Origin of the sequence: Shewanella sp. SM95, assembly GCF_025653595.1 — a bacterium.
GTDB lineage: Bacteria > Pseudomonadota > Gammaproteobacteria > Enterobacterales > Shewanellaceae > Shewanella > Shewanella oncorhynchi.
In genome coordinates, this window is record NZ_JAKKSE010000010.1 from 1 (window position 1) to 57,671 (window position 57,671).

General features: G+C 45.5%; 54 protein-coding genes, 3 tRNA genes and 1 rRNA gene (1 of these 58 running past the window's edge). 32 read left to right on the plus strand and 26 right to left on the minus strand.

The features are described from left to right. A 16S ribosomal RNA gene (locus L5M29_RS12150) occupies positions 1–360 on the minus strand; the annotation flags it as partial. A 716-nt stretch (positions 361–1,076) separates the two neighbouring features. Further along, entirely contained in the window at positions 1,077–1,928 is an 852-nt protein-coding gene (pssA, locus tag L5M29_RS12155) for a CDP-diacylglycerol--serine O-phosphatidyltransferase (RefSeq protein WP_263168018.1), read from the minus strand. 94 nt (positions 1,929–2,022) lie between these two features. Here pssA and L5M29_RS12160 point away from each other — a divergent pair, with 94 nt between their 5' ends. Beyond that, a complete protein-coding gene (locus tag L5M29_RS12160) occupies positions 2,023–2,490 on the plus strand; it encodes a DUF4124 domain-containing protein (protein ID WP_263168019.1) in 468 nt (155 codons plus the stop codon). 278 nt (positions 2,491–2,768) lie between these two features. On the opposite strand, the gene clpB is transcribed toward L5M29_RS12160, so the two are convergent. The 3 genes from clpB to rluD form a co-directional block, all read right to left on the minus strand. Beyond that, complete coding sequence (gene clpB / locus L5M29_RS12165) at positions 2,769–5,342, minus strand: ATP-dependent chaperone ClpB (RefSeq protein WP_198573010.1); 2,574 nt, start codon at positions 5,340–5,342, stop codon at positions 2,769–2,771. A 199-nt stretch (positions 5,343–5,541) separates the two neighbouring features. Beyond that, a complete protein-coding gene (gene pgeF / locus L5M29_RS12170; RefSeq protein WP_263168021.1) occupies positions 5,542–6,276 on the minus strand; it encodes a peptidoglycan editing factor PgeF in 735 nt (244 codons plus the stop codon). Next, a complete protein-coding gene (gene rluD, locus L5M29_RS12175) occupies positions 6,277–7,251 on the minus strand; it encodes a 23S rRNA pseudouridine(1911/1915/1917) synthase RluD (protein WP_105249966.1) in 975 nt (324 codons plus the stop codon). 122 nt (positions 7,252–7,373) lie between these two features. Here rluD and L5M29_RS12180 point away from each other — a divergent pair, with 122 nt between their 5' ends. The 6 genes from L5M29_RS12180 to hmpA all read left to right on the plus strand — a co-directional run bounded on the left by L5M29_RS12180 (position 7,374) and on the right by hmpA (position 11,970). Beyond that, positions 7,374–8,135 (plus strand): outer membrane protein assembly factor BamD, encoded by a 762-nt coding sequence (locus L5M29_RS12180; RefSeq protein ID WP_105249967.1) that lies wholly within the window; start codon positions 7,374–7,376, stop codon positions 8,133–8,135. Positions 8,136–8,363: 228 nt separating this feature from the next. Continuing rightward, positions 8,364–8,439, plus strand: a tRNA-Phe gene (locus tag L5M29_RS12185). Positions 8,440–8,493: 54 nt separating this feature from the next. Continuing rightward, positions 8,494–8,580, plus strand: a tRNA-Leu gene (locus tag L5M29_RS12190). A 68-nt stretch (positions 8,581–8,648) separates the two neighbouring features. Continuing rightward, positions 8,649–8,735, plus strand: a tRNA-Leu gene (locus L5M29_RS12195). A 165-nt stretch (positions 8,736–8,900) separates the two neighbouring features. Then, positions 8,901–10,526: a methyl-accepting chemotaxis protein gene (locus tag L5M29_RS12200; RefSeq protein WP_263168023.1), complete on the plus strand. Its 1,626-nt coding sequence runs from the start codon at positions 8,901–8,903 to the stop codon at positions 10,524–10,526. A 250-nt stretch (positions 10,527–10,776) separates the two neighbouring features. Beyond that, the gene (hmpA, locus tag L5M29_RS12205) at positions 10,777–11,970 is read left to right on the plus strand and encodes an NO-inducible flavohemoprotein (protein ID WP_263168024.1); all 1,194 of its coding nucleotides are present in this window, start codon (positions 10,777–10,779) and stop codon (positions 11,968–11,970) included. A gap of 96 nt (positions 11,971–12,066) precedes the next feature. Here the strand turns inward: hmpA and L5M29_RS12210 are convergent, their stop codons facing one another. Next, a complete protein-coding gene (locus L5M29_RS12210) occupies positions 12,067–12,789 on the minus strand; it encodes a pseudouridine synthase (protein WP_263168026.1) in 723 nt (240 codons plus the stop codon). A 160-nt stretch (positions 12,790–12,949) separates the two neighbouring features. Here L5M29_RS12210 and L5M29_RS12215 point away from each other — a divergent pair, with 160 nt between their 5' ends. Further along, positions 12,950–13,876, plus strand: coding sequence for a TPR end-of-group domain-containing protein (locus L5M29_RS12215; RefSeq protein ID WP_105249971.1), 927 nt, complete (start codon positions 12,950–12,952; stop codon positions 13,874–13,876). Positions 13,877–13,982: 106 nt separating this feature from the next. On the opposite strand, the gene L5M29_RS12220 is transcribed toward L5M29_RS12215, so the two are convergent. After that, positions 13,983–14,618, minus strand: a complete 636-nt coding sequence (locus L5M29_RS12220) for a helix-turn-helix transcriptional regulator (RefSeq protein WP_263168028.1) — start codon at positions 14,616–14,618, stop codon at positions 13,983–13,985. A gap of 147 nt (positions 14,619–14,765) precedes the next feature. On the opposite strand from L5M29_RS12220, the gene L5M29_RS12225 reads away from it, so the two are divergent. Beyond that, positions 14,766–15,380 carry an NADPH-dependent FMN reductase gene (locus L5M29_RS12225; RefSeq protein WP_028759265.1) on the plus strand — a complete coding sequence of 205 codons (615 nt, stop codon included), beginning with the start codon at positions 14,766–14,768 and terminating at the stop codon, positions 15,378–15,380. 56 nt (positions 15,381–15,436) lie between these two features. Further along, on the plus strand, positions 15,437–15,853 hold the full coding sequence (locus L5M29_RS12230; protein ID WP_113939921.1) for a VOC family protein: 417 nt from the start codon (positions 15,437–15,439) through the stop codon (positions 15,851–15,853). A 67-nt stretch (positions 15,854–15,920) separates the two neighbouring features. On the opposite strand, the gene L5M29_RS12235 is transcribed toward L5M29_RS12230, so the two are convergent. After that, on the minus strand, positions 15,921–16,259 hold the full coding sequence (locus L5M29_RS12235) for a DUF1971 domain-containing protein (protein ID WP_219255246.1): 339 nt from the start codon (positions 16,257–16,259) through the stop codon (positions 15,921–15,923). Positions 16,260–16,499: 240 nt separating this feature from the next. Between L5M29_RS12235 and L5M29_RS12240 the strand changes: the two genes are divergently transcribed. Further along, positions 16,500–16,970 carry a YcxB family protein gene (locus L5M29_RS12240; RefSeq protein WP_219255296.1) on the plus strand — a complete coding sequence of 157 codons (471 nt, stop codon included), beginning with the start codon at positions 16,500–16,502 and terminating at the stop codon, positions 16,968–16,970. 70 nt (positions 16,971–17,040) lie between these two features. Here L5M29_RS12240 and L5M29_RS12245 read toward each other — a convergent pair whose 3' ends face one another. Next, on the minus strand, positions 17,041–17,604 hold the full coding sequence (locus L5M29_RS12245; RefSeq protein ID WP_113939919.1) for an acetate uptake transporter: 564 nt from the start codon (positions 17,602–17,604) through the stop codon (positions 17,041–17,043). Between the two features lie 832 nt (positions 17,605–18,436). On the opposite strand from L5M29_RS12245, the gene L5M29_RS12250 reads away from it, so the two are divergent. From L5M29_RS12250 to L5M29_RS12270, 5 genes are all read left to right on the plus strand, one after another. Next, a complete protein-coding gene (locus L5M29_RS12250; RefSeq protein ID WP_028759260.1) occupies positions 18,437–18,673 on the plus strand; it encodes a hypothetical protein in 237 nt (78 codons plus the stop codon). A 362-nt stretch (positions 18,674–19,035) separates the two neighbouring features. Continuing rightward, the gene (locus tag L5M29_RS12255; protein ID WP_263168029.1) at positions 19,036–19,899 is read left to right on the plus strand and encodes a MipA/OmpV family protein; all 864 of its coding nucleotides are present in this window, start codon (positions 19,036–19,038) and stop codon (positions 19,897–19,899) included. Positions 19,900–19,904: 5 nt separating this feature from the next. After that, positions 19,905–20,315 (plus strand): DUF3019 domain-containing protein, encoded by a 411-nt coding sequence (locus L5M29_RS12260; RefSeq protein WP_006080572.1) that lies wholly within the window; start codon positions 19,905–19,907, stop codon positions 20,313–20,315. Continuing rightward, positions 20,315–21,028, plus strand: a complete 714-nt coding sequence (locus L5M29_RS12265) for a response regulator (RefSeq protein ID WP_006080570.1) — start codon at positions 20,315–20,317, stop codon at positions 21,026–21,028. The genes L5M29_RS12260 and L5M29_RS12265 overlap by 1 nt, the downstream gene beginning before the upstream one ends. Before the next feature lie 11 nt (positions 21,029–21,039). Further along, on the plus strand, positions 21,040–22,308 hold the full coding sequence (locus L5M29_RS12270; protein WP_263168031.1) for an ATP-binding protein: 1,269 nt from the start codon (positions 21,040–21,042) through the stop codon (positions 22,306–22,308). A 129-nt stretch (positions 22,309–22,437) separates the two neighbouring features. On the opposite strand, the gene L5M29_RS12275 is transcribed toward L5M29_RS12270, so the two are convergent. Then, entirely contained in the window at positions 22,438–22,743 is a 306-nt protein-coding gene (locus tag L5M29_RS12275; protein WP_263168033.1) for a DUF1289 domain-containing protein, read from the minus strand. A 177-nt stretch (positions 22,744–22,920) separates the two neighbouring features. Here L5M29_RS12275 and L5M29_RS12280 point away from each other — a divergent pair, with 177 nt between their 5' ends. Continuing rightward, entirely contained in the window at positions 22,921–23,457 is a 537-nt protein-coding gene (locus tag L5M29_RS12280; protein WP_263168034.1) for a DUF4136 domain-containing protein, read from the plus strand. Positions 23,458–23,550: 93 nt separating this feature from the next. On the opposite strand, the gene cysM is transcribed toward L5M29_RS12280, so the two are convergent. Next, positions 23,551–24,429 (minus strand): cysteine synthase CysM, encoded by an 879-nt coding sequence (gene cysM, locus L5M29_RS12285; protein ID WP_105249981.1) that lies wholly within the window; start codon positions 24,427–24,429, stop codon positions 23,551–23,553. A 212-nt stretch (positions 24,430–24,641) separates the two neighbouring features. Between cysM and cysP the strand changes: the two genes are divergently transcribed. The 4 genes from cysP (at position 24,642) to L5M29_RS12305 (ending at position 28,685) form a co-directional block, all read left to right on the plus strand. Next, a complete protein-coding gene (gene cysP, locus L5M29_RS12290; RefSeq protein ID WP_028759253.1) occupies positions 24,642–25,649 on the plus strand; it encodes a thiosulfate ABC transporter substrate-binding protein CysP in 1,008 nt (335 codons plus the stop codon). Positions 25,650–25,836: 187 nt separating this feature from the next. Next, positions 25,837–26,682, plus strand: a complete 846-nt coding sequence (cysT, locus tag L5M29_RS12295) for a sulfate/thiosulfate ABC transporter permease CysT (protein WP_105249982.1) — start codon at positions 25,837–25,839, stop codon at positions 26,680–26,682. Between the two features lie 9 nt (positions 26,683–26,691). Next, positions 26,692–27,558, plus strand: a complete 867-nt coding sequence (gene cysW, locus L5M29_RS12300; RefSeq protein ID WP_028759251.1) for a sulfate ABC transporter permease subunit CysW — start codon at positions 26,692–26,694, stop codon at positions 27,556–27,558. Next, on the plus strand, positions 27,555–28,685 hold the full coding sequence (locus tag L5M29_RS12305; protein WP_131523841.1) for a sulfate/molybdate ABC transporter ATP-binding protein: 1,131 nt from the start codon (positions 27,555–27,557) through the stop codon (positions 28,683–28,685). The genes cysW and L5M29_RS12305 overlap by 4 nt, the downstream gene beginning before the upstream one ends. Before the next feature lie 367 nt (positions 28,686–29,052). Here L5M29_RS12305 and L5M29_RS12310 read toward each other — a convergent pair whose 3' ends face one another. From L5M29_RS12310 to L5M29_RS12325, 4 genes are all read right to left on the minus strand, one after another. Then, positions 29,053–29,688 (minus strand): DUF2625 domain-containing protein, encoded by a 636-nt coding sequence (locus L5M29_RS12310; RefSeq protein ID WP_263141545.1) that lies wholly within the window; start codon positions 29,686–29,688, stop codon positions 29,053–29,055. Between the two features lie 135 nt (positions 29,689–29,823). After that, the gene (locus L5M29_RS12315) at positions 29,824–31,335 is read right to left on the minus strand and encodes an AAA family ATPase (protein ID WP_263168036.1); all 1,512 of its coding nucleotides are present in this window, start codon (positions 31,333–31,335) and stop codon (positions 29,824–29,826) included. Between the two features lie 95 nt (positions 31,336–31,430). Then, positions 31,431–32,576, minus strand: a complete 1,146-nt coding sequence (locus L5M29_RS12320; RefSeq protein WP_263168037.1) for an HlyD family secretion protein — start codon at positions 32,574–32,576, stop codon at positions 31,431–31,433. A gap of 1 nt (position 32,577) precedes the next feature. Next, complete coding sequence (locus L5M29_RS12325; RefSeq protein WP_028759246.1) at positions 32,578–32,970, minus strand: DUF3302 domain-containing protein; 393 nt, start codon at positions 32,968–32,970, stop codon at positions 32,578–32,580. 275 nt (positions 32,971–33,245) lie between these two features. Here L5M29_RS12325 and purT point away from each other — a divergent pair, with 275 nt between their 5' ends. The 4 genes from purT to L5M29_RS12345 all read left to right on the plus strand — a co-directional run bounded on the left by purT (position 33,246) and on the right by L5M29_RS12345 (position 40,283). Continuing rightward, positions 33,246–34,421, plus strand: a complete 1,176-nt coding sequence (purT, locus tag L5M29_RS12330; RefSeq protein ID WP_263168039.1) for a formate-dependent phosphoribosylglycinamide formyltransferase — start codon at positions 33,246–33,248, stop codon at positions 34,419–34,421. A 240-nt stretch (positions 34,422–34,661) separates the two neighbouring features. After that, entirely contained in the window at positions 34,662–36,386 is a 1,725-nt protein-coding gene (locus L5M29_RS12335) for an RluA family pseudouridine synthase (RefSeq protein WP_263168040.1), read from the plus strand. Positions 36,387–36,529: 143 nt separating this feature from the next. Further along, positions 36,530–37,996, plus strand: a complete 1,467-nt coding sequence (locus L5M29_RS12340) for a DUF3142 domain-containing protein (RefSeq protein WP_263168041.1) — start codon at positions 36,530–36,532, stop codon at positions 37,994–37,996. After that, complete coding sequence (locus L5M29_RS12345; protein ID WP_263168043.1) at positions 37,986–40,283, plus strand: hypothetical protein; 2,298 nt, start codon at positions 37,986–37,988, stop codon at positions 40,281–40,283. Before L5M29_RS12340 ends, L5M29_RS12345 begins: the two co-directional genes overlap by 11 nt. A gap of 60 nt (positions 40,284–40,343) precedes the next feature. On the opposite strand, the gene L5M29_RS12350 is transcribed toward L5M29_RS12345, so the two are convergent. The 6 genes from L5M29_RS12350 to L5M29_RS12375 all read right to left on the minus strand — a co-directional run bounded on the left by L5M29_RS12350 (position 40,344) and on the right by L5M29_RS12375 (position 44,973). Next, entirely contained in the window at positions 40,344–40,712 is a 369-nt protein-coding gene (locus L5M29_RS12350) for a cell envelope integrity protein TolA (RefSeq protein WP_263168045.1), read from the minus strand. Between the two features lie 25 nt (positions 40,713–40,737). After that, entirely contained in the window at positions 40,738–41,688 is a 951-nt protein-coding gene (locus L5M29_RS12355; protein WP_263168046.1) for a D-2-hydroxyacid dehydrogenase, read from the minus strand. 35 nt (positions 41,689–41,723) lie between these two features. Beyond that, positions 41,724–42,356, minus strand: a complete 633-nt coding sequence (locus tag L5M29_RS12360; RefSeq protein WP_006085815.1) for a porin family protein — start codon at positions 42,354–42,356, stop codon at positions 41,724–41,726. A gap of 41 nt (positions 42,357–42,397) precedes the next feature. Then, positions 42,398–43,186 (minus strand): co-chaperone DjlA, encoded by a 789-nt coding sequence (gene djlA / locus L5M29_RS12365; protein WP_006080548.1) that lies wholly within the window; start codon positions 43,184–43,186, stop codon positions 42,398–42,400. A gap of 69 nt (positions 43,187–43,255) precedes the next feature. After that, the gene (murU, locus tag L5M29_RS12370) at positions 43,256–43,933 is read right to left on the minus strand and encodes an N-acetylmuramate alpha-1-phosphate uridylyltransferase MurU (RefSeq protein ID WP_115335325.1); all 678 of its coding nucleotides are present in this window, start codon (positions 43,931–43,933) and stop codon (positions 43,256–43,258) included. Then, positions 43,930–44,973 carry an aminoglycoside phosphotransferase family protein gene (locus tag L5M29_RS12375; protein WP_263168050.1) on the minus strand — a complete coding sequence of 348 codons (1,044 nt, stop codon included), beginning with the start codon at positions 44,971–44,973 and terminating at the stop codon, positions 43,930–43,932. Before L5M29_RS12375 ends, murU begins: the two co-directional genes overlap by 4 nt. Before the next feature lie 159 nt (positions 44,974–45,132). Between L5M29_RS12375 and lptD the strand changes: the two genes are divergently transcribed. The 7 genes from lptD (at position 45,133) to L5M29_RS12410 (ending at position 54,186) form a co-directional block, all read left to right on the plus strand. Continuing rightward, positions 45,133–47,430 (plus strand): LPS assembly protein LptD, encoded by a 2,298-nt coding sequence (lptD, locus tag L5M29_RS12380; protein WP_131523851.1) that lies wholly within the window; start codon positions 45,133–45,135, stop codon positions 47,428–47,430. Between the two features lie 242 nt (positions 47,431–47,672). Further along, on the plus strand, positions 47,673–48,977 hold the full coding sequence (surA, locus tag L5M29_RS12385) for a peptidylprolyl isomerase SurA (protein ID WP_263168052.1): 1,305 nt from the start codon (positions 47,673–47,675) through the stop codon (positions 48,975–48,977). A gap of 6 nt (positions 48,978–48,983) precedes the next feature. Continuing rightward, a complete protein-coding gene (gene pdxA, locus L5M29_RS12390; RefSeq protein ID WP_105249994.1) occupies positions 48,984–49,970 on the plus strand; it encodes a 4-hydroxythreonine-4-phosphate dehydrogenase PdxA in 987 nt (328 codons plus the stop codon). 15 nt (positions 49,971–49,985) lie between these two features. Continuing rightward, a complete protein-coding gene (gene rsmA / locus L5M29_RS12395) occupies positions 49,986–50,792 on the plus strand; it encodes a 16S rRNA (adenine(1518)-N(6)/adenine(1519)-N(6))-dimethyltransferase RsmA (protein WP_028761527.1) in 807 nt (268 codons plus the stop codon). A 48-nt stretch (positions 50,793–50,840) separates the two neighbouring features. Next, entirely contained in the window at positions 50,841–51,221 is a 381-nt protein-coding gene (apaG, locus tag L5M29_RS12400; RefSeq protein WP_028761528.1) for a Co2+/Mg2+ efflux protein ApaG, read from the plus strand. Positions 51,222–51,242: 21 nt separating this feature from the next. Further along, complete coding sequence (locus L5M29_RS12405; RefSeq protein WP_263168054.1) at positions 51,243–52,067, plus strand: symmetrical bis(5'-nucleosyl)-tetraphosphatase; 825 nt, start codon at positions 51,243–51,245, stop codon at positions 52,065–52,067. A gap of 97 nt (positions 52,068–52,164) precedes the next feature. Continuing rightward, on the plus strand, positions 52,165–54,186 hold the full coding sequence (locus tag L5M29_RS12410) for a methyl-accepting chemotaxis protein (RefSeq protein ID WP_263168055.1): 2,022 nt from the start codon (positions 52,165–52,167) through the stop codon (positions 54,184–54,186). A gap of 235 nt (positions 54,187–54,421) precedes the next feature. Here L5M29_RS12410 and L5M29_RS12415 read toward each other — a convergent pair whose 3' ends face one another. The 5 genes from L5M29_RS12415 to cgtA all read right to left on the minus strand — a co-directional run. Continuing rightward, complete coding sequence (locus L5M29_RS12415; RefSeq protein ID WP_105249997.1) at positions 54,422–54,835, minus strand: DUF3718 domain-containing protein; 414 nt, start codon at positions 54,833–54,835, stop codon at positions 54,422–54,424. A 219-nt stretch (positions 54,836–55,054) separates the two neighbouring features. Beyond that, positions 55,055–55,537: a type 3 dihydrofolate reductase gene (gene folA, locus L5M29_RS12420; RefSeq protein ID WP_028761532.1), complete on the minus strand. Its 483-nt coding sequence runs from the start codon at positions 55,535–55,537 to the stop codon at positions 55,055–55,057. Between the two features lie 27 nt (positions 55,538–55,564). Beyond that, positions 55,565–56,038 carry a threonine/serine exporter family protein gene (locus tag L5M29_RS12425; RefSeq protein ID WP_263168056.1) on the minus strand — a complete coding sequence of 158 codons (474 nt, stop codon included), beginning with the start codon at positions 56,036–56,038 and terminating at the stop codon, positions 55,565–55,567. Then, positions 56,035–56,796, minus strand: a complete 762-nt coding sequence (locus tag L5M29_RS12430; RefSeq protein WP_263168057.1) for a threonine/serine exporter family protein — start codon at positions 56,794–56,796, stop codon at positions 56,035–56,037. The genes L5M29_RS12425 and L5M29_RS12430 overlap by 4 nt, the downstream gene beginning before the upstream one ends. 27 nt (positions 56,797–56,823) lie before the next feature. Next, positions 56,824–57,671 carry the 3' portion of an Obg family GTPase CgtA gene (cgtA, locus tag L5M29_RS12435; protein ID WP_105250000.1) on the minus strand. 322 nt of this gene lie beyond the right edge of the window, so 848 of the gene's 1,170 nt are visible here — the last part of the coding sequence; the start codon falls outside the window, past its right edge; it ends in the stop codon at positions 56,824–56,826.

The window sequence follows — 57,671 nt, forward strand, 5'->3', positions numbered from 1 at the left end:
GTAGGAGTCTGGGCCGTAGGAGTCTGGGCCGTGTCTCAGTCCCAGTGTGGCTGATCATCCTCTCAGAACAGCTAGGGATCGTCGCCTTGGTGAGCCATTACCTCACCAACTAGCTAATCCCACCTAGGTTCATCCAATCGCGGAAGGCCCGAAGGTCCCCTCCTTTCCCCCGTAGGGCGTATGCGGTATTAGCAGTCGTTTCCAACTGTTATCCCCCTCGACTGGGCAGATCCCTAGGCATTACTCACCCGTCCGCCGCTCGCCRCCTCAGRAGTAAACTCCCTTGYGCTGCCGCTCGACTTGCATGTGTTAGGCCTGCCGCCAGCGTTCAATCTGAGCCATGATCAAACTCTTCAATTAAAGTTTTGTTGCTTCCGTCTTGCGACTTCAGCGGCTCAATGAATTCTGATTTTTTGTTCCCACTTAAAAGCAGAAACAAATTGTACATATTACTATGAACACTCATTGTTACATTGATTTAAATTTTTGACTGCCAACCCGAAGGCTAAGCAGTTTCGATTAACTCAACACCTGTGAGTGTCCACACAGATTTCTTGTTTTATCTTGTTAAAGAGCAACTCAACCTCATAAGAGAAGGTGAGTACCACACTGAGCGTCGAACGCTTCCAGTTGGCTAGGGCTGCGTATTCTACGCATTTCCCGTTTCGCGTCAAGGAGTTTTTGCAAACTTTCTCAACACTCATCAATCAGTAAACTGATCGATGAACTGTCACACTGGCTGCTTAACGCTGTCTGCCGTGTCAGTGGATGCGCATTATAGGCAGCAGAGGATTTTGTGCAAGGGCTTTTTTAACAATCTCCGCCAAGCGAATAAATAACCACCAAACTGCAGAAATATACTGCAATACTGAGCAATATCGCTGTTTGGGTTGATAAGTTTGGCAAAAGAAATCGCCTATTGCAGGGATTTTAATAGATTGAATGGGCATAAACAGAAGTTGATAGCGATTTTTCGCTATATCTATCAGTAAACCTCTAAAAGCGTTATGCCCAGTGTGATGTCTTACTCTTGTTTGCACCTAGCTAATGATAAGCACTGTTCAAAAGCACGAGCCCTAAGATTTATGCTCTTCTTGTTTTTCTTTTTCGATATTTGTAGCGCTTTGTGTTTGTGCTGCAGCTTGGGTTGAGTGATTGATCTCGACATTCGTCACCGTATCATCACCGACAATATGCGCGACTTTGAGTTTCCTTACCGTTCTGATAGTAATGATCGGGCCTGAAATCGCATATAAGTAGAAGCCGACACATAAGATCAATGCAGGTTGAACTGACACCACCACAAATACACCGACGACCAGTAAGATCACGATAAAGTTAACTTTGCCACGCCAGTCAATTTCTTTAAAAGAGTGATAGCGAAAATTACTGACCATCAATAGACCAGTTGCCGCAGTCACAAGGGCTGCAATCCAACTGATATTTTTTCCATCGAGACTGTATTGATTACCAAGCCAAATGCTGCCAGCAATAACAGCTGCAGCGGCCGGACTAGCGAGACCTTGAAAATAACGCTTATCGGCAACGCCAACTTGCGTATTAAATCGAGCGAACCTGAGTGCCGCACCTGCACAATAAATAAATGCCGCCAACCAACCAATTTTACCTAAGTCGGCTAATGCCCAATTGTAGGCGAGTAGTGCTGGCGCCATTCCGAAGGACACCATATCCGCCATACTGTCGTATTCGGCACCAAAATCACTTTGGGTATTAGTCAGTCTTGCCACTCGACCATCGAGACCATCACAGATCATGGCTATAAAAATGGCTATTGCAGCAGCTTCAAAGTTAGCATTCATGGAAGCAATCACAGCATAAAAGCCAGAAAACAATCCTGCTGTCGTAAAAAGATTAGGCAGTAAATAGATACCTTTATTCTTTACTGTTTGATTTGAAGAATTTTGCATACACTTATTACGCTAGTTCAGTGAAGAGAAGTTAGCTTTCAAGATAACATATTTTATTATCATGTCGATGAGAGACCAGTTAGGGATAATTTCGATGTTAAAAGTGAACATGTTCAGAACAATACTGTATCGATGGCTCTGGCTCAGCCTTTTCATTGGCCCCGTTTCTGCGGGCGTTATCTATACTTGGGTCGATGAAAATGGGGTGACGCATTACAGCCAACAAGCCCCACAACAAGAAAGCATCAAAACATCAAAACTTTACAGTGAAGATTTAGAGCAGGCGAAAGTCGGTTTTATCGCGCCGATAAAGAAAGCGGAAGCCACTTCTGAAGCCAATGAATTAGAAAAGTCAGCGGCACTGATCAAAGAGAAAGATGCTAAACAGGCTAAATCCATTTGTGAGAGTGCAAAACACAATTTAGAAATACTCACTACGCATACTAAGCTTATCCGCCAAACTTCCGATTCGGGTGAATCTGTCGCTATGACTGAAGAAGATCGCCAAGCCTCGATTGCCCAGCAGCAGGAAAGAATCAAACTCTTCTGTGATAAGAAGTAGCCAAATTTACTATGCCACTACATTAATGAACAACGATTAACGCTGATGCAATAAAAAAGGAGCCGAGTTAAAAACTCAGCTCCTTTCGTTTTAGTGCTTGAAGCGGAAGCGATACTGACTAAAACAGCTCTATCTCTTATTGCAAGATAGTTTATTTCAAGCTCGTTCATTCAAGAACGCTTATTGCAGTTCGCCTATTTCAACGTATCCAACTTCAAGCTTGCTGTTAACGTATCGCATTCAAACAACACACTAAGTGACTAGCTACTGGTCACAGGTTATTGCTCGAACACTAACTCGCCACCCGCACAGCTGACCTTGATCGGTTTACCCGGTAACAAGTCACCACGCAGTAATTTCTGCGCCAGCGGGTTTTCGACTTCTTGCTGCAATGCCCGTTTCAACGGTCTTGCACCATACACAGGATCGAAACCAATTTCCGCAATCAGTGATAATGCGTCGTCGGTAATCTCCAATGTATAGTCCTTTTCAGCCAAACGTTGGCGTAAGGAAGCAATCTGTATCGAAGCAATACGCTTGATATTGGCAGCATCCAATGGATGGAACACCACAGATTCATCGATACGGTTTAAAAACTCGGGTCTGAAACTGTGAGTAACCACATTCATTACCGCCGCTTTCATCTCTGCATAGGTCACTTGACCAAATCCTTCTTGGATAATGTCGGAGCCTAAGTTCGAGGTCATGATAATCACTGTATTTCTAAAATCTACAGTACGACCTTGACCATCGGTTAAGCGTCCATCATCAAGCACTTGCAGTAAGATGTTAAACACATCGGGATGCGCTTTCTCGACTTCGTCGAGCAATATCACTGAATAAGGTTTGCGACGAACGGCTTCCGTTAAGTAACCGCCCTCTTCATAACCTACGTATCCAGGAGGCGCCCCCACTAAACGCGATACTGAGTGTTTCTCCATAAACTCAGACATATCAATGCGCACTAAAGCCGATTCGGTATCAAATAAGAACCTCGCCAGTGATTTACAAAGCTCAGTTTTACCTACACCCGTTGGGCCTAAGAACAGGAACGAGCCAATCGGGCGATTTGGATCCGCCAGACCCGCGCGGCTACGACGAATCGCATTCGCAACCGCATCGACGGCTTCGTTTTGGCCGATCACTCGTTCATGCAGCGCCACTTCCATTTGCAGTAATTTTTCGCGCTCGCCTTCAAGCATTTTCGATACGGGTATTCCCGTCGCTTTCGACAATACTTCGGCGATTTCGAACTCAGTAACCTTGTTACGCAATAACGTCATGTCCTGCATTTCGGCTTGCGATGCCAAATCGAGCTGTTTTTCAAGCTCAGGAATACGACCGTATTGCAGCTCAGACATCCGAGTTAAATCACCCGCACGACGCGCAACTTCTAAGTCCATTCGAGCCTGTTCGAGATCGGCTTTTATGTGCTGAGTGCCCGCTAATGCGGCTTTTTCAGTACGCCAGATTTCGTTCAACTCTGAAGCTTTCGCTTCAACATCACGTAATTCCTCTTGCAGATGGTCAAGCCTGCGACGACTCGCCTCATCATTTTCTTTGGCTAACGCTTGCTCCTCCAGTTTGAGCTGGATAGCACGACGTTCGAGCCTGTCGAGTGACTCAGGTTTTGAGTCCATTTGCATACGGATACTCGATGCCGCTTCATCGATCAAATCGATCGCTTTATCGGGTAACTTACGGTCCGACACATAACGGTGCGACATTGTCGCCGCCGCCACAATCGCCGGATCGGTAATTTCCACATGGTGATGCAGCTCGTAACGTTCTTTCAGTCCACGCAAAATGGCGATGGTGTCTTCAACGCTTGGCTCATCCACCAGCACTTTTTGGAAACGACGTTCAAGCGCCGCATCTTTTTCAATATACTGACGATACTCATCAAGCGTGGTCGCGCCCACACAGTGCAAGTCACCACGCGCTAACGCAGGTTTGAGCATGTTACCCGCATCCATTGCGCCTTCACCTTTACCGGCGCCGACCATAGTATGCAGTTCGTCGATGAAGAGGATCACTTGACCTTCTTCCTGCGCTAACTCATTCAATACCGCCTTTAAACGTTCTTCGAACTCACCGCGATATTTAGCGCCCGCAATCAATGAGCCCATATCGAGGGATAAGACACGCTTATTTTTAATGCCCTCGGGGACTTCACCATTAACGATACGCTGGGCAAGTCCTTCAACAATCGCCGTTTTACCCACACCCGGTTCACCGATAAGGACGGGGTTATTTTTACTGCGACGTTGTAATACTTGGATCGTGCGGCGAATTTCATCGTCACGGCCGATCACAGGATCTAACTTGCCTTGTTCGGCTCGCTCGGTGAGATCGATAGTAAACTTCTTCAACGCTTGGCGTTGATCTTCAGCGTTCGGATCATCCACTTTTTGGCCGCCGCGCATTTGTTCAATGGTTTGTTCCATCAACTCTTTGGTCGCGCCGGCTTTTTTCAACGCTTGTGCAAGAGCATCGGCACCTTCTAACGCAGCCAATACAAATAATTCGCTAGAGATATATTTATCTTTACGCTTTTGCGCCAATTTATCGCACAGATTTAATAAACGGATTAAACCTTGGGATAATTGTACATCGCCGCCAGTCCCTTCAACTTGAGGTAAGCGTTCCAGCTCTTGACTCAAGAGCGATCGCAGCGCACTCACTCGAATGCCAGCTTGGGTCAATAAGGGATGGATTGAACCTGAATCTTGGTTCAACAATGCCATCATCAAATGCAGCGGTTCAATAAACTGATGATCACGCCCAAGTGCGAGTGACTGGGCATCAGAGATGGCAAGCTGAAATTTATTGGTCATACGATCGAGTCGCATACAGCCTCCTAACACTCATATAGTAGAGATATGCCAATCCATAAGACATCTTGCCAATTTAGTGGCTTTAAAATCAGTACCGCTAATGAAGAGATCTAAATAGGATTGGTATTACATTTCGTTAGTTAAAAGATGGGGGCTATTTAGCCAAATTCAAGAGAATAACGCGCAAATAAATACAAACTGTAGGGGAATTAGCTTAAGACTTAAGCCAGATCAATGAAGCCATGCGTCCCGTCACCTTATCGCGACGATAAGAGAAGTAATCCGTGTCGCTGACTGTGCAAATATCTGCGCTATAAATATGGTTTATACCGAGTAAACTCAAGCGTAATTTAGCCAAGCCAATAATATCGGCCAGATACTTGTCACCACTGGGAATAAAACACGCTGCCGACTGCGGATGTAAAGTACAAAAGGCTTGCTGTACTTCAACACCGACTTCAAATTTTTGTGGACCAATAGCCGGGCCGAGGTAGGCAATCAACTCATCCATAGGTGAACTAAACTGCGCCGCGGTGGCCTCAATCACGCCATCACATAAACCACGCCAACCGGCATGGGCTGCAGCCACTTCGGTTCCCGCTTGATTACACAACAACACAGGTAAACAATCGGCAGTCATTATAGCGCAAACTAGGCTCGCGGTTCGGCTGTAACAGGCATCGGCAATCGGTGTATCCACAGCAGGAGCTAAGCTCAGCGCATCTAAATTAAGCACATGAGTACCATGCACTTGCTCGAGCCAGACAGGCTCAGCGGTTAACGCTAATTGTTTGCAGAGTAATTCACGATTAGCCATCACCAACTCTGGCGCATCACCGACATGCAGTCCAAGATTCAGACTGTCATAAGGATGCACGCTCACACCGCCATGACGATTTGTCATAGCGATGCTGACATTAGCGGGAACAGGCCAATCGTGATTAAACACTTACAAATACTCGATCGGATGCTCGACCGTGTCTTGACGCAATGCTTTCGTCAAAATCACCATATCCTCAGGAATTGGCGCGTGCCAGCTCATGATTTCACAACTCACAGGGTGCGCTAATTCAAGACGCACAGCGTGCAGCGCTTGGCGCTTGAAGTTTTTCAGAATATCAAAAAACTCTGGGCTGGCCCATTTCGGCGGTTTTGGACGACCACCATACACAGGATCGCCCACTAATACGTGGCCTATGTATTCCATGTGCACACGAATTTGGTGAGTACGACCCGATTCAAGGCGCAATCTTAGACGAGTGTGGTTACGGAATTTTTCCGCCACACGATAATGCGTCACAGCAGGTTTACCTGAGTGATGCACCGCCATATGAGTACGTTTCGTTGGATGACGACCAATCGGCTCATCAACAGTACCGCCACCTGTCATAGTCCCCATCACAATCGCTTCGTATTCACGAGTGATTTCACGGGCCTGCAAGGCGGCAACTAAATGGGTTTGCGCTTCAACGGTTTTGGCTACAACCATTAAACCTGTAGTATCCTTGTCCAGACGGTGCACAATACCAGCACGTGGTACATGCTCAATATCGGGACAATGGTGCAACAGTGCATTCATCAAAGTGCCATCGGCATTGCCAGCACCAGGGTGAACCACGAGTCCCGCTTGCTTGTTGATCACAATAATGTCGTCATCTTCATAGACGATATCCAGATCAATGGCCTGTGCCGCTGCGTGAACTTCTTCTTCAAGAGTGGCATCTATGAGTATCTGTTGCAGCTCATAAACTTTCTCTCGGGGCTTATTAACGACAACGCCGTCAACATAAACTGCATCAGATAGGATCCATTCCTTGATGCGCGTGCGCGAGTAATCTGGGAACAACTCTGCTAGGGCCTGATCTAATCTCAGTCCAGTTTGTGTTGCCGAAATCTCGCTTTTTAGATTAATCTCTTGTGTCATAGGAACCGTATCCCCATTTAGGGGTCAAAAAATGTGTGCTATCTGTTACAATCGGATGTTTTCTATTTTATAGTGAAATGGAAAAATTCTTAACTACAACTTAAAAAGAATTGAATTCAAGTATGTATAAATTTTCCAAAGGCGTTACCTTAGTCCTATTTTCACTAGCGTTATCAGCCTGTAGCAGCAGCCCTGATGATAACGATATTGCCGCCAAAACGTCACCTGATGTACTTTATACTCAGGCAAGAACCTCTATGGAGCTTGGCAATTACTCTAAAGCTGTCCGTTCTTTGGAAGCGCTAGACTCACGCTTCCCCTTCGGACCTCACAAAACTCAAGTCCAGTTAGACCTGATATATGCTTACTATAAAATGGACGATGTCGCTTCTGGTATTGCGAACATAGACAGATTTATCCGTCTTAATCCAACTCATCCAGATGTAGACTATGTGTTCTATATGCGCGGTTTAGTGAACATGCAAGCCGACAATTACATGTTCCACGACATGCTTAATATCGACCGAACCGATCGTGACCCTAAAAATGCTCAAGATGCTTTCAAAGATTTTGATCGTCTTATCAAAACCTACCCTAACAGCAAATATGCCGCCGATGCGCAAAAACGCATGTTAGCGCTGAAGAATCGCTTAGCAAAATATTCAATTCAAGTTGCCGAGTATTATCTCAAGATGAATGCATGGAGCGCCGCAGCAATCCGAGCACAATCTGTAATGGAAACATACCCTGGCACCCCTTCAAATGAACGGGCATTAGAGATAATGATAGAAGCTTATGGCGAATTAGGTCAGAGCAAGCTGAAGCAAAACGTGCTCATGGTAATGCAAGCTAACTTCCCAAACAATGAAATCTTATCAAACTAACCGAGAATGCCCCTTTAATAGGGGCATTTTTTTGCTTGGTGACCCTAATAAGCCATAAATAGATAACGCTAAGTTCTCAGTGTGGATAGTGGTTTGGCTATTTTTACATCCTCAATACCAACACAAATGACACTTTCGTGTAAATCTTATCCAACTGAGTCACTTTTTCCGTTATTTAGTAAAAATCTATTGACTCAAAACCCGAAAAGCCTTTAAATTGCGCCCGTCGCCCGAATAGCTCAGTCGGTAGAGCAGAGGATTGAAAATCCTCGTGTCCCTGGTTCGATTCCGGGTTCGGGCACCATCTTTAAATGGGTTGCGATAGCGACTTATGTTAGAGAACTGCGATAGGTACAGTGCAGGTGTGGTGGAATTGGTAGACACGCCAGCTTCAGGTGCTGGTGCTCGCAAGGGCGTGGAGGTTCAAGTCCTCTCACCTGTACCAAATTGCAGTTCAAAAGTTAAGATTCACAGTGTTAAGATTGTCAATTCGATGAAATATCGAATAGCCATGCAGATGTGGTGGAATTGGTAGACACGCCAGCTTCAGGTGCTGGTGCTCGCAAGGGCGTGGAGGTTCAAGTCCTCTCATCTGTACCAACATTTAAACCTCGCCAAGCGAGGTTTTTTTGTATCTGAAGCAAAATAAATTTTCTGTAACTCCCCCCTCTTTCCTCAGATTTGCTATACCTATTGTTACAGACTCATCATAGGGATAGATAGAGTTCTGCCTAAAGGACTCTTTAGTTCACTGAGGCTATCCATATGAACGGTTTACAAATAAAACAAAAAATGTTTATCGGCATTCTGGTTCCCCTTTTAATGCTAATGACGATTGGTTTTCTCGCCATTAATATGATGGGTAAAATTGAATCGGGTGTTGAACGTATCTATGGCGATAGAGTTGTGCCACTAGACGATTTAAAAGTGATTGCTGATAAGTACGCGGTCGATGTTATCGATGCGGTCAATAAGGCGAACGCGGGTGGTTTCACCGCCTCTCAAGCAGCTGAAGCACTAGACAGTGCCAAATCTACCATTACCCAGCATTGGCAAAAATACTTAGCCACTGAACTTACCTCAGAAGAATCCCGACTCGTAAAACAAGCCGAAGTACTGTTCTCACCCGCGAATCAACAGATTGACACACTGATCTCACGCTTAAGAGGATTAAATGGTGATGTATCAAGCCAATTATCGGCCAATATCCTGCCGCTTTACCAAGTAATAGACCCCATCAGTAACCAAATATCTGAACTGATTGCACTGCAAATTCGCGTGGCAGGCGAAGAAAAAGATCGTGTGAATGCCATTTACCAATCTTCAATCACTATTTTTGTAGCATTAGCCTGTGCCGCCATGATTATCAGTATTGTGATTGGGCTCTGGGTCAATCGCAGCGTGATGAATCCTATTAATGACATTCTCAGTAAACTTAAGCTAATCCATCAAGACTCAGATCTTACCGTCAAATTCACTACTTTTAATCACGATGAGCTAGGACAAATATCCACTAGCCTCACCCAAGTTATTGAACACTTGCGGGGCATTCTTCATTCGATTGCCGAAGCGGCAAATACCGTTAATAGTTCAGCAAATGAGTTAAGCAGCTTCACGCAGGCAACCAATAAACGTATGCAACAGCAGCAAGCCGAAACGGAGCAAACTGCAACGGCCATGAATGAGATGACGGCAACGGTTGCAGAAGTCGCCCAAAGCGCATCTGCGGCGGCAGATTCAGCCAAAGATGCCGACACCTATGCAGCCAATGGCAATAATATTGTGATGCAATCGATTAGCAGTATGTCGCAATTATCTGATCAAATTCAAAAAACGGCACAAGTCATTGGATTTCTGTCTAATGAAAGCCAAAATATCGGCCGCGTACTCGATGTGATAAAAAGCATTGCCGAGCAAACCAATCTATTGGCATTAAATGCCGCCATTGAAGCAGCCCGTGCGGGGGAACAAGGCCGCGGCTTTGCAGTCGTTGCGGATGAAGTGCGGACCCTTGCGCAGCGCACCCAAAAGTCTACCCAAGAAATTGAGGCCATGATTGCCACACTGCAACAAGGCGTTAAAGAAGCAGTTAACGCTATGGAAATAGGTATAAATCAAGTAGATGATGCTAATGATAAAGCTAATCAAGCAGGCCAAGCACTGAAAGAAATCGTCTCCTCAGTAGATAGCATCACTGAACTTAATACTCATATTGCGACCGCTGCCGAAGAACAAAGTAGCGTTGCCGAAAGCATTAATCGTAGTATTATTGCCATCAGCGATATTGCCGAACATTCCACCGCATCGGCGGCTGAATTAAGTGAATCTGTGGTTAATTTAACTAAACTCGCCAACAGTATGCGCAATCAAGTGAGTGCATTTAAACTCTAAGTCAAAAAACCACACTATGACTGCAATAAGCTTTGCTGTTGCAGTTAACCTCCCCCATTACCTCTGTAATACATTGAAATAATATATTTATTTATCATTTCCCAATCTCATACCCGCTTTGATAAAGCACTTCAAATGACCTTAATCACGCTTATCGATAGCACGAATTGCGATCATCACTATTGATCCAAATCAAATAGATCTTTAAACTTATTTAACATTCATAATATTTGCACGTTAAGGATTTTCTATGTTGGACAGCCGTACAATCCAAGTTATCAAGAGCACTATCCCCTTACTCGAATCCGCAGGCCCTGCGCTGACGACCCATTTTTATGAACGTATGTTCAAACATAATCCTGAACTAAAAGATGTATTTAACTTGGCACACCAGCATTCTGGTGGCCAGCCTGTTGCCCTATTCAACGCCGTCGCGGCTTATGCTAAAAATATTGAAAACTTAGCGGTGCTAAGTTCGACTGTCGAGCGCATTGCCCAAAAACATACAGGCTTTCTGATCAAGCCTGAGCAATATGCGATCGTCGGCAGCCACTTATTGGCCACCCTTAAAGAGTTAGGCGGCGATGCAGTAACAGAAGAAGTATTAGAAGCTTGGGCGCAGGCCTATGGATTTTTAGCAGATATATTTATTCAACGAGAAGCTCAAATTTATCAGTCACATGCAGAACAAGATGGCGGTTGGTTGGGTGAGCGTCAGTTTATCATTAGTGCGAAAAAGACTGAGTCCACAGTCATTACCTCCTTCATATTGACGCCCGAAGACGGTAAGCCAGTTAAAGATTTCATTCCCGGCCAGTATTTAAGTTTGAAGCTAAAACATCCCAATTTAGCATATGAAGAAATCCGCCAATATTCCCTATCCGATGCACCGAATGGCAACAACTACCGCATCAGTGTGAAACGTGAATTAGGTGGCCAAGTGTCTAATCTGCTACACGATACCATGCATATCGGTGACAAAATTGCAGTTATGCCGCCGGCGGGAGATTTTATCTTAGAAGTCGGGGCGGACATCCCCGTAGTGCTCATTTCGGCAGGAGTGGGTCAAACACCGATGAAAAGCATGTTGAATCAATTGATCAAGTTGCAACATCCAAGTGCTATTACTTGGCTACATGCCTGTGAGCAAGGTGATGTACATGGTTTCAAACAGGCTATTCACACCAAGCGCCAGCAACATCATAATCTGAAGAGCCATGTTTGGTATCGCAAGCCGAGTTCAACCGATGTGGTAGGTACAGATTATGATTTCGAAGGACAAATGGAATTAAGCAAAGTCGCAGATCAACTGCTTCCCCATGCACGTTACTATTTCTGCGGGCCTATTGGATTCATGTCAGCCATCAAGCAACAATTACTCGTTCTGGGTGTCTCAGCTGAAAACATGCACTATGAAGTATTCGGCCCCCACGCCGATCTCTAATCCCATGTCACGGGCTTGGGACACTTGACTCTCAAGTCCATTTTTATATTTAGAATACGCAGAATAATGGCTGATAAATTGAATTGCCCTATGTCTCTAAGCTACCGGTTTGCAGCGGATACAAGCCACTTCTGCGGCAGTCAGCATACGACTTTCGCCCGACGCCAGAGCTTCATCCAACACAATATCACCTATTGATAATCTATGTAGACCAACAACTGGGTTTCGAAAGCGGCCAAACATCCGCTTAATTTGATGGTACTTACCTTCCTTTAAAGTCACTTCAGCAACATGGTCAGCAATGATCACCAATTTAGCAGGCTGAGTCATTATATCTTCAAAGCTGAAATACATACCTTCGGCAAATGCGGCGATATATTCTTCAGTTAATGGATTAGCTAAGGTGACGCGATACACTTTATCGACCTTATACGTCGGTGACATTAGTGCATCAGACCAGCGGCTGTCATTGGTCAGTAATAACAAACCCGAAGAATTTAAATCTAGTCTACCCGCGATATGTAACTCATCACGGGCTTCGCAATCGAGCAAATCCATCACGGTTTTATGCTGAGTATCTTTAGTCGCGCTCACCACGCCAATCGGCTTATGCAACATCAAATAAACTGGCGTGTTGGCCTGTAATATTTGCCCATCGAGTTGGATGTGAGAAAACTCATCCACTTGCCTATCCATGTCCTTCACTATCAATCCATCAACGCGTACTCGGCCCAAGAGTAACAGTTCACGTACCGCTTTACGGTGAGTGTGTAACTGGGTACAGAGATAACGATCGAGTCGGCCGCGCTTAGACTGCATAACACCACAAATGACGAAATATGAATGGGATAGCCATTCTAGCAGGATGCGAGTTCAGGTCATAGCGAGCTAATACAGTAAGCATCACAGAGCTTATTTAGAGCAAAATTAGATCAAACTAGGCAAAATTTGTTAAGCTAGGCGTTCAATTCATCTTATTATGAGTGGTTACCGCATCAAAAACTTATCTGCAAGTCCCGTTATGATACGTTCGAACCTGCTATTTTTAGTCTTGTTTTTAGTGATACTCGCGAGCTCATTCTTCACTCAAGCGAGCGATGCAGAAAATCCCCCTGAAGCGCCTCAACCTTTCGCCATCCATGATAAACCGCTGATAGAGCGCTACGTCTTCGATGAACTCAAATCCCTCAGATACGATCAACAGGATCTTGAGCGGCGCCTCACCATAGATATCACAGATCGCGAACTGGCCGTTGCCGACAAGTCGATGAATTACGCCAATGTCACTGTCACTTACTTCTTTTATATGATCGCCGGCGTCGCCTCTTTAGTTGCCTTTATCGGCTGGCAATCCCTACGGGAAATCAAGACACATACCGCCAAACTGGCCGCGAATCAGCTGCAGAGTATTGCCGAACAATACGAAGAAAAGTTCAAATTACTCGAGCAAGAACTCAAGCATAAGAGTCGTACTATCACGGATAATAATCGTGAAATAGAAGTGATTAATGAAATTCATAATCTGTGGCTACGCGCCCAAAGTGCCCAGACACCCGAACAAAAAATTGAAGTCTACGATGAAATCCTCACGATTCGACCTGGAGACTTGGAAGCGCTGACCTACAAGGCCGATGCCGCAATGGAAATGCGCGAATTTAATTGGGCACAAAGCCTATGTAATCGTGTTTTGGAAGTTGACCCAACTAACGCCCATGCTTTTTATCAAAGAGCCTGCGCCTTTGCGTGTTTAGGTGTTGAAGATAGGGCAATTTCTGATTTGGAACGTGCAATCCATAACAGCGCATCCTTCAAAGAGCTAGCGTTGGATGAAGCTGATTTCTCACAACTTAAAGGGCATCCTCGTTTCGAAACCTTATTGGCCTATCACGAACCTGATAAGCCCTAAGCTCCGAGGTTTAAGCCCATAACGAATGCTTAATATATAGCGTTAGCTTTCAGTGACGTTTTATCCCACAGATAAAACGCCTCAAGCGAACAACTTAACTGCACTACTAGACTATCGTCGCAACTTTAATTGCCGCAATCTTATATGCACAGCGGCGAGCACCTTCGATGATATGTTCTTCGCGGCTCACTAAGGCGATATCAGCGAATAACTGCTGGAAAAGTTGCAACTCAGAGCGGCAAAAGTTCAAACACTTAGTCGCTGCAGCGCAGATTGGACAATGATTTTCGAGTAAAAAATACACGCCATCGATGTGTTCCATGGTCGCCATATAACCTTCGTTCGAGCGTAATTTCGCAAGTATGGCCAAACGTGTCGGAATATCAGTAGCACCTTCCATTGCCGCACGATATTGGACTAACGCACTTTGCTCCCTGTGACCGATAAGCTTATCCAAGCCTTGGTCGCCAAAGATCATTTTTACCGAGTCAATCAGCTGTACCGTCAATTCCTCATGGCGATCGGCAAAGTGAGTACGGCTTTGTTCGGTCAATCCCCAATAACGTGTTGGGCGACCGCGACCTTCAACTCGATCCTCAATATCCACATCACCCATATCTTCCAAAGCCTGAAGATGTTGACGCACCCCCATAGTCGTTAACGCCAATTCCTCCGCTAAGGTTTTAGCGGTAAGCGGGCCATGCAACTTGAGTAATTGAATAATCTTATCAGTAGTTTTCATTGAGCCTCCCCGATTTCAGCCGAAGCATTATCTCCCAATCTCCGCGGCTTTAACAGATTAAATAAACTTTTTTATTTACTTTATCCTTTACAAGATTAAATAAAGCAATTACCTTACAAATAATTTATAAACAAATAGGTTTACTTAATGAAATTACTCATCATCAGCACCAGCCAAAGACCCGATTCACAAAGTGCTAAAGTCGGTCGTTATATCGCGGAAAGCAGTTTCTCATCTCCCCACAACATGGGTTACGACACGATACATCACTTAGAACTATGCCTGTTTAATCTGCCCTTTTGGGACGGAGAAGAAGACAACAAAGGTGAACACTGGCCCGAAATAGAGCACAGAGTCGATGAAGCCGATGCGCTAGTGCTGATCACCCCAGAATGGGGCGGCATGGCATCACCATTACTGAAGAACTTTTTGTTGATGTGTACTCGCGAAGAAACCGCCCATAAACCCGCCTTATTAGTCTCAATATCGGACGGTATTAGCGGTACCTATCCTATCGTTGAAGTGAAGATGAATGCCCTTAAAAACAATAAATTAGTGCCCATACCCGATCACTTAATCATCCGCAATGTCAGCCATGTACTCAATGCAATCCCTGAGAGTGCCCGCGATATCGCGCTTAGGGAAAGAGTGCAATACAGCTTATATATGCTGCATCAATACGCCCAAGCATTAGCCCCCATTCGTGAACAACATGCCAATCAAGCGTACCCAAAACAGCAGGAATACTGTTACGGTATGTAAGCGGCTTGAGATTTTAACCACCAGCAACAGACTAAAATCATTACAAGGAACGCATTATGATTCATTTAGAGCATATCAATTTAGTGGTAGACGACATCCCCGCAGCACTGCGCTTTTATCAAGCGGCTTTCCCCCATTGGCGTGTTCGTGGTGGTGATAAAGGCACTTGGTACGGCAAACCCCGTAATTGGATTCATTTTGGCGATGATTATCAATACATTGCTTTTAGTGACAATGGTGAAGGTGAAAACCGCGATTTGGCTGGTCATCAAATTGGACTGGCGCATTTTGCCTTTGTGACCGACAACTTAGATGCTGTGATAGCAAGACTGACTCAGGCAGGTTTCCCTATTGCCAAAGATGGCATGGATGATCCCTATCGGCGCAATATTTACTTCTTCGATGCCCATGGTTTTGAAGTGGAATTTGTGGAGTATTTAACTGATATTCCAACGGAACGAAATCGCTATTAGCGTAAATCGTTATTAAAAAGAAGTAGCCAAGAACCGCATGTAGTGAATAGGGTATAGGAGCCAGGTACTATTCGCTTCGCTCGGATTGTTGCTGCGCCACTATGGCCGAATCCTTATGGGCATAAAAGTGGAGTCTAAACTGAGTATCTTCGGTCAGTAGCTCCACTTTATGCCAATATTCAGGATGTGAAATGGCGGTTTCACCTGCGCGAATAATAACTTCTTTATCTAATTCGCCCCTGATACCCGTATAGCCATAAAACTTTAAGCTGCCCGTTAACACTTGGATCTGCCCATACACGCCAGCCTTAGTATTGTGCATATGAAGCAACATTTTAGGGACGTTGTCATGGTTGAAAACCGGCGTTGATTTGTAATTTACAAAATCTTTGGGGACTAAGGCCATGATGTTTGCACTCCTTGTGTCAAATCACGAAAATCGAACAATGCTTACGGCAAGACTAATATAGCCGTTGCCGTATTTCTGTCCAACTCATATCTTGACCTGTATTAACGAGCGGGTTTGAACGTCGAATTTGAAAACACCAAAGTGCTAATTCATGCTTGCAATAGCAAGGTTAGTTACTTTCATCACTGTAATCGCTACACTAACCCGCATTAAGTGCCACCTCAATTAGATGACATGATGCCAACGCCCTATTCATATTCCACAACGTATATTTTAGATAAAGCCCATTTCGATGAATGCTATACGCAATCAGTGGTACCAGATCCCACGCTCAAACCTTACTACAAAGCCATTGGATTAACACTGATAGGTATCGCGCTTATTTTCACCGATATTAGCCTTTATTTAGCTTACTTTTTTGTTGGGTTAGGTGTTATCGAAGCGCTCAATGTGAAGTATCACAAAGCATGGTGGTTGATGCGTCAGATGATGAGTAAAGCGGCCAGCAATGAGGTCACACTCACTATTGATGGGCAAGGGATTCATACTCAATCCATGTCTGTGACCAGCCAAATTTTATGGACCGACATTTACCGGATTAAAGAAACTGAAAAAGGCTTCTTGATCACCCACAAAGCAGGCACGAGTTATGTTTCTCTCCGTAGCTTAGATGAAGCAGCTGTGGCCTATATTAAAACTAAAATCTAGTACAGCTAAAAACACCCATAAAAAAGCTGATCTTCATCAGCCTTTTTTACAACTCTGCATTGCTGAATCGTTACTTTTTCAATTCACCCACCGGTAAAATCGTACGGCCATACTCATTATTAAGCACCTGCGCCATCGCAAAATAAATCGCACTCGCACCGCAAAGTATCCCTTCAAAGCCCGCAATAGTGCCAATCAAGGCGCTACCCGTAAAATCACGCGCCGCCAGCAGAAAAAATAAGATAGTTAAAGAAGCAAACACAAACTGTTTGGCTCTTGGATAACGCAAAGAACCCACAAACATAAATGCCGTGAATATGCCCCAAAGCGTTAAATACCAGCCCATAAAATACGTTGGACTCGCCGCAATGCCAGCATTAGGCATTAAAATGAGGCCCACTAGCGTTAACCAAAACAAACCGTATGAGGTAAATGCCGTCGTACCGAAAGTATCGCCGCGCATGAAACACATAATCCCCACAATCACTTGACCAATGCCACCGTAAAAAATCCCCATGGCTAAGATCATAGAATCAATAGGGAAATATCCCGCATTATGAATGTTTAACAAAATTGTTGTCATACCAAAGCCCATTAAACCTAATGGCGCTGGATTAGCCAGTTTTGTAGACACAGAGTTCCCCTAGAGAAAAATCAACAATTCAATAAAAAATCAATAGCATTTGCCATTAATCTTATGCACGCGCACCTGCGAGAGCGGCGCATTCTAGAGGATAGCTATAATCTTAGCAATGTAATCATCAAAAACAAACGAACACATAAAAATAAACAATAAAAACATAATGTTAAAATAATAAACCGTAAAATAAAATTTAAACTAAAAAACACATAAAAATTAATTCTTTTTAATTCAATATTCTAGGAAAAAATGGTCTGCAACATGCGTCATATCTCATTTTATATGACTTCTTATAACTACCGCATAATTCAGTTAACAGCGGCGATTAAACCTTCATTAAAAATCGACCATAAACAGTGATAATAATGCACTTTATCGCAAATAAGCCGTTAAAGTGATGTAAGCGGCACTTTTGAAAGAAATCCAAGTTCTACTGTACGCACAATTAAGCACACAATTAAGCACACAATTAAGCGCATAAGTTAAGCACATAAGTTTATGTGCAGAGTTTCATCAATTAATTTCAAACACAAGTTCAGAAGAGCCAACTTAGCACGCATGAGTTCAGAGTGGGGGGGTGTGAACCTAACTCAAGCAGCAAAAGATGCTGAGAATAAATCAAACTAGAGCAAATAAAGTACACTCAGCCAGCCCATTTACTTGAAGCGAATCAAGGGAAAACAAGGTAAAAAATCTTAATCAAGAAAGGTAAAAATTATTTATATCTAAAACAGAATAGCAGTGATAAATTGCTGATGTTGACACAGTGGTATTAAGAGAATGCTTCTTAATCTGTGGTTAACAATACATAACTAAAGGAAATAAAATGAATAAGTTATCAGCTGTTTTTACTCTATTGGCATTAGTAAGTTTCACTTCCTTTGCTGACGACTCCTCTTTACCGCCTGCACCAGCAGCAGATCTCGCTCAGCTAAAAGAAGTGTGCCAGCAGATGGCTTCTGAAGATCAAGTCGAAAATGCTGAGCTAAAACAATATGTGCTTGATTGTGTAAACGATCAATTGACAGAAATGGGCTACAAGTCAGTTACTGAGGTCAATTAATCTTCATTCTAATCTCTGTGTTATTACCGCAAAGTAGGTTATTCGGCTTCAGTCTGTGCCATTCACACTTGCGAATGGCATTATTATTTCCAAGCAACACAGCTTTTACATCATAATTAACATCATTTCAGTTACACTCGAAACTTATAAAACACAAAATTTAACATTTACAATTAACCGTACGAAAGCTGCCAAGATAAGCTTTTAGCATGACTATCAACATATTGTGCAATCCATAAATTTATTATTTAATTGATAGCTGTATCATTTTGCATCTGCGTGAATGAAACCACTGTTGAATTGAGCATAAAATGCTAATCTGTTTTCCTGTATTGTTAACCTCAGCCCTTAATCGTTAAATCATGTATCGTATTCTTTTTGTCCTCATTACAAGTTTAAGTATTTTGCCTGCAATCGGAATGGCGAAAGAAGCCTGTGCACCAGAAAATCAATGTATTGAGATGAACAACTGGGATCTAGGCATCGCCATAGGCTGGGGACAAAAAAGCAATCCACTCAGGGATTTTGACGATATTCCATTGTTCTTTATTCCAACAGTGGCCTATTACGGCGAACACTGGTTCTTCGACAATGGTAATTTAGGTTATACCTTAGCCGAGCAAGAAAGCTTTACAATTAACTTAGTAACAAGTTATAGCTTAGATAGAGCCTACTTCTATCAATGGGACCCATCAAATATCTTTTTGAATCGTGGCACTCAAGTTGAAGCCAAAGCCATAAATAGTATGTATTTATCGACTGAGCCCGAGCCTGAGTTTAATTCCTTAGAGACTCGGAACTTCACCTTACTTGGCGGTGCCGAAGCATTCATCTATACGCGGCTCGGTATTATTAGATTGGCGTACACTCATGATATGTTTAATGTTCATCAAGGTTCAGAAGCACAAATAAAATGGACCTATGGCTGGGATTACGATCGTTTCATTTTTGAGTTTGCGCTAGTATTTGATTGGAAGAGCCAAGCCGTAGTGGATTATTATTACAGCGTTAGACCCAGTGAAAACGCCTATTGGAGCGAAAGATATCAAGCAAAATCAGGTTGGGATAAAGGTGCGGAAATGACGGCCCGTTACATATTAACTGACAATTGGGATCTACTGTTGGCAGTTCGTTACACTCTAATTGCCGATGAGATTGCCGCCAGTCCCTTGTTAGACCAAGACTATAGCAGCACCTACTTTATCGGCGCAGCCTATAGGTTCTAACGTTAGTGACACTGCCTCAGTTAAGCTTGCTTTGCTTTCTTGGTCTAAGCCTCGGCTTGATGGGCCCAAGTTCTGCACAAGCTAAAACTCGCGACTCGTCACTTAAACTCACACCTGAAATTTGTATTACCAGTTCAGAAACTCAGGCCTGCGATGTCTATATTGAACTGCAGTGGGAACTCGCCAAAGATGAGCTTATCTGTATTTTGTCCGACAATGCCGCCTATCCCAAATGGTGCAGTGATTCAGTTTCAACCCATACGTTAAGCATGAAAATCCACACTATGACGGATATTCAATTTGTCATGGTGAGTAAAGACAGTAACCAAACTTTGGCTGGTGCCAAACTTAAAATCACTTCTGCATCACAACCTCAGGTTCGCAGACGTTACCGCAACCCTTGGAGTTTATTTTAATGACAAGCCCACAATCGAACCACAGAGTATTATTGGTTGAAGACGACGTTCGCTTAGCAAACTTGATTGTAGATTACCTAAAATCCCATGGTATGCATGTTGAAGTTGAACGCCGTGGCGACACAGTATTAACGCGATTAATCAATTACAAGCCAGATATCATACTGTTAGACATTATGCTGCCGGGCATGGATGGCCTCACCCTGTGTGAGAAACTGCCCGACTATTTTGCCGGCCCAATCCTATTGATGAGCGCACTTGGCTCAAGCGAAGATCAAATCAAAGGACTAGAACTCGGTGCCGATGACTATGTGGTTAAGCCCGTCGATCCTGCCCTGTTAGTGGCGCGGATCAACAACTTACTGCGCCGTCAGAATCAACCACCTCAGGCGGAATCCCACTGTTTGACCTTTGGTAAACTGAGTATCGACCCGCATACCCACGCGATTCGCCTCAATGAAACTGAAATCGATCTCACCAGCCATGAATTCGAGTTGCTGTGGTTACTGGCCTCACAAGCGGGCCAAGTGCTCAGCCGTCAGTATATTTATCAGCTGTTACTCAATATTGATTTCGATGGCAAAGATCGAAAAATTGACGTGCGTATCTCTAGATTACGTAAAAAACTCAACGATAATATCGAGACACCTTTCAGAATTAAAACCGTTTGGGGACAAGGTTACCTCTTTGCGCCTGAAGCCTGGAATAACTAAGCACACATACAGTGAAACGTCTCTTTATCAGTTTATATCTGCTACTCAGTCTCAGCGTGCTTGGGATTGGCTGGACACTCGACAGCCTGTGGCAGAAGAATGTTGATGACAATAATGCCCTCGATGCGCCGTTAGTGGCATTGGCGCAATTATTAGCGGAATTACCTCCCGATGCCCGCCAACGGTATCTGGAGGCGATCCCTGCGAACCCTGTGATGCCACTGCAATTACTCAATGCAGATCAAGTCGCACTGGCAGATAATCAAGCGTTAAGCACAAGCAAGGTGTTCACCACCACGGCCAATGATGATAGCTTGCTGCAATTTATTCGAGTAGACGATCAAGTCTTAATGGCGGGGCCGCTGGACATAGATCCCAGAGCCAACCTTCGCAGCCTGTTCACCCTGTTCTTTTATTTATCACTCGCCCTTGTTGCGCTAATTTGGGTCGGCCCGCTTTCACGGGATTTGAGCATACTGCGTAAGGCCACCAAAGAATTTGGCGAAGCCAAATGGGACACGCGGATTACCCTGTCAAATCGCTCCCAAGTTAAGCCCTTAGCCAATACGTTTAACGAAATGGCGCGACATATCAGCGCCTTGATTGAGAACCAGAAACACCTGTCTAATGCGGTCTCCCATGAGATCCGCACGCCGCTGGCAAGACTCAAATTCGCCCTTGCACTCATGCCCATGTATTGTCAGCCCGATTCGGACGAACAAAAGCGCCAAGACTTTCTCGATGAGATGCAGCTTGATATTAAAGAAATGGAAGACTTACTCCAAGAACTGCTGACATACGCCAGCTTAGAGTCACAGCGAGAAGGTATCCAGTTGGATGAATACGATCTAATTAATCTCATCAATCAAAGCATTAAGCGCCTAGAAACCTTGAGTCCAACGCCTATTACCTTAAAGACAGAAGTCGAAAAACTGCCCTTGTTTGGGGAACCGGCATTAATTGAACGTGCGCTGCAAAATTTACTGACCAACGCCCAACGCTTTGCCCGCACTGAAATTATTATTGAGGTTAAGCAAACGCAGCACAGGGTTAATTTAAGTGTGAGTAACGACGGCGAACCTATCCCCTCGGTGGATTTACCGAAAGTGTTCGAGCCTTTTTATCGCAGCCAATCGGTGCAAAATGGCAATAAAGGGCATGGTTTGGGGCTTGCGATCATCAAACGGATTATGCAGCGACACCAGGGGAATGTCAGCGTCACCAGCGATGAGCAACATACCCGATTTAATTTAATCTGGCCGAAGAAGCGCAAGCTGTAATAGGGATTGGATAGGGATTAAACGGCTGCGGATCTGTTATTCATCTAACGCGCTAATTCTACAAGCTAGTAAAACAAGTCAGTTAAACAAGACTATTTAACTGGCCTATTTAACTTGCAATTCAAAATATTAGTCTAGCTCGAAGCCACCAAAATCGAGATCGGCTTCGGGCTCAGGCTCAAAATTTAACTGCGGATTTAACGCCGCCCTTTCTTGTTCAATTTGTGCTTGCCGTACTTTCATCATCGCCAACTGGCGACGGCGTTTACGTTGAGTGCACAGGCGAATGACATCGTACTTTTGCGCATCTGAAAACGTTAACCAATTGAATCTTTCGTCACGGCTTCGCAGGCAACCATTACAGTAACCGCGCGCATCGGTAACACACACACCGATACAAGGACTCGGGATATCAAAAAAGGCTAACTGTTCCATAACCCGCCGCTATTCCTATCTAAAAATGAACCATACTCAAAACGAGCCTTGCTAAAAACAAAGCGTGTGGAATTGCATTCAAAGCGATTCAAATACAACACACTTATCTAAAGTACTTGCAGAAACAACCTTAATCAAGGCACATTGAACAGAGTTTGTACAACTTGGAGCACTATCATGGGATACCGTCACTTTGCCAGTCTGCTCGTCGCCGTTGCCTTATTAAGCGCTTGTAGCAGTAAACCGAAAAACGATTACGATCTCAATTACGACTTCAGCGCACTACATAGCTTTACCCAGCTAACGCCACAGCCAACGGACGACCCGCTCAGCGCCCAGCGTATTCAAGTAGAAATCAACAACCAGTTGACTCAAAAAGGATTTGTAGAAAATACAGCGTCGCCCGACTTTAACGTCGCCTACGCCCTACTGACCCAAGATAAACCTAAGGATTCAGGGCTATCTATTGGATTAGGTACAGGCACATTCGGCCGTTCAGGTGGGATAGGAATCGGTACTAGTGTTGGGGTACCACTGGGCAGTGATACCGCTAAAATTCAAACTATTCAGATAGATATTGTCGATCCAAAAACCAAAGCGCTCATTTGGCGTGGTAGCGACAGTTATGATTTCGATGCAGGCGGCAATGAGAAAGCCCAAGATACCGCCAAAGCCGTCAGCCGAATTTTGGCGCAGTTCCCACCGAAAAAATGATTATAAAGAGTCAATAAAAATGGGCGAATTCCGCCCATTTTTACTAATGAAGAATGCTTGTCGTCAAATATCTTAGGCGAAAATATCTTGGACTCAGGAAAAAAGCCCTGACGAAAGGTAACGATCGCCCCTATCACAGACAATCGCCACGACCACAGAACCCGGATATTGTTTAGCAATCTCCAGCGCAGCAAACACGGCTCCGCCCGAACTGACTCCTGCACAAATCCCTTCCTCTCGCGCTAAGGTTCTCGCCATGGCTTTTGCATCTTGCTCTTCAATATCCATAACTAAATCAACCCAAGAAGCATCAAAAATCCCAGGCAAATATGCCTGCGGCCAACGCCGAATCCCTGGAATAGCACTGCCATCGGCGGGTTGAAGGCCGACGATAGTGATGTCGGGATTACAACTTTTAAGGTATTTTGACACACCCATTATGGTACCCGTCGTCCCCATACTTGACACAAAGTGGGTAATTTTGCCTAGACTCTGTTGCCAGATCTCAGGGCCTGTCGTGAGGAAATGGGCATTAGCGTTATCTTGGTTATTAAATTGATCCAGCACCTTACCTTTGCCTTCGCTTTGTAACTGCAGCGCCAAATCCCGCGCAGTCTCCATGTTATCCACTAGCATGAGTTCTGCGCCATAGGCTTGCATCGCATCCTTACGCTCCTGAGTCGAATTATTCGGCATAATCAGGATCATCTTGTATCCTTTGATTGCCGCCGCCATCGCCAGCGCAATCCCAGTATTGCCACTCGTTGCCTCAATAAGCGTATCACCAGGGCTTATTTCTTGGCGAAGTTCGGCCTGAATAATCATATTAAGTGCAGGACGATCTTTTACTGAACCCGCGGGGTTATTGCCTTCCAATTTTAACAGTACAGTGGAAGTACCACAGTTAAGCCGCTGCAAGCGAACCAGCGGAGTTTGCCCGATGCAGGCTTCAATTGTCGGAAAGTCAGACACTAGGATTATCCTTTACTTGATAAAAACAACTAAGCGATAGCCTATTCTAAGTCGGTTACCACTGACAAACACGGTGAATACTGCTTATAACATAAAATAAATCGCTCATAGTTATTCAAAAAAGTTCTATTCAACTGGCTTTTTATAGACAATTAATTCTATTACTCTAGGTGCCATAACGCTGACAAAATTGCCAGATTAAGGAGTTAAAAATGTCCGTAAAATTGATAAAGGCCCTGCTAGGAACCCTAATTCTGGGAACCTCACTCAATGTGACTGCCGCAGATCAAACCCTGCTTAATTCCTCTTATGATATCGCACGGGAATTATTCAATGCCTACAACCCCGTTTTTGCCAAACATTGGGAAGAGAAAACAGGTAAAACCGTCGAAATTAAACAATCCCATGCAGGATCATCTGCACAGGCACGCTCTATTCTGCAGGGATTACCCGCAGATGTGGTGACGTTTAACCAAGTAACAGACGTTCAGGTCCTCCATGACCGCGGTAAATTGATCCCTGAAAATTGGCAACAATTACTGCCTAACGCCAGTTCACCTTACTATTCCACCATCGCATTTTTGGTACGCAAAGGTAACCCAAAGCAGATCAGCGACTGGGGCGATTTAGCGAGAGATGACGTTAAACTGGTCTTTCCTAACCCAAAAACCTCTGGTAATGCTCGCTACACTTATTTAGCCGCATTAGGTTATGCTCAGAAAAACTATGGTAAGGATAATCAGGCTAAACTGGATCAATTCCTGAAAAAATTCCTCGGTAATGTCGCAGTATTTGATACAGGCGGCCGCGGTGCGACCACCTCCTTTGTTGAACGTGGGATCGGTGATGTATTAATTACCTTTGAATCGGAAGTGAACAATATCCGCCAGCAGTATGGTACGGACGATTACCAAGTGGTTGTACCAAAAACCTCGATTCTGGCAGAGTTCCCCGTCGCTGTAGTTGAAAAAAATGCTAAGCGTAACGGTACACAGGAACTCGCAACTGAGTATTTGAATTATCTCTACAGTGAAGAAGCACAACGTCTACTGGCAGGATTCAGCTATCGTGTACACAACGAAAAGGTAAAAGCTGAGTTTGCTAAGCAGTTCCCTACCGTTGACCTGCTAACTGTTGAGCAAATCATCGGTGGTTGGGATAATGCGATGAAAACGCAGTTTGCTAACGGTGCAAAACTCGATGAGCTATTAAAGCGCTGATATCGTCCTTAATGTAGTAAGATATCAACATTGAACCCGAGCAAAGTCTCGGGTTTATCGCTAATTGGCATTTATCAATCAGTGTTAGCCGTAAAGATTGCATCCAACAAATGGCTTGAGCCAACAACGAGCGAACCGTATAAATAGTATTGGTTTAACGCAATTAACCTGATCGGGTGATTATTCTGTGATTTTTAATAACGGGCGTTTACGCCATAAGCGGGTTCTTCCCGGTTTTACCATCAGCTTAGGTGTGTCCCTGCTGTTTGTCAGCCTAATTCTATTATTGCCAACCACAGGCCTAATCATGCAGACCAGTTCAATGAGCTGGTCCGAATACTGGGGTGTGATTGCCGATCCCAGAGTGGTTGCCAGTTACCGAGTCACCATACTATCGGCGCTCGCGGCATCATTATTTAACTGCCTTTTCGGATTATTACTCGCATGGGTACTCGTGCGTTATGAATTTCCCGGCAAACGCATTTTAGATGCATTGGTAGATTTACCCTTTGCCTTGCCGACCGCCGTTGCCGGTATCACCTTAGCCACCCTTTATGCGGAAAACGGCCAAATCGGTAGTCTATTAGCAGAATGGGGCATAAAAGTTGCCTACACCCCGCTAGGCATAGTGGTCGCGATGATTTTCACCAGTATTCCCTTTGTGGTTCGTACAGTACAACCCGTTCTCGAAGAGTTATCCCACGAGGAAGAAGAAGCGGGAATGACACTTGGCGCCTCGGATCGTTCGGTATTCTGGCGGGTTATTTTGCCCTCCCTTTGGCCAGCATTAATGATTGGAACGGCACTGTCTTTTACCCGCAGTCTGGGTGAGTTTGGTGCAGTGATCTTTATCGCTGGCAATATGCCTTATATCAGTGAAATCACTTCGTTAATGATCTTTGTCCGCCTGCAAGAATTTGATTTTGCAGGTGCCAGCGCCATTGCCTCAGTGGTTCTAATGACCTCGTTACTGCTATTACTGCTGATAAACCTCTGGCAGGCGCGTTATCTGCGCCGCATTCATGGACGATAAGGAGCGAATATGAACTCATTTAAACCCTTAAGAGTCGGTGAAGCGCCCCTGATCAAATGGAGCCTTATTACCCTCGCCGTGCTCTTAGGCTTGCTATTGTTGCTATTGCCGTTGGTGAGTATTTTTCAGCAGGCGTTTGTCGGAGGTTGGGAGCGTTATATTGGACACTTAACTCAACCGGATTCGCTGCATGCGATTGGCTTAACACTGATGGTGGCAGCACTCACAGTACCGATCAATTTAGTGTTCGGAATCATGCTGGCCTGGAGCGTGACTCGCTTTGAATTCCCCGGTCGCAAGTTACTGATCACGCTGATTGATATTCCATTTGCTGTCTCCCCTGTCGTCGCAGGTTTACTCTATTTGCTACTCTATGGCAACAGTGGTTGGCTGGGCGAATGGCTATATGAGCACGATCTGCAGATCATGTTTGCTTGGCCGGGAATACTATTAGTGACCATTTTTGTCACTTGCCCCTTTGTAGCCAGAGAACTGATCCCATTGATGCAACAACAGGGCGCATCGGAAGAAGAAGCTGCAGTGATCCTCGGAGCGTCATGGTGGCAACTCTTTCGCCGCGTGACCCTGCCCAACATCAAATGGGCACTGATTTACGGTGTGATCCTCACCAATGCCAGAGCCGTAGGAGAATTTGGTGCCGTTGCTGTCGTGTCTGGCAACATTCGCGGCGAAACCAATACCTTACCTTTACATGTGCAATTATTGTATGAAGATTATCAGGCCGAAGCCGCCTTCGCGAGCGCGTCATTACTGGCCCTGATCGCCCTATTTACCCTAATGTTAAAAGCCGTAGTGGAATGGCGGCAACAACGCAGTTTAACCGCCAATGACAATAAAGAGCAGAGCCAACTATGAGTATTCGTCTTACTAATATTTCCAAGAAATTTGGCCAATTTCAGGCGCTTTCCCCACTTAATCTCGATATTCAAGAAGGGGAAATGATTGGTCTGCTGGGACCATCAGGTTCAGGCAAAACTACACTGCTGCGGATTATTGCCGGTCTTGAAGGAGCCGATAGCGGCCAAATTCAATTCGGCAACCGAGATGTCACCCAAGTGCATGTGCGTGAAAGACGCGTGGGTTTTGTGTTTCAAAACTACGCGCTGTTTCGCCATATGACGGTCGCCGATAACGTCGCCTTTGGACTCGAAGTCATGCCGAAAAAACAAAGGCCTTCGGCGGCAGAAATTCATAAGCGAGTGACACAACTGCTAGAAACAGTACAACTAGGCCATCTCGCACAGCGCTATCCAGAACAACTCTCAGGAGGACAAAAACAGCGCATTGCATTGGCCCGCGCACTCGCAACCCAACCAGAAGTCTTGCTACTGGATGAACCCTTTGGCGCCTTAGATGCTAAAGTGCGTAAAGAACTACGCCGCTGGCTACGCAGCCTGCATGATGAATTGAAATTCACCAGCGTGTTTGTGACCCACGATCAGGATGAGGCGCTTGAGCTCTCAGATAGAGTGGTAGTGATGAGCAATGGTCATATAGAGCAGATTAATACACCTGCTGAGCTATACTCACACCCCAATAGTCGCTTTGTGTTTGATTTTCTTGGTAACGTCAATGTCTTTGAAGCCAGTTGGCAACAAAAACGTTGGGAAAATGGTCAAGCATTTTTAACACCTCCAGAACAGCAAACACTGCAGCAAGATGGTGTTCTCTATGTACGCAGTCACGAATTAGCGCTGTCAAATAAGCCCAATAGTCAGGCCAATTTGCCGTTCAATATTGTCGCCATGACCCCCATTGGCGCCGAAGTAAGACTGGAATTAGCACCACACGGCTGGCATAGCGAAGAACTGTGGGAAGCCAAATTCACCCACCATAATCTGCAGGAACTCGGGTTGCAAAAAGGCAGTGTAGTTTACGCTACCCCAAGAACAGCTTACTTCTTTGGTGCGCAGGGTGAGAGTTCACCGACGCGTCTAAGTTGGCCATTCCTGACTCCGGGCAGTCTCGCCTTTGATATCTAATGTCATCATGATAGGAATAAGCAGCATTAGCGGTACCACAGGGAGTGGATACCGCTAAGATTCAAACCAATTGTCACGCCAACACTAAAGCACTCATTAGGCATTGCCGCGACAGCTTTTGGTGATAGCGACAGCTTTGATTTTTGATGCAAGCGGTAACGAGAAATCCCAAGATACCGCCAAAAACGTCAGCTAGATCTTGGTGCTGTCCCCTCCGAAGAAGTGATTAATCATGGATGGCATATACAGCCCATCCATGTTGAATCAATAGAGCTGATAAGCAGATTTACATCTAACAATCAATATATTAGATGTTTATAACAAATAATTATTGCAGAAGTACTCATAAAATCAGCGGGTAAACGAATTAACTAACCGAGGTTAATAATTCCAATTTCAGCCTATACATTTCATCAACTGACACCACTTTCACGCTGCTTATTTCAATAGAACCTTCTTTCGCCCATAAAAATGGATAAAAGCTCAGGCATTTATCTGTAGCTATCTGTGAATAGGTTTTTTGAAAGCGCTCTTTACCTAAACTCGCATAAAACTCATTGATTCTCTTTGTAGCTGACCATTGAAAAAAATCTGCGAACCCGATTTCTAACCCTTCCCAATGAATTGAGTCTGGCGACCAATAGTATATATTCCCAACATCTGCGCCTAAACCGCCGCCGTTGATAGCAAAAAATCCACCAACTACGTCATTCGCCACTAAAAGATAATGTGCACTTCTATTCCAATCAGTAAGGTTTCTAGACAATCTTTCATGTCCAGAGCCGAAAAAACGAATCCATCCATTGTCGATCAAAATCCCACCGGTTTCGTAGGCAATTGCCCCTAATACCGAACGAGTCGATACCTGAAGTGATTCAAGTACTTCAACCCGATCCTTTGAAGGCGGCAGTATCTCTACACAATGCTCAGCACCAGCAACCATTTCATTGACTACTTTTATGCCAGAGTCTTCGATATCAATCAGTTCATATATACTTTTCAATCTCTTATCCTTGTATCACTAATATCCAGTAAAACGACTCATCATTCATAACAGTACCTTGGGAATGTCGAAAATAACTAAGCCAATGTAGCGTTTAAAAATGCTAGTTAGCACTCATGGAATCAAGCAAAAATCTTACTCATGGGCATTCACGGTTCGGCCTGCAGCCCATTGTCGTAGCGCATTGATTTTATCGCTCATGACCACAGATAAAGGCCGTGTCTTACTAAGTTCTTCAAGTAATAGCACTTGGTCGACACTGCACTCGACACTTCTTGCGGTATACATGGCAGCAATAACCGCTTGTTCGATTTCGGCGCCGGAAAATCCTTGGCTGCGAGCCGATAATTGGGCGAGATCTAAGCTCGCCACATCGATTCCACGGCGCTTACAGTGGATTAAGAAGATGGCTTTGCGTATAGCTTCGTCGGGTAAATCGACAAAAAAGATTTCATCCATCCTGCCCTTTCGCATCAACTCTGGCGGCAGAGCTTGAATATCATTAGCGGTAGCCACCACAAACACTTCAGATTTACGCTCCGCCATCCAAGTGAGTAAGGTGCCGAGGATCCGCGTCGATGTTCCCTCATCACTGCTACTCCCGCTTAAGCCTTTTTCAATTTCATCTATCCAAAGCACACAGGGCGACATCATGTCAGCCAGATCCAGTGCATTACGCAGGTTCTTCTCGGTTTCGCCTATGTATTTGTTATATAAGGCTGCCATATCGAGCCTAAGCAAAGGTCGTTGCCAAACGCCCGCAACGGCCTTAGCCGCTAGGCTCTTACCACTGCCCTGAACGCCCAGCAGTAAAATCCCCTTGGGCGCATCGAGCGCTTTGACGTGCTGAACAGGAGTCGGCTGGCCGTCTTGGTCAATAGCGCTGACAGCCACTATGGGCGAGCGCTGCTTGAGCCATTTTTTAAGATTATGTAGTCCGGCAACCTGTGAAAAATCACTGGTGTCGTATTCAAATTGCAGCACACCATTAAGATCGAGTAGCTGAAACTTGGCTTTATTGATGGCGTCGATATCTGACAAGGTAATAGCACCGTCATTGACTATGGCTTTGCGTACAAGACGACGGGCATCGTCTAAAGTCACGCCCCGCAGATTATCGGCTAATTTGACCACAGCATTATCATCGACCTGTAGCGGCGTACCTTGGTGACGAATTTTATCAACTTCAAGATAAATCAGATTTTGCAATTGCACTGTACTTGGCAAAGTTAAGTGAAAATAAGCGCAATAACGTTTGATTTCAGGCGGGATTTCAAAGGCATGGCTCACCAGCACTAATGTGTGTTGCAGCGTCTCGTACTCAAGGGCGATTTCTTTAAGCAAACGGACATTCTTAGGTGCATCAATCACAAAGGGATGGAAGTCGCACAGCACATAAATTCCCTGCTGCGAGGTTGATTTAATTTGCCCGAGTAGATCTGTGGGTTCGCTATTAAACTTTTGCGCCGCCAAGGGCTTATCGACCCGTGCTAGGCCTTGGGTAATGCTCCATGTAAACACAGGTTGATAGAGCACACTGGCGACCCGCTTAAGCAGCTCAACCACACGATATTCTTCATAGGTTTCAATCACTACAATTGGCGTATTGGAGCGCAGCACTGAGGTTAAATCGTGAATATCTTGCATGCTTTCAAATTCCTTTTTATTCACCCCAAAATGTGTCACAAAAAAGTCCAGCGAACTGGACTTGATACAACAGACAAAAGTTAACCGATTAAGGGTTAATGTCCATCAAAAAACAAGTAATTCAGCCAACCTTGCATCCTCAGCAATACTTTACGCATCACAGCGACATGATGGAAATGTTCAGTATAAATTGCAACCTGCCCAGAAACACCCGCAGGAAATTGCGTACGGATAGCATCATCTTCGATATCAATCAGCACAATAACGCGACCATTTTGAAATAAACGAGCCGATGACTGCAGCGCGCCGCCCATTTGAACTTCACCTTCAGCCATAGCGGGTAATATTTTCGCCACTTTTCCCTTAAAGATTTGTCCTGGAGCGGCATCCAATATCACTTCAGCTTCATCACCTTCCTGCAAACGCATTAACGAGTTTTGCCAGAATGCCCCCGCAAAGTAGCGTTGCTCGTCGGGAATAAAGCTCATTACTGGACGTAATGGTAAAGGCACTGCCATCGCTCCCGCACGAAGTGCCATTTGCGTTACCACACCATCTGCAGGTGCCCGCACGACTGTCTGTTCTAAATCGTAGAGTGCACTGGCTAAATCAGCTTGCAAGCCAGCCACTTTGGTATTAACACCATCAATATTAGATTCATAGGCCAGCTTGACACGCAGTTCTTCAGCATTCGCAACGGTCAGTTGTGCCTCTGAGGCTAAGTACAATTGACGCCTATTATCGAGTTCCAGTTCAGTAAAAGGCGAATTCGCGCCCCCTTTCTTGCGGCCTAACTCATAACGCTCGAAGGCAGATTTATTACGGTCTTTATCGGCCCTAGCGCGCTCTACATTAGCCTTAGCAGACTCCCACGCCGCGGCGAGTTGTGGCACTTGGAGCTCTGCTTCCATCAAAGCTGCGCGTTTACGTTTAACAACGGCCTCGAAGGGAATAGAATCGAGACGAAATAACACATCCCCTTGTTTAACAGGCATATTAGGCTGCACTTCCACCGAAGTCACTAAGCCTTTTACTGCGGGTGTGATAGGGATAGTGACAAAATATTCACGGGCAAAACGAGAATAAGGATGGTTGTAATTCATCACGAGCAATAAGGTACCAATAATGAACACCCCGCCCAGCACTGCGGTGGGAACAGTCCATTTATTCATCGGAATTTTAAAGACTTTAAAGATAGCAATACACACGGCCGCATAGGTGAGTATGAGTAATAAATCCATGTTATACCTCAACTTTGTCTGTTTTTATCGCATCCACAGCAGGCGCTATATTCATGGGAGTTATTTGCTCTAACTGTTCAAGCCGAGTCTGAAGCCCTCTGACCGTCTCGCGCAATGAATTCACATCCTCCTCTAAAACTAATTCTCGCTTCATTACAGTATTGAACCCCCAACCGCGATCTTCACGGTATAAAGTCGCCCAGATCCATAAAAATGGCCAAATTGCATGTAGGGTGAATAGACTCACCCACCCGGCGATATGCAATGCATCTTGCTGGGGATGATTACGCTTTTTGGCTATTTCATAGGGGATATCATGAATGGCAATGACACCATAAAACATGATAATGATGACAAAAAACAAAATACCTAACGCAAAGTAATCTAAGAACATCCGCATCTCCTTGTATTAATAATATGTATTCCATCCCAAAGATTAGTGGATGGCCCCCAAACATGCTACTAACATGACATTAACATTTGACTTTGCTCTCAACCTCAATATTAACCAAAGATATGCTGTTTCGTTTTTGCCCCCAGTGATCCGGGACACACTTGTCGATTTACTCCATGATCCTAAAGCCTGTTCAGGCTAAACTAGCCACATCATTGCGACATAGAACGCAAGCATAAAACTCATCATCCCTACAATATCAAAGGTACCCACACATGATAGGCACTCCCTACACTGAGGGCGCACGACGCGCCATGTTGCTCGGCTGCGGTGAACTTGGCAAAGAAGTGGCCATTGAACTGCAACGCTTAGGCGTTGAAGTGATTGGTGTTGACCGTTACGCCAACGCCCCTGCCATGCAAGTCGCGCATCGATCCCATGTGATCAATATGCTCGATGCCAACGCCCTGCGTGCGGTTATCGAGTTAGAAAAACCGCACTTAGTCATCCCAGAGATTGAAGCCATCGCCACCCAAACCTTAGTGGACATGGAAGCCGAAGGGGTAAATATTATCCCCACGGCTAGGGCAACGAAGCTCACTATGGACAGGGAAGGTATTCGTCGTCTCGCCACTGAAACCTTAGGTTTACCGACTTCTCCGTATTTTTTCTGTGATACCGAAACCGAATTTAATCAAGCCATTAGTGAAATTGGCGTACCTTGTGTGGTGAAGCCAGTCATGAGTTCCTCGGGCAAAGGCCAAAGCGTTATTCGCGATATCGCCCTCAGCCATAAAGCGTGGCAATACGCCCAAGAAGGCGGACGCGCCGGCGGCGGTCGCGTAATAGTCGAAGGCTTTATTCCCTTCGATTATGAAATCACCCTGTTAACCATCAGCGCAGTCAACGGCATACACTTTTGTGCGCCTATTGGCCACAGGCAAGAAGATGGCGATTATCGCGAGTCATGGCAGCCACAAGCCATGTCCGATGAAGTGTTAGCAAAATCCCAAGCTATTGCCAGTAAAGTGGTCGAAGCCCTTGGCGGTTATGGATTATTTGGCGTAGAGCTATTTGTTAAGGGCCATGAAGTCTATTTCTCTGAAGTCTCACCAAGGCCACACGACACAGGCCTAGTCACACTCATCAGCCAAGATTTATCGGAATTTGCCCTGCATGTTAGAGCGATTCTCGGCCTGCCTATTCCCAATATCCATCAGCATGGTCCAAGTGCCTCGGCGGTGATTTTGGCCGAAGGCACCTCAAGCAATATCCGCTATCAAGGGATTGGTGCGGCATTAGAAGCGGTCAACACTCAGCTTAGATTATTCGCCAAACCCGATATTGATGGTCGCCGCCGTTTAGGTGTCGCGCTTGCCCGTGATATCGATATCGACAGCGCAATCAGCAAAGCACTCGATAGCGCCAGTAAAGTGAAAGTCATCTTTTAAGCGGGTTTAACCGTTTAAAATTGGCTTTAAGCACAAGCGACACATCAAAGGGAAATGCGCTTTAATACCATTTCCCTTTTTCAACACAGAGCCGCACCAATAAAAAGTGACCGTCCCCAATAGGCGGAGTAAACTAGCGCCCTTTCTTGCCAGCCCTCAGCTTGCATTTAGGTAAATCCTAAGTTGTGGCTTAACTCTGATAATTAACCCAGATAAGTAAAACCAACAGTAGACCCCAATATGCATCTTCAGCCTTCTTGCTTTACCTCTTTCACACAAGCCATTGATGCCTATGCCCTACCGCAGCGTTTTACCTTTCCTTTCTATTACGAACCGCACCCACTGTGCGTGATCGCTGCCAACGAATTACAACGCCACCTTGAGACTCAAAACGATTGGCAACATAACTTTGGCCTCACGGGGGAGTTAACCGGTGCCATTGGTAAAATGTTTGGTGTGCTTTTAGTGCAAGATCCGCAGGGAGATGTGGGCTATTTGTCGGCATTTTCGGGCAAGTTAGCTGAGCAGAACCATTGGCCACGCTTCGTTCCACCTGTGTTTGATATGCTGGCTAAGGACAATTTTTTCCACGCCGAAAATCTGCAAATCAACCAAATTAACGAGCAGCTACTTGCAGTAGAAAATCATCCCGATATTCCTCGGCTATCGAGCGAACTCAACGCTGAGCAAGCTCAAGCACAAGCCAAGCTTGCCGCCCACAGGCAAGTGATGATCGACGGCCGTCAATCCCGCAAGACGCAGCGCAATCAACTCGCAGTGCAATGGGCTGCCAATCCAACTGATGAGACTTTACGTGAAAATACTGCAATCGAAGCTAAACTCAGCCAAGAAAGCATTAATGAAAAGAATCAGTTAAGAGATATTAAACGCTATTGGGATGAGCGTATCCATGCCATCAGCCAAGCGTTAACTCTGCTCACTGATAAGCGTGACGCGTTAAGACTACAGCGTAAACAGCTCTCGGCGGCGCTGCAGCAAAAGCTGTTTGAGCAGTATCGTTTTTTGAATATTCGCGGCTCAGAAAAAAGCCTTAACGGCATATTTAACGGGACGGTTGAGTTAACACCGCCCGCAGGCTCGGGAGAATGTGCCGCCCCTAAGTTGCTACATTACGCCTTTAAACACGGTCTTAAACCATTGGCGATTGCCGAATTTTGGTGGGGGGCGCCGCCAAAATCAGAAATTCGCCAACATAAGCAGTTTTATCCTGCCTGTCTGCGTAAATGCCAACCTATCTTGGGGCATATGCTCGAAGGGCTTGTTGTCGATGAAAATCCGCTGCTGACGAACCCCGCCGAAGGCAAAACCTTAAGCATCCTCTACCAAGACGAGGCGATGGCGATTGTGAACAAACCCGCCGAATTTTTATCAGTGCCCGGCAAAGAAATTGAAGACTCAGTGTATTCGCGCATGCGGCAAACGTTTCCCAATTCCACTGGGCCACTTATCGTCCACAGGCTCGATATGTCGACCTCGGGATTAATGGTGATCGCATTGACAAAAGACGCCCATAAACAGCTGCAAAAACAGTTTATCCAGCGCACAGTGACTAAACGTTATGTGGCACTTTTAGCAGGGATCCCTACAGCAATGGCAGATAAACAGGCAGCGGGACAAATCTCTTTACCCCTGCGTGGCGATTTAGACGATAGACCGAGGCAACTCGTTTGCCATGAATTTGGCAAAGCGGCCCAAACCTATTGGGAATTGAGCCATATCGATGAAATGGCACGTACAGCCCGCGTATATCTATCCCCAAAAACGGGCCGAACCCATCAACTCAGAGTTCACTGCGCCCACTCAGAAGGGCTAAATACGCCCATTGTAGGTGACGATCTGTACGGCACTCGCGCCAATCGCCTGCATCTGCATGCAGATTTATTGATGCTTCAACATCCCGTCACCCGTGAACAGATACGCTTTCAAGTCGATCCTGATTTTTGAGATCTGAGTTCTGATATTGATTAACAAGGCACCAAAAGGAAAACCAAGCTTAGTGGGCATTATCAGAAGTTTGACCGCGATGTATAAGTGGCATTTTTCAGGCATAGTAATGTCTCACTCAAAACGGAATCGACAGCAGTAGTATGGGCATAGGCAATCTGGTTAAAAACATAAGCCAAAATCAATGGTTCTTATTTGCTTTGTTGAGCGCCGCCGTATTTATGAGCGCCTGCCAGCCGGCATCAAACCCCAATGAAATCACGGCTAGCCCAAATACCAGTGTCGCAGTAAAAACCGCTACAGAAGCAACAACACTTCGAGCGCCACTTTCGCAGAAAGTCTATATCTGGCAGCGCCAATGGCGCCCCTCCAATCAAACGGCATTAGTGCAAAGCCAAAGTGCATTCCAAGGATTACGTATTTTAGCCCTGCAGGCACACCCCAAACCCAATGGTGCCGATATTTGGTTTGAGGTCGCCGTTAACCACACTTGGCTACAGACCGATCCTAGACCCAAAATCGCTGTGGTTCGCTTAGATGGCCAACTTACTCGACTCAATGATGCTGAGATCATCAGTAAAATCAGCCAAGTACTTAACAGCTGGCAGGCTAAAGGCACTAAAATCGCTGGGGTGGAAATCGACCACGACAGTGCCAACAGTAAACTGCCAGCCTATCGGGATTTTCTTAAAAAGCTTAAAGCGCAGTTACCCACAGAACTCAAACTCAGCATTACTGCACTGCCCGCTTGGCTCAGTAGCGCCGATTTTCCCGTGTTACTCACCAGTATTGATGAACTCGTGCTACAAATTCACAGCGTAAGCGATCCACGCCTCGGACTATTCGATGCGACTCAAGGTTGGCAGTGGGTGCAGCAACTCTCAAATATCAGCACTGTGCCTTACCTTATTGCGCTCCCCGCCTATGGTTCGGCGGTCATCAGTACTGCTTCAGGTTATAAAGTTGAAAGTGAAACACCGCTGCGCGATCAACTCCAATCAGCCAATGTAGTACAGGAACTGATGGCCGATCCTCTAGTATTGCAAGCCTTTGTGCAAAAACTACACACTCAAAAAGATGCCAAACTGAGAGGCATTATCTGGTTTCGGCTGCCGCTGGAAGGGGATAAAAGAGTTTGGCCACTCAACACCTTAATCGCCGTTGCACAGCAAGGTGAACTTGCCGCCAAGATTGAATTAGTGATCTCAAGCGATAACAAGGCCACAACCCAAACGACATTAGCCGCTGAAAATAAGCCAAAAAATCTGGAAATCCACAGGCCACAGCTATTTCAACTGAGCTTAATGAATCACGGTAATATTGCAGGTGAAATTCCTCCTATTTTGTCGCTAGCGGGACAAGCTTGCAGCGGGTATGATGCGCAAAATGGCTATAGCGTAATACAAAAAGATGGGCTGTTAACGTGGCAATGGCGAGCTGAGAATACAGCAGCGTTGACACCAACCAAAACAGTTTCACGCACTGCAATCATGCCTATGCCGCAATCAAACAGAGACATTCAAACACACATGCTCAACCCTGGCGGCCAAAAAGTGATAGGCTGGGCACGTTGTGAGTCATTATATTTACAGGGAATTTATGCGCCATAAGCCAAAACTATCATTTACCATGGCAACACCCAATCGGGCTTTTATGCTTAAAAAGACCACGCTCATTTGTTTAAGCTTATTTTCCCCTATGCTATTGGCCTGCGGCCCCGATTTTCCTTTGCAACTCACTCAGGATAGGCAGAGCAATCTCAGTTATTTACCGCAAACCTCCTTTAGTCAGCAGCTAACCGCCCTCGCAAAACCTTTGCCTTGGCAGTATCAAGATGCACCCGCTACACAGGAATATCTCTGGGATGAAGTGCATAGCCGTTATCTTTCACAAACTCGCGCCTTTGAAAACAGCGAGTTAAGTGACGCCCATTTGGCCTTAGTAAACACCCTGCGGGATGCAACTGGCCCCATTGAAGCCGAGCAAATGGCCGCTAAGTTAGACAAAGATCTACCACAAGCGCTAACTTGGTACACCTTAGGTGCCGTAGCGTTTGAAGCAAAAGATTATGAGAGGGCGAGTAACTATTTCAGCAAAATCATTAAATTACCACAAAGTGAACGCGCATCTCGTAGCCTGTGGGCACTCTATTCGCTGTCGCGTATTGAGCTTATCTTAAGCAAGACTTCGGCTGATCCTGAACATTTTAATCGTGCCAATACTTACCTGACACAATTACAAACCGAAGTCGCACAAGGCGCCGCCGATCCCCTGCGTTTGAGTTTAGCGAGCTTAGGTGAGCAAGCCTATATCCTGCTACACCAAGGCCAGCCGCTCCCGCAATTGACCAATCAAGGGGCTGGTGAAACTGAGTCAGAGCTGCAAATGACTCTCACCCCTGATGCACTAAATAAAGCTATTGAGCTCTATGCCACCCAATCGGTACAGGGCGATAGCGGCGGTTATGATTCCTTATTGATGTTAAGCCGCACTTTGATGGGTAAAGAGATTGCTGAACTTAAGCCGCTACTGCAACAGGCGAGCGTGCAGCAGTTATTGATTGCCTATTGGCAAAGCAGCACTAATGAATTCGCCTACAATGGCCAGCTTTCAGAAATGGGATTAAAGGTTGCTGAGCTCCTTAAAGTATTTCCAACCGATGGCTTACAGCTCAACCATGGCGATAAATTAGCGGCGATTTATTACCAGTTAGGGGATTATGCCAGTGCTGAGCGCCTATTAACGCTAGCGAAACCGAGCGGCCTCACTTGGTGGCTCAACGCAAAATTAATGCTACAAAAGGGCGATCAAGCAGAAGCGGCCAAGGCCTATGCTCAGGCAGCGCGTCACTTTCCAAAACAATCTAATGAAGCATTGGCCACAATTGATGCCAAAGAGACTCAGCAACAAGCCATTAATGCCGATGAAGATACAGCCACTTACTGCCGTATTCGTGCCGAGCAAGGGGTGTTGTCACTAGAGCGTGGCGAATATGTCGATGCGCTCAATCACTTACTCGCCAGCGGTGATGAGTACTGGCAAGACATCGCCTATGTGGCGGAGCGCGTACTCACCACGGCTGAACTTAAGTTATTTATCGACGAACATGTGCCATTTATCGCCTTTGAATACCCTAAAGACAGCGACTGGTACGATAATATTGAGCCAATTAACAACCGCTTGCGCTACTTGCTAGGTCGCAGGCTATTACGCGAAGGCGCGATAGCTGAAGCGCCAGTTTACTTCCCTAATCCTAAACTGAATGCCAGCGCCCTTGCCTACGGCACAGAGTTGAATGCCGCGAAAAAAACAAAAGGCATTGATAGCGCGAAAGCCTATTGGGCTGTTGCCGAACTTGCCCGCCACCAAGGCATGGAACTCTTAGGGTTTGAATTAGCCCCAGATTACGCTATATACCAAGGGGTATTCGATCTAAGCGATTGGAATGAACCGAGCAAATTGGCCGAAAAAGAACAGTTGCGGTTAAGCGCCAGCCAAGCCGTTCCCGATAAACGCTTTCATTATCGTTACACGGCGGCGGAACTGGCCAGCAAGGCATCGGATCATGTGCCCCACAACAGCCAAGCCTATGCCGCGCTACTCTGCCAAGCGACTGGATGGATATTGTATCGAGATCAAGAACTTGCCCTACGCTACTACAACAAATACGTCGCCAACGGCCCCTTTGTGCCTTGGGCCGAAAACTTTGGTATGCAGTGTGAAACGCCCGATTTTGACGGGGCAGAAAAACGAGCACAGGCCAATGAAATTGCAGAATGGAACGCCCTGTATCACAAGCTGAAAAAGCCCGTCGTATTTGGCGTATTAGCAATCACGGGCTTATTGGGTGTGTGGTGGATGCGTAGAAGATCTAAAAAACAACAAAATAACCTTTAAATATATAGAGATATGGCGCATAGCTGACCTTCACTATACGCCATTTTCATATCATGCAGTTTAGTTAAAGTAAGGTGTAACAGTAAGATTAATCTCCTTGATCTCGGTAAACACAATAGGTGCTGCGAATAAGACTTCAGAGAAAGGTGAAGAGGCATGTACTGCTGCTTTTACTTCTTCGTTTAGCTCAGCAAGCTGACTTGGTTGTATTACAGAGTAATTAACCACATTTGCTTGTTCATCAAGATGAAAATTAACCTTTACCATTTGGTCTTTAAAAGATTCATCAACGACTAAGTTTGATTGAATTTTATTCATCACTAATGCCGAACATTCTTTCACTGTGTCACAAGATTTAGGAACTCGACTCTTGCTAGCACACTCACAAAACACTAATCCAAAAACTATAATCAAAATTATCTTATACATAACATTCCTTGTTCTAATACATTCCTTAATTCACACAATTAATCACTTCACCCTGTAAATAACCGTGCACATTCGCAACGGCAATATTGAGTAGACTTTGTCTGGCTTCCTTAGTCGCCCACGCATTATGAGGACTAATGCTGATATTTGGTGCATGCAATAAGGGATTATCCGCGCTGGGCGGCTCGGTCGATAATACATCGACACCGGCAAATAAGCGGTTTTGCAAAAGCGCAGCAGCAAGCGCGGCCTCATCAATTAATCCACCGCGCGCCGTATTAATAAGCAGCGCATTAGGCTTCATCAAAGCAAGGGTTTGTTGATTGATAAATTGCTCAGTTTCAGGAGTGAGCGGGCAATGCAGCGAGATAATATCTGATTCGCTCAGCACAGTATCACGCGGTACCCAAGTGGAACCTTGGGGCAAGTCTTTGATAACAGAGCGGGTATTGACGAGCACTTTCATCCCGAATGCAAGGGCGAGCGTCCCAACCTGCTGGCCGATATCACCATAACCTATTAAACCTAAAGTCTTGCCTTTTAAGGATTGCAGCGGCATTAAGGTGAAACAAAAATCTTGGCAGTTCACCCACAGACCATCGACCACGGCTTGATGATGGGCAGCCACGGCTTGGGTGTGATGCAGTATATGGGCAAAAACCATCTGCGCTACGGCATCGGGCGCATAGGCGGGCACATTCGTTACCACTATACCGCGCGCTTTTGCAGCCGCTATATCGACAACGTTAGTACCCGTTGCCAATACGCCTATGTATTTCAGTGCCGGAAGTTGCGCCAGAGTCTTAGCATTAAGCGGCGTTTTATTGGTGAGAATGATTTCTGCACCTTGGGCACGCGCGACAATATCGGCGCCAGCGGTGCGGGGGAAACACGCAAACTCGCCTAATTCAGTCAAGGATTGCCAACTGAGATCGCCAGGATTTAAGGTTTCGCCATCGAGTACAACTATCTTCATGCCGCTAAATCTCCTTTTAAGACGATGTGTTAGCGCTAAAAACTGACTTTGAGCCCAAGGTTAGCCTGCGCCTGCCACATCACATCCGACGTAATGTGCCATAGGCATTCATCTTCATTGCAAAACAACGAACTGTCGCTGTTGATAAACGTCGCGTAACCGCGGATATCCGCAAACAGACCAAAGTGTGGAGTCACTTGATACTCTACCCCGCCGCCAATCCCCATAGAGAAACGCGTTTCACTCGACCAAGCGTCGGGCAACATGCGGGTTATCCCCGCACTTGCGGTGACATAGGGTCGAATATCGCCACGGGGGAAATATAAAGTGCCGCCTAAGTGGATGTAATCTAGGTCTAAAGAGGTAAGACGATCGGGCGTAAACAAACCGCCACTTTTGAGTTCAGAGGCTTGGTGACTGTATAAAAGATAAATATTACCGGGATCATTCGTGGCAATGCCCAGCATCAGGCCGTAATGGCTTGATTCCTCGACCTTCACATTTTTCTTGTCGCCCGTTTGATCTGCGTTGACGTCAACTTGATTAACATCAAATTGACCGCCACCCAGACTATAACCGCCAAAAGGTGCGACAAACACCTCAGCCTGCGCGGACATAGTCACAGGGAGCAAACTAGCCAACAGCAACAGGCAATGCGTGTGTTTCATAATGAATTCCTTATCTTTTATAAAATCCAAAGCAATCAAGACTAACGCATACCACGCTCAGACTTGACTCTGTCATAGGCCGCTTGAATATCCTGAGCCTTACGATTTGCCAGCTCCATCATTTCCGGTGGCAAGCCCTTAGCGACTAACTTATCGGGATGGTGTTCGTTCATCAACTTACGGTAAGCTCGCTTAACCTCTTGGTCGCTGGCCTCGTTAGTAATCCCCAACAAACTGTAGGCATCGGTAATCGATGTTTTGTTACCACTTGAGGTCTGATGAAAGCGAAACTCCGCTTGCCAGCGCTTCAGTAATTCATCTAACTGCGCTCGACCATAACCTAACTCTTGGGCAATCGTCATCAAGATAGCGTGTTCAGCGGGATCCAGTTCACCATCGGACAATGCCGTTTGGATCTGAATTTCGATGAACATCTGCACTAACTCTTTGCGTCCCATGGTAATAACGCGGAAAGCTTGTAGGCTGCTGCGTAGATCAAAATCCGCCGATTTCCCCTCGCGAAACGCCTGCTGTGCTTCTTTACGGGCTTCACCGGTTAAGCGCATTTGATCCATCAACAGGGTCGCGATGCGAATATCGGTTTCAGTCACCTGTCCCGACGCTTTCGCCACATGCCCCATCACCGCAAAGGTGGTATTGAAGAAGATCGCTTGGCGATTCTTAGCCTGCCCTAGAACCTCGCGAAACCCCACGCCAGAAGCCGCGCGCTTATCGTAGAGGTGTCCGAGCCACAAGCCGAGCAAAGCACCAAAGATGCGGCCGAACATAAAGCCAATGATAAACCCAAAAAACTTACCCCAAAAGCGCATCTTATATCCTGATTTCTATAATGTATTTGATGTGCCAGCACTATCCTATGGATAAGCCAGCACAGATATTTAGGTATTGCTTTGTAATCTCAGTTCGAGCCCTTGCAGGCGTGCAATCGTGCCAACATCGCACCAAAGCCCGTGAAACAGCGCGCCGCTGACTCGGCCTTGGGCCATTTGCTTTCTAAGCAGCGGACCGAGTGCAAACGCGCCCTGCGGCGTGTTATTAAACAGCGAAGGCCGATAAATGCCCATGCCCGAGAAAGTGTACTTATTCTCACCAAGCTCCTGCACTCTATTGCCACTCAAGGCGAAATCCCCCTGCGGATGCTGCTCAGGATTAGGCACTAGCCAGAGATGGGCGAGCGTATCGGCAGCAAGCTGCGTTATTGGCGGTAAGGCATCGATAAACACATCGCCATTAATGACCAAAAAGGGTTCATCGCTTTCCCCCTCACACAATAAAGGCAAAGCCCGTTTAATGCCGCCGCCGGTTTCAAGCGCACTCTCTTCGGCGCTATAGCGAATTCGCACCCCAAAAGCGCTGCCATCGCCCAGCGCCTCGACTAATTTATGCCCTAGCCAAGCATGGTTGATGACGATATCGACTATGCCTAACGCGGCGAGTTTTTCAATATGGTAAACAATCAACGGTTTACCTAATACTGGCACCATAGGTTTAGGCATATTATCCGTTAACGGCCGTAACCTCTCACCTCGTCCGGCGGCCAAGATCATGGCTTTCATTGCTTAACCTCAGATAAAGACTGGCTAGCTGCAAACGCAGGCAACACGCGACGAGTCAACCAGTGTGCAAATGACACGAGTTCGGGATACTGCATGGCAATGTCGACAATATACGTTAATGTCAGTGGAATATCCGCCATATACGCAGGTTTACTGTCACGATAATTTAACCGTGCAAAAATCCCCACCGCCTTGATGTGACGTTGTAAGCCCATGAGATCAAACCAAGTTTGATATTGCTCAAGAGTGGTCAGTGCGGGAATGAAGCCTAGCGCGAGTGCTTGCTGATAATGGTATTGCATCAAGTCTGCGACTAACGGCTGCGGCCAGCGAATATAACAATCACGCAATAGCGATACCGCGTCGTAGGTCACAGGGCCGACGACGGCATCCTGAAAATCAATTATGCACAATTCGCCTGCTTGCAGCATAAGATTGCGGCTATGGAAATCCCTATGCATCCCCACGCTAGGTTGAGATAGCGCATTGTCGACAAGCAGATCGAAGCTATCGCTTAGCATTTGCAGCTCTGACTCGTCCAAAGACAAATTAAGATGAGTGCCGAGTAGCCACTCAGTAAAGATGTGCAATTCACGGCGAACAAAGGCTTCATCGTAGTTAGGTAATGCCTGAACTAAACCGCTATCAAGATTCTTGCACTCAATCACAGCGGCCACTTGCGGTAATAAATCGAGCGCCTGACGGTAAAACCCTTCCACATTTTGTACCGTCAATACAGATAAGAGTTGGGTATCGCCCAAATCACTCATCAACATAAAACCCAAATCGGCATCGGCGTGGATTACTTTTGGAACTGTCAGTCCCACGGCTGAATAAGCATTCGACAGTGCAATAAAGGGGGCGATAGGCACTAACTGAGGCGGTGAATCAGCGGCGATAAAGGTAGCATCAGGCATCGAAATCCGAAAGTAACGCCTAAAACTTGCGTCTCCGGAAATCAACACAGGCATCACCTCACAGGAAAAATAAGCATTCAGCCACTGATTAAGGGAAAGAAATCTCGGATCGGATAAAGTCATTTCATGGCTCTTAAAGAAAAATTGCTTTATTATAGCTGGCATAGAATTTGGAAACAGCTAAGAAATTGAGAGATTTATTAAGCGATGTTGCGTTTGTCAATTGCAACTTTCCCCATCCATACTTGTCCAGAATAAGAAATCATAATTACTGACCTAAAGATGCAGATCCGATACCTTCTGGCCCTGAGCCTGTTACCGCAATTAGTCCTGGCAGACGACTCTCTAACCGCTTCGGCATCCCAATGCTTAATCGAACCGCCAGTACCCCGTATCGTATCTCAAACCCAAGGGATGAGTGCGGCTGAACTCAACAAAATTCGTATTGCGTCTGATAACACCAATGCCGAAATGGGGAAGCAGGCGATTTTCCGTGGCGATGTGGTTTTTAGCCAAGGCGATAGGCACATAGCAGCCGATGAGGCGATTTTAGATCAAGCTACTGAACAGTTTGATGCCAATGGTAATTTAGTCTTTCAAGACAGTAACTTCACCGTTACAGCCGAATCCTTACAAGCTCAAATGCGGACAAACCGTGCCACCCTTAAAGGCGCACAATATTGGATCCATGGCCAACAAGTTCACGGTGATGCCGAAAAACTGCAAATTACTATCAATAACAATTTAATTTTAACGAATACCAACTTCACTACTTGCCCTCCTGACAATGTGTCTTGGCTACTCGAGGCCGAAAAGATCAAGATCAACAGTGAAGAAGAATGGGGCGAAATTTGGAATGCCAAACTAAGAATTGGCGGTGTACCTGTATTCTATATTCCCTACATGACAGTTCCCGTTTCAGAAAAACGTAAATCTGGCTTTCTCTACCCTAGTTTTAGCACTAGCACTACTGATGGTGTCGAAATTTCTGCACCCTATTATTGGAATATTGCCCCAGAGTACGATTTAACATTTACGCCTAGCTATATGTCAAACCGTGGTTTATTCACTAAAACAGAATTTGGTTATCTGGCGGGTGAAGCCCAAAATGGCCGAGTCAATTTAGAATATCTAGGCAATGACAAATTGATCGATGGTAGCCCGAATCGCTACTTATATAACTGGCAGCATCAAGGGGCGATCGACAAAAATTGGCGCGTATTAGCGAATTTTACCGATGTATCAGATAACAATTATTTCAATGACTTAAAGTCAGATGTTAACCGTGCAACCGATAACCAGTTATCACGCATAGGTGAAATCAGCTACTTCGAAAGTAACTGGGATCTAAGCACCCGAGTACAAGATATTAAAGTACTGGGTGAGGATGAAAAACCATATCAAGTCATGCCTCAGGTTAACTTTAACTATCGCGCTGCTGATTTTTGGAACAATTTAGATTTTGGTTTTAATTCAGAGCTAACGAATTTTGCCCATCAGGACAACAATGTTAATACGGCGACTCGTTTGCACATGTCACCGAGCATAACTCTGCCAATACATGGACCTTCAGGCTCGCTCACCAGCCAAGTTAAGCTGATGCAGACCAATTATTGGCAGCAAAATAACAATCCAAGTGAAGAACTAGACGACACAGTGAATCGCACCATCCCGCAGGTACGAATTAATGGTCAAATCAACTTCGAACGTTTTACTGAGCTTTTCGATCAAAACTACCGCCAAACGCTCGAGCCACAATTTCAATATCTTTATGTCGGCTACGAAGATCAACGCAACATAGGCATTTATGATACGGCTCAATTACAGGACGACTACTTTGGTCTATTCCGTGATCGTCGCTTCTCGGGTCTGGATCGGATTTCCGATGCAAATCAAGTCACTCTAGGTGTTACTACACGCCTGTTTGATAGTCACAACCAAGAAGCCACTAAATTCAGCCTAGGACAAATTTTTTACCTGCAAGACAGTAAAGTCGGTTACGAAGACAGTATTTTTGAGTCTAATCAATCAACTTCAGTACTTGCTGCAGAGTTAGATACCCGCTTGTCCCATGATTGGTATATGGGGGCTGCGATTCAGTACGATACCAACACCAGTGACAATAAAAAATCCGAAGTCACCTTAGATTTCAGACCTGAAGCGAATAAATTGCTGCAATTTAGCTATCGCTATGTCCCAGATTTATTGAACTCAAATACCAATGATACAGTGAACATCTCCCAAGCGGGCGTTCGTGGCGCTTGGCCAATCAGTGACGACCTCTACTTTGTTGGTAATTGGTATTATGACCTTAACGAAAGCCGCAGTATTGAAACTTACACAGGTATCCAGTACGAATCATGCTGTTACGCAGTAAGACTTAGTTATCATTACCGCATTAAAACCAACTATGACGACAACATAGGTTCTGCCACAATTGATCCTCGTGAGCAGTTTGATAGTGGTGTCTACCTGAACTTAATCATTAAGGGACTCGGTGGTTCTGGCCCATTAGGCGTATCCGATATGCTCAATGACGGCCTGTTTAACTACAGAAAACCGCTTTATCTGAGGAATTAGCAAAGAATTGTGATAGATTGCTGAACCTCAACAAGGACTCAGAGTCCAAACAGATTAATGAGTGCTTTACCGTTCACCTTTTGCTAAAGCGAATAAAAACGGTTCTTAAGGTCTAACCTTGCACTCAAATGCGTCGCCAAAAAATTACATTAGGGCAACTCACTGTAATTTCGATATAAATGGTAAAGTTATTTCAATTAAGCCGTCGAACCTGACCTTAGAACGTGCCAAGGATTTTGTGGATGAAACCCAGTAAACATCTGATTTTTGCTTTATTTGCACTCGCGATCAGCCAACCTACATTGGCCGCACCCCAGCCGCTAGACCGCGTTGCAGTCCAAATTAACGACGGCATAGTGCTCGAAAGTGAAATCACTAACATGATTGACACTGTTAAAGCGAATGCCAAAGCAGCAAACCAATCGTTACCTTCTGACAGTGCCCTGCGCACTCAGGTGATTGAGCGTTTAATCTTAACTCGCCTACAATTGCAAATGGCCAGTCGTATAGGGCTGAATATTGGTGACTTACAACTAGACCAAGCGATTGAAAACATCGCGCGCGAACAAAAAATGTCTGTCGCGCAGATGCAACAAAAAATTGAAAGCGAAGGGTTAAGTTTCAGCCAATACCGCGAACAATTGCGCGAAGAAATCACTCTAGGTGAAATTCAACGTATTCAAGTACAACGCCGTATTCAAGTATCACCACAGGAAATTACTAGCCTAGTCAAACTCATCCAAGAACAAGGGATGAAAGATGTGGAATACCAAATTGGCCATATCCTGATTGACGTGCCTAATAACCCCACCAGTGAGCAACTCGAAGCATCAAGCAAACGCGCCAATATCGTATTAGAACGTTTGAAGAGTGGTGAGGATTTCCGTCGTACTGCTATCGCTTCTTCTTCAGGTCCTAAAGCACTCGAAGGTGGTATTTGGGATTATATGAACATCAACGAAATGCCAACTCTGTTCGCCGAAGTGATCAACGGTGCGAAAATGGGTGACATTATCGGCCCGATTAAGAGTGGTGCAGGTTTCCATATTATTAAGATCATGGATGCTCGCGGCCTACAAACCAAAGAAATCGAAGAAGTTAGAGCGCGCCACATTTTGCTCAAGCCATCGCCGATCCTGTCAGAAGACCGCGCTAAAGCCATGCTTGAGCAATTCCTGAAACAAATCCGCTCAGGTGAAGCTAAGTTTGAAGACCTAGCGCGTCAGTACTCAGAAGACCCTGGTTCGGCCACAAAAGGTGGTGAATTAGGTTGGGCAGAACCAAGCATTTACGTACCTGAGTTTGCTCAAACGCTCAATAGTTTGAAAAACGACCAAATTAGTGAGCCATTCCGTACGACTCACGGTTGGCATATCACTCAATTAGGAGAACGCAGAAAAACCGACGCCACGGATCAGTTCAATAGCAACCGTGCGCACCAGTTGATCTTCCGTCGCAAATTTAACGAAGAACTGCAAAACTGGCTAGACGAAATGCGTTCAGACGCATACATTGAAATCTTCCAGCCAGAGACCAATCGAGGTTAATTCTAATTGAGCACTAAACGTATTGCCGTTACCCCAGGCGAACCCGCAGGTATTGGCCCCGATTTAGTCGTACAACTCGCTCAGCAGGCTTGGCCTGCTGAGTTAGTCGTTTGTGCGGATCCAGAATTACTTGCGAGCCGTGCGAAACGACTCGGTTTGCAAGTGACTTTCCGCCCTTACCAGCCAAATCAAGCTCCTAAACCGCAAGAAGCGGGCACATTAACCATAGCGCCCTTTAAGTTAGTGAGCGAATCGATTTGTGGTCAGCTCGATGAGCAAAACAGCACTTATGTAGTTGAAACCTTGCGTTATGCGGGCGAAAAAAACATGAGCGGCGAGTTTGATGCTGTCGTGACAGGCCCAGTGCATAAAGGCATTATCAATCAAGCAGGTATTTCCTTTAGTGGCCATACTGAGTTTTTTGCCCATCAAGCAAATTGCCCCGATGTAGTGATGATGCTGGCAACGCCGGGTTTGCAAGTGGCACTCGTGACCACCCATATTCCTCTGGCCTATGTTGCAAAAGCCATAACACGCCAACGCTTACAGCATATTATCAAGATTCTACATGCCGATCTCATCAGCAAATTTGGCATAGTTTCACCGAAAATTTATGTCTGTGGTCTCAATCCACACGCAGGTGAAGACGGCCATTTAGGGCGTGAAGAAATCGACGTGATTATTCCTGCACTCAACGAGTTGAGAGAAGAGTTCCAGATGAATATTGTCGGCCCATTACCGGCCGATACTCTGTTCCAACCTAAATATTTACAGGACGCCGATGTCGTCTTGGCCATGTACCATGACCAAGGACTTCCCGTTCTCAAGTCACAAGGATTTGGCAAATCGGTAAACATCACCTTAGGTTTACCTTATATTCGTACCTCGGTTGACCACGGTACGGCGCTCGATCTCGCGGGTACAGGCAAGGCCGATATTGGCAGTTTTGTCTGTGCTCTGAATAAAGCCATTGAGTTATCCTCAAAGAACTAAACGATTACATTATTAATGAGCAACAAAGTACATTTAGGCCACACGGCCAGAAAGCGTTTCGGACAAAACTTCCTTACCGACGGCAATGTGATTGACCGCATTGTGGGTGCAATTGCACCCGATAATCACCATGTGATGGTCGAAATCGGCCCTGGCCTTGGTGCCTTAACTGAACCTGTAGCCGATGCTGTGGATAATCTGACTGTCGTCGAACTCGACCGCGATCTGGTTGAACGCTTACATCAACACCCAGTCCTTAAAAATAAACTGACTATTCACCAAGGTGATGCACTGCAGTTTGATTTTGGCCAACTGAGTGTGCCTGGCAAAAAAATGAAAGTATTCGGTAACTTACCTTACAATATTTCAACGCCACTGATGTTCCACCTGTTCGAATTTGCCGAACAGATTGAAACCATGCACTTTATGCTACAAAAAGAAGTAGTCCTGCGTCTATCGGCAAGCCCTGGCTGTAAAGCCTATGGCCGTTTAACGGTCATGGCACAATACTTCTGCCAAGTGGTTCCGGTTCTCGAAGTACCGCCCCACAGCTTTACCCCTGCGCCTAAAGTGGACTCAGCAGTCGTACGCTTATTGCCATACGCCGTAAAGCCGTTCCCTTGTAAAGATGTGACCGTACTGCGCCACCTTTGTACTACCGCATTCAACATGCGTCGTAAGACTCTGCGTAATAACTTAAAGCACATGTTATCTGACGATGAGTTCGAGCAGTTAGGGATTGACTCAAGTCAACGCCCAGAACAGATTAGCGTGCAGCAGTATGTTGCTATGGCTAACATGGTTTGCGATAAGAAAGCATAAATATGTCTGGGCACTTAGGTGCCCTTATACCAGAGCCTAGGAACAAGAATGAGCGCATTGGACACCTCCATTCGGGTCGAAGTCAAAACTGAGTATATAGAGCAGCAGTCCTCGCCCGAGGATGAAAAGTACCTCTTCAGTTACACCATCACTATCATCAATTTAGGTGAGCAAGCGGCTAAACTTGAAACTCGTCACTGGATAATCACTGATGCCAATGGCAACACCAGTGAAGTCCAAGGTGCCGGTGTTGTCGGTGAAACGCCAACCATTGCGCCGAATACTGCCTATCAATACACCAGTGGTACTGTGCTCGATACGCCACTTGGCATAATGCACGGCACTTATGGTATGGTCAGCGAATCGGGTGAGCGTTTTCAGGCGACAATCCGTCCCTTCCGTTTAGCGACCCCAGGCTTACTACATTAATATCGTTAGGAAAGGGGTACTGTGGCGCATTATTTTGTTGGTGATATTCAAGGCTGTTTCGCTGAGTTACAAAAATTACTAGCTAAGGTCGATTTTAATCCTTCCCGCGATGAACTCTGGGCTGTAGGTGATCTTGTTGCACGCGGACCTGACTCCTTAGCTACCCTACGTTTTTTTCGCTCCTTAGGTGATTCCGCTAAAACGGTTTTAGGTAACCACGATCTCCATCTAATGGCATTACACGGTAAGCTCAAGCGCGCTAAACCCAGCGATAATCTCACTGAAATTCTAGAATCCCCCGATATCTCAGCCTCAATTGACTGGCTGAGACAACAACCTCTTATGCGTGAATTACCTGAACACCAACTCATTATGAGTCATGCGGGTGTACCACCTCAGTGGTCGCTGGAGGTATTAAGAGAAGAATCCGCACTCGTCAGTCGCGCGCTCAAGCACGATGATTATCTTGAGACATTAATAAGCCAAATGTATTCAGATACCGCCGAGCAATGGGATCCAAGTGCAATAGGCATAGAGCGCTTACGTTATTGCATCAATGCATTAACACGCATGCGCTATCTTTATGTCGATGGCCGACTTGATTTTGATTGCAAACAACCTCCTGAAAACTGTACTAATCCACAACTCAAACCTTGGTTTGAGTTTGCTTCGCCACTGCGTCAGAGTCATACCTTAGTATTTGGCCATTGGGCTGCGCTGATGGGCAAAGTCAACGATACTAAATTAAAGGCTTTAGATACAGGCTGTTGCTGGGGTGAACACTTAACCTTATGGCATCTTGAAAAAGACCAAAAAATTACGCAAAAAAAGTTAAAAAAGAGTTAAACTAAAACAGCTTAAAGTCGATAACAGACTGAACCGCCTAACCCTGAATATCACCCTGTTTTCATTTGGAAAAATATAATAAAAATCGGAGTATCCTATGAAATTTAATGTAGCCACCAGAGTGATTGGCGGATTTGGTATTGTCACACTTTTACTCGTGTTGCTAGGATTTACATCTTATTTAACCAACAATAGCCTAAAAGCCAGCTCTGCTATGATGCAAGAATTAAGCTTGCCCGCGCTGAAATCGACAAACCACCTTAGTGAAGCATTGAGTGAGCAACAAAGACAAATCCTCATTGCCTATAACACCCCTAGATCAGCAAATATCCCGAATATTCGTAAAGTGTTCGAAGACCATGGGACTCAGTTCAAAAACGAAATTGCCACCCTCACTCAGTTAGTCAAGAGCCAGCAGAATCTATCTTCTTTAATTGCCCTATTAAGCGGCAGCTTTGCCACCTTTGAGCGAGATAGTATTGCCATGATCGCCGAACGTGAGGCCTCATTGAGCAAGCAAGAACAACTAGTTGAACTAAAGAAAAAGCTCGAAAATGCCGCCGATGATGCCTCATCAGAACTGCTCGATATTGTTGATTTAGAAAGCAGTCAGAATCCCGATGAGCAGAGTCTTGCTGCATCAGCCAGCGCTATTGATACTAGTCTCGGAAATATCATCACCACTATTGCAGATTTAGTAACGAATGACGAAGACAGTAAGCACGAACTGATCTCAAAGGAACTTGACTACATTATCAGCGAAACCAAGAACAAACTTGAATATGTGAATCGTCACGGTCAAGGTATTGTCGAAGCGGATACCTTAAGCTCGGTCACTAAAGATATCGAAAAAGTATTAGCGCTCGTCACCGGTCCGCAATCTATGTTGCTGCTAAAATCGAGTCAGCTCTCCCACTCCAAAGAAGCTGTGATAAAACTAGGCATTATCGAAAATGATGTGAAAGTCATCAATTCCAACATGAATGATGTCAGCGATAACATCGAACTTGTTGCCGCGAACATGAGCAATGACACCATAGCCAAGATTGATTCTGCCAGCATACAAACCATGATTGTCGTGTTAATAGCAATCGTTGTCGCTGTAATTGTGAGTTTTGCTGTGGTGAATCCACTAAAACGCTCACTCAGCCAAGTGAACAATGCCCTGAACGTCTTAGCCTCAGGCAACCTTACCCATAAGCTAGATGACTCTGGACACGATGAATTTGCCGAACTAGCAAAAAACTGTAATCGTCTCGTCGATAGCTTACGCAGTTTAATCATAGGTATTCTAGATAGGTCAAATCAACTTGCCGCGGCAGCCGAACAAACATCGGCAATTACAGCGCAAACCACCTCAGGCATACAAGAACAAAAAAGCCAAGTTGACCAAGTGGCTACTGCAACAACTGAACTTAGCTCTAGTGCTCAGCAGGTGTCTTTAAGTGCCAATCAAGCCCTTGAGCAAATCAAACAGGCTGATCAAGAAACTCAGCATATGCGTGCCATTGCGCAAGAGAACAAACTGACTATTTTGGCTTTAGCCGATGAAGTGGCCAAAGCGGGTGTTGTGATTAATAAAGTGCAGTCGGACAGCGCCTCTATTGGCTCAATTTTGGATGTGATCCGTGGTATTGCAGAACAGACTAACCTACTCGCCCTTAACGCCGCTATTGAAGCCGCCCGTGCGGGTGAACAAGGTCGTGGTTTTGCGGTAGTTGCCGATGAAGTGCGTAGTTTAGCCTCACGCACTCAAGTGTCGACCCGAGAGATCCAACAGATGATCGAAGTGTTGCAGCAAGGTGCAGAGCAAGCCGTTGCCGCCATGGATATGGGGCGTACTCAAGCCAACGCCTGTGTTGAAAAAACGGAGCAAGCCAACATTGCCCTCGAGACCATTAGCCAATCTGTGCATAAGGCCTATGATTCTGGCACCCATATCGCCCATGCTGCGCAGGAACAGAATTTAGTAAGCCAGCAAGTTTCTGAAAAACTAGAGCATATTGCAGCAATTTCAGAAGAAACCGCTATCGGTGCAGATCAAACGGCTCAGTCTAGCCATCAAGTCGCCAAATTAGCCGAAGAACTCCAAGCTTCGGTCGGTGAATTTAGAGTCTAATGTTTATCACCACTAAAACCTAGGGTCGCTTAGCGGCCCTTTCTTTTGAGACGAATTCACTTGCCTATCTTACTGACGACTCGAACTGTCCGGCCTTTGCACAAATTAAGGCCATAAAAAATGCCAAACTTAAGTTTGGCATTTTTATCTAGCTTAATGCTAGATACTTGATATTAGACGCTTAATATAACGTAGCAGCAAATAGAGCTAAAGTGCCGCTAAGTTCAAATCCGCATTACTCTTCTTCACCGCCAGCAGCAGCGCCAAGACGCTCTTTCACTGCAGCGGTAATTGGGCTAGCACCATGACCGTTTGCTTCAGCCCAAGCTTGGATAGTCATCCCATCAGCTTCAGCGACACTCAATTCAGTCGCCGACAAACGCTTAGCCACAAACTCACCGGTATCGTTCGCACTCGCACCGTAAGCGGTGCGCAATAGACTTGCACCATCGCAACTGATACCACTGTAAATCTGACGTAACTTAACGCGGCTTTCTTTTAACTTTTTACGTAAGCGGTTTTTGTCGTTAGCTTTTACATAATCACAAAGACTCGCTACGAGTGGATCTTCCCCCGCAACAGCAGAGGTTGGTACAGCAATAGAACTAAATCCAATTAACGCAGCCAAGGCCACAGGCATAAGACGCATCCGATACTCCTTAATACTTTCTTATAGTTTTATTATCAATTCTGTATGGGCTGCATCTATTGTCTAAATGATATTGACCTCTTGGCTTTAGCTCTCGTTCGAAATCTAGGATAACGAAATAGGCTATCTCTTTCCGTGAAAACTAAATGTCCGATATGATGCAATACGTTAGAAAAACTGACGCCCCATACACACAGGGTACACAACAGAAGTTGCAATTTAACATTTTTTTACCAAATTGATAAAGCGATATTCCAAACCAGCCGCATTTATACTCGCCAAAGATTCAGTTTCCTTCCAAGTCCCATCGTCCCAGTGGGGGAAAAATGTATCGCCTTCCACCTCAAGATTGATTTGCGTCAAATATAAGATATCGGCGCAGGGCAATAACTCGGCATAAAGCTGGCCACCACCTATAACCACTAACTCTTCACACTCACCAGCAGCTTGTTTGGCTGCATCAAACGAGGTCACACAGGTCACGCCCTCAATCACAAGATCCGTTTGGCGTGAAATCACTATGTTATGTCGACCAGGAAGGGGCCTACCGATTGACTCAAAGGTCTTACGTCCCATCACAACAGGCTTGCCTAGGGTCATCGCTTTAAAGTGACGTAGATCTTCTGGAAGATGCCATGGCATTTTATTATCTTTTCCGATGACTCGATTGTTTGCCATCGCGGCTATCATAGCAATGCGCATGCTCACTCCTGTTTTATGGAAATAGAATTATTGAATGACGGGGCGGGTCCTGAAATACAGCAAACTCGGCATGGCCAAACCCACGGCTAACGCCCCTAGAATAAAGACAGTTTTGAGGCCATTACTAATCACTTGCCCCGTCAGTTCAGGACTGACTTGAGATTGAGCGGTCAATTGCACTAAGGCAATCACAGTATTGAATGCATAAGTGCCTGGGATCATAGGAATAATTGCGGCGACAGCATACATTAAAGGTGGCGCTAAGTGGCGCTTTCCAAACCCTATCGTAATAATCCCGACGATTGCAGCTGCGGCAAAGGTGGCCCACTCAATCGGTAAACCAAACTGTAGCATTAAGGTACGCGAGCTATGACCAATGGCTCCCGCTAAGGCGCAATAGGGAAGAAATCGTTTAGGAACATTAAACACCATAGCAAATCCCACGGCGGGAATTGCTGAGAAAAAAGCATCGTGCAAAAGAGCTATCAATAATTCCATCATAGGAAAATTCCGCCGATCTGCATCGCAATTGTAATCCCTATCACTGAAGAAACGGTCAGCAAAGTTGCATGACCCCAGCGGGATATACCGACATTCATGTGCCCTTTTACCATGTCGGAAATCGCATTAATCATCGGAAAACCCGGCACTAACATCAGCACACTCGCGGCCATAGCAGCCTTAGGAGTTTCACTTAATTCAAACAAATAACCCGTTTGAGCCAGCATACTGGTGACGAAAGCTGTGATGGCAAAATTGACTAATAAATTAAAATGCCGCTTAGCAATTGCTAAACGTACCGACATACCCACTGCCGCGGCAAAAAAAGTAATCACGCATGCAGTGAAATCGCCATTAAATAAATGACAGAAGCTAGCGCACGACAGGCCAATCATGAATACCACTAAGCTAGGAGGATAGGTTTTAGGTTCAATCCGCGCCAAGCGTTTACGCACTTCATTTGGGCCATACAACCCCTTTTCAGCGAGTAAACAGATACGTTGTAATTCACAGACGACTGTCATGTTAATGCCATGCTCACGAATACGACGAGTAGTTGTGATACAGCGACCATGAACCAAACTGGTTAACACGAGGGAATTAGAGGAAATAGAGAGTTCTACGCTGGCAAGACCTAAAGCCTGACCTAGACGCTGGCTGATTTCTTCAACTAAATCAGATTCCGCGCCGTAGGCCAGTAGCAATTGTGCAGCACGCACAACTTGCCGAGTAATATCATTTTGAGTATCAGCGTACACAGAACTCTCAAAACTCAAAGATTACTATTATCTTTGGTAAATAACTTCTACGTCGTAGTCGTCATCATCAAAGTCATCGTCATCATCTTCATCAACATAGTCTTCATTCAATGAATCAAGGTTTGCTTGATGATAATTATCCCACTTGAACTCAACTTCACTATCTGGGTCGACTTCATTGTCTTCTGGTGGAAGACTCGCAATGTAATCGAGGAGTTTTAATGCCAACTCACTGGTACCGTCGCGGTTATAGGCGGAGATAGTATAAACATCGCCTTCCCAACCCATTTCTTTAACGATACGATCAACCTTCTCTTGCAGCTCCTCTTCAAGCAGCAGATCGGTTTTGTTAAAGACTAACCAACGTGGCTTACTCGCCAACTTTGGAGAGTATTTCTCAAGCTCACCTACGATAGCGCGCGCAGACTCAACCGGATCGGTTCCGTCAATCGGCTCAATATCTATGATGTGCAGCAGAATACGACAACGCTCAAGATGCTTTAAGAAGCGAATACCTAAACCCGCACCATCGGCAGCGCCTTCGATGAGACCAGGAATGTCCGCAATCACAAAGCTTTGACCAGGACGTGGATTAACCACACCTAAGTTAGGCACCAGTGTTGTAAACGGATAATCAGCCACTTTCGGCGTTGCACGGGAAACCGCACGAATGAATGTCGACTTACCCGCGTTAGGCATGCCAAGCAAACCAACGTCAGCCAGCAGTAACAACTCTAATTTAAGGCTACGAACTTCACCGGGTGTCCCTAACGTCTTTTGACGTGGGGCACGGTTAGTACTGCTCTTAAAACGGGTGTTACCTAAACCATGGAAACCACCTTTGGCAACCAATAGCTTTTGACCGTGGGTTGTTA

Coding starts and splice junctions, on each gene's coding strand:
- pssA (WP_263168018.1), bottom strand. CDS start 1,928: ATGCAAAATTCTTCAAATCAAACAGTAAAGAATAAAGGTATCTATTTA.
- L5M29_RS12160 (WP_263168019.1), top strand. CDS start 2,023: ATGTTAAAAGTGAACATGTTCAGAACAATACTGTATCGATGGCTCTGG.
- clpB (WP_198573010.1), bottom strand. CDS start 5,342: ATGCGACTCGATCGTATGACCAATAAATTTCAGCTTGCCATCTCTGAT.
- rluD (WP_105249966.1), bottom strand. CDS start 7,251: ATGACACAAGAGATTAATCTAAAAAGCGAGATTTCGGCAACACAAACT.
- L5M29_RS12180 (WP_105249967.1), top strand. CDS start 7,374: ATGTATAAATTTTCCAAAGGCGTTACCTTAGTCCTATTTTCACTAGCG.
- L5M29_RS12200 (WP_263168023.1), top strand. CDS start 8,901: ATGAACGGTTTACAAATAAAACAAAAAATGTTTATCGGCATTCTGGTT.
- hmpA (WP_263168024.1), top strand. CDS start 10,777: ATGTTGGACAGCCGTACAATCCAAGTTATCAAGAGCACTATCCCCTTA.
- L5M29_RS12210 (WP_263168026.1), bottom strand. CDS start 12,789: ATGCAGTCTAAGCGCGGCCGACTCGATCGTTATCTCTGTACCCAGTTA.
- L5M29_RS12215 (WP_105249971.1), top strand. CDS start 12,950: ATGAGTGGTTACCGCATCAAAAACTTATCTGCAAGTCCCGTTATGATA.
- L5M29_RS12220 (WP_263168028.1), bottom strand. CDS start 14,618: ATGAAAACTACTGATAAGATTATTCAATTACTCAAGTTGCATGGCCCG.
- L5M29_RS12225 (WP_028759265.1), top strand. CDS start 14,766: ATGAAATTACTCATCATCAGCACCAGCCAAAGACCCGATTCACAAAGT.
- L5M29_RS12230 (WP_113939921.1), top strand. CDS start 15,437: ATGATTCATTTAGAGCATATCAATTTAGTGGTAGACGACATCCCCGCA.
- L5M29_RS12235 (WP_219255246.1), bottom strand. CDS start 16,259: ATGGCCTTAGTCCCCAAAGATTTTGTAAATTACAAATCAACGCCGGTT.
- L5M29_RS12240 (WP_219255296.1), top strand. CDS start 16,500: ATGCCAACGCCCTATTCATATTCCACAACGTATATTTTAGATAAAGCC.
- L5M29_RS12250 (WP_028759260.1), top strand. CDS start 18,437: ATGAATAAGTTATCAGCTGTTTTTACTCTATTGGCATTAGTAAGTTTC.
- L5M29_RS12255 (WP_263168029.1), top strand. CDS start 19,036: ATGTATCGTATTCTTTTTGTCCTCATTACAAGTTTAAGTATTTTGCCT.
- L5M29_RS12265 (WP_006080570.1), top strand. CDS start 20,315: ATGACAAGCCCACAATCGAACCACAGAGTATTATTGGTTGAAGACGAC.
- L5M29_RS12275 (WP_263168033.1), bottom strand. CDS start 22,743: ATGGAACAGTTAGCCTTTTTTGATATCCCGAGTCCTTGTATCGGTGTG.
- L5M29_RS12280 (WP_263168034.1), top strand. CDS start 22,921: ATGGGATACCGTCACTTTGCCAGTCTGCTCGTCGCCGTTGCCTTATTA.
- cysP (WP_028759253.1), top strand. CDS start 24,642: ATGTCCGTAAAATTGATAAAGGCCCTGCTAGGAACCCTAATTCTGGGA.
- cysW (WP_028759251.1), top strand. CDS start 26,692: ATGAACTCATTTAAACCCTTAAGAGTCGGTGAAGCGCCCCTGATCAAA.
- L5M29_RS12305 (WP_131523841.1), top strand. CDS start 27,555: ATGAGTATTCGTCTTACTAATATTTCCAAGAAATTTGGCCAATTTCAG.
- L5M29_RS12315 (WP_263168036.1), bottom strand. CDS start 31,335: ATGCAAGATATTCACGATTTAACCTCAGTGCTGCGCTCCAATACGCCA.
- L5M29_RS12320 (WP_263168037.1), bottom strand. CDS start 32,576: ATGGATTTATTACTCATACTCACCTATGCGGCCGTGTGTATTGCTATC.
- L5M29_RS12325 (WP_028759246.1), bottom strand. CDS start 32,970: ATGTTCTTAGATTACTTTGCGTTAGGTATTTTGTTTTTTGTCATCATT.
- purT (WP_263168039.1), top strand. CDS start 33,246: ATGATAGGCACTCCCTACACTGAGGGCGCACGACGCGCCATGTTGCTC.
- L5M29_RS12335 (WP_263168040.1), top strand. CDS start 34,662: ATGCATCTTCAGCCTTCTTGCTTTACCTCTTTCACACAAGCCATTGAT.
- L5M29_RS12340 (WP_263168041.1), top strand. CDS start 36,530: ATGGGCATAGGCAATCTGGTTAAAAACATAAGCCAAAATCAATGGTTC.
- L5M29_RS12345 (WP_263168043.1), top strand. CDS start 37,986: ATGCGCCATAAGCCAAAACTATCATTTACCATGGCAACACCCAATCGG.
- L5M29_RS12350 (WP_263168045.1), bottom strand. CDS start 40,712: ATGTATAAGATAATTTTGATTATAGTTTTTGGATTAGTGTTTTGTGAG.
- L5M29_RS12355 (WP_263168046.1), bottom strand. CDS start 41,688: ATGAAGATAGTTGTACTCGATGGCGAAACCTTAAATCCTGGCGATCTC.
- L5M29_RS12360 (WP_006085815.1), bottom strand. CDS start 42,356: ATGAAACACACGCATTGCCTGTTGCTGTTGGCTAGTTTGCTCCCTGTG.
- djlA (WP_006080548.1), bottom strand. CDS start 43,186: ATGCGCTTTTGGGGTAAGTTTTTTGGGTTTATCATTGGCTTTATGTTC.
- murU (WP_115335325.1), bottom strand. CDS start 43,933: ATGAAAGCCATGATCTTGGCCGCCGGACGAGGTGAGAGGTTACGGCCG.
- L5M29_RS12375 (WP_263168050.1), bottom strand. CDS start 44,973: ATGACTTTATCCGATCCGAGATTTCTTTCCCTTAATCAGTGGCTGAAT.
- lptD (WP_131523851.1), top strand. CDS start 45,133: ATGCAGATCCGATACCTTCTGGCCCTGAGCCTGTTACCGCAATTAGTC.
- surA (WP_263168052.1), top strand. CDS start 47,673: ATGAAACCCAGTAAACATCTGATTTTTGCTTTATTTGCACTCGCGATC.
- rsmA (WP_028761527.1), top strand. CDS start 49,986: ATGAGCAACAAAGTACATTTAGGCCACACGGCCAGAAAGCGTTTCGGA.
- apaG (WP_028761528.1), top strand. CDS start 50,841: ATGAGCGCATTGGACACCTCCATTCGGGTCGAAGTCAAAACTGAGTAT.
- L5M29_RS12410 (WP_263168055.1), top strand. CDS start 52,165: ATGAAATTTAATGTAGCCACCAGAGTGATTGGCGGATTTGGTATTGTC.
- L5M29_RS12415 (WP_105249997.1), bottom strand. CDS start 54,835: ATGCGTCTTATGCCTGTGGCCTTGGCTGCGTTAATTGGATTTAGTTCT.
- folA (WP_028761532.1), bottom strand. CDS start 55,537: ATGCGCATTGCTATGATAGCCGCGATGGCAAACAATCGAGTCATCGGA.
- L5M29_RS12425 (WP_263168056.1), bottom strand. CDS start 56,038: ATGATGGAATTATTGATAGCTCTTTTGCACGATGCTTTTTTCTCAGCA.